The sequence below is a fragment of the Nocardia jiangxiensis NBRC 101359 genome (assembly GCF_000308615.1).
Taxonomy (GTDB): Bacteria; Actinomycetota; Actinomycetes; order Mycobacteriales; family Mycobacteriaceae; genus Nocardia; species Nocardia jiangxiensis.
Genome location: NZ_BAGB01000037.1, coordinates 1 through 57671, shown reverse-complemented (window position 1 = coordinate 57671; position 57671 = coordinate 1). Strand labels below are relative to the sequence as shown.

Here is a 57671-nt window from a genome sequence, read left to right as displayed (position 1 = left end):
ATCGGTTTCGACATCCTGGGCCGGATCGCGGTCGCGGAGTTCGAGATCGCCGTGCGGATCATCCGGCCCGGCCGCACCATCGAACTGGTCGAGGCGACGGTCACCATCAGCGGTCGCGCGACCGTGACCGCCCGCGCCTGGTACATGCAGTCCCAGGACACCGCCGCGGTCGCCGGTGGTGAACCCGATCGGCTCCCGGCGCCCGCAGCGCTGACCTCCTGGCCGCTCACCTCGGTGTGGCCGGGCGGCTACATCGCCTCGTTGGACACCCGGCCCGTCGCGCCGCCGCGCCCCGGGCGCACCACCGCGTGGGTCGGCACATCGCTGCCCCTGGTGGCCGGTGAATCCGCCGGGCCGCTGGCCGGTTTCGTCGCGCTCGTGGACACCGCCAACGGCATCGCCGTGCGGCAGGAACCCACGAAGTGGATGTTCCCGAACCTCGATCTGACCATCCACTTCTACCGGCAGCCCGAAGGTTCGTGGACCGGCCTGGACACCACGGTCGTCTTCGGTGACGCCGGGCAGGGCCTGACGAGTACGGTCCTACACGACGTGCACGGACCGGTCGGACAGGCCCAGCAGACCCTCACCGTCCGCCCGCAGCCGCCCAGCGGGTCGTAACCCCCTGCCCGACGGCATGATTCACCATTCATGAGGACCCCGGAGACGGGTCCGGCCGCCCGGGGCGACAATCGAGTCATGCTGCTCGGTCCGCACGAGGTCGACCTGTTCGAAGACGCCCGCGCCCGCCTCGAGGCCATCGCCTATCGTCTGCTGGGCTCGGCGAACGATGCCGAGGACGCGGTCCAGGACACCTTCCTGCGCTGGCAGGCCGCCGACCGGGAGCAGGTCCGCACACCCGAGGCGTGGCTGACCAGGGTGCTGACCAATCTGTGTCTCAACCACCTCACCTCGGCCCGGGCCCGGCGCGAGACCTATATCGGGCAGTGGCTGCCCGAGCCGGTGCTGACCGGCGATCGCATGCTCGGCCCCGCCGACACCATCGAACAGCGCGAGTCGGTGTCCATGGCCGTACTCATGCTGCTCGAGCGCCTCTCCCCGCACGAGCGCGCGGTGTACGTGCTGCGCGAGGCGTTCGGCTATTCGCACGCCGAGATCGCGGAGATCGTGAACCTCACCGAGCCGAACTGCCAGCAGATCTACCGGCGTGCGAAGCAGCATCTGAGCACCGGACGCTCGCGCACCGAGGTCGATCGGGCCACGGCCCACCGGATCGCCGCGGAATTCCTCGCCGCCACCGCGGGCGGTGAGATCGAACCGCTGGTCGGGATGCTCACCGACGACGCGACCGGGATCGCCGACGGCGGCGGAGTCCTACCGGCACGGCGCACATCCATCGGCGGTGCGCTGGCGGTGGCGCGATATCTGCGCGGACTGTTCCGGCCCACCGAGCACAAACGCGGCTGGGTGGGCGGGTCTCCGGCGCTGTACGCCGGGGTCGTCAACGGCGATCCGGCGATTCTGGCGCAGGTCGACGACCGTCTCGTCGGGGTGATCATGCTGGAGTCGACCCCGGACGGGATCACCGCGGTGCACATCCACGCCAATCCCGGCAAGCTCGATCGCCTTTCCCGGGCCTGGGCCGTGGCCGAGCACAACGAGCCGCTGCTCGAGGCATGGTGACCACCGTCACAGTCGATATCTGTCAGTAAACCGCTCACTGTCCGGTTCAGGAGTCGAACCCCGAGACAGGAGTCAGAGATGAAACATCGCATCGTCGTCCTCGGAGCCGGATACGCCGGAGCCAATGCGGCCGCGCGCCTGGCCAGTCGACTGCATCCCGCCGACGTCGAGATCACCGTCGTCAACGCCGATCCCGATTTCGTCGAACGGGTCCGCATGCATCAGCTCGCCGCCGGGCAGGAACTCGCGCACCGTCCGCTGGCCGAAATCTTCGCCGACACCGGCGTCGTCCTGCGCATCGCGCGGGTGGAGTCGGTGGACGCGGACCGCAAGCTCGTGCGAGCCTGCGACGAGCAGGGCACGGACTTCGAGATCGCCTACGACACAGTGGTTTACGCGCTCGGCAGCACGGCCGCAGGCAACGGCGTTCCCGGCGTCGCCGAATACGCGCACACCGTCACCGACCCGCGTGCGGCCCTGCGGTTGCGCGATCGTCTGGCCGAACTCGGACCGGGTGCGGCGATCCTGGTCGTCGGCGGTGGCCTCACCGGCATCGAGGCGGCCACCGAGATCGCGGAGACCCGGCCGGATCTCGCGGTGACGCTCGCCGCGCGCACCGGCGTCGGCGAGGGGCTCAGCGACAAGGCCCGGCGACATCTGAACGCCGTCTTCGATCGGCTGGGCATCACCGTCCGGACGCACACCGAGATCACCCGGATCGATGCGACCACTGCGAGCACCGGCGACGACCAGGTCCTTCCCGCGCCGGTGACCGTGTGGACGGCGGGATTCGCAGTCCATCCCATCGCGGCCGCGACGACGCTGACCGTCGACCCGACGGGACGGATCATGGTCGACCGGACGATGCGTTCGCTCTCGCACCCCGACGTGTACGCCGTCGGCGATGCCGCGCTCGCCGACGGACCCGGCGACGAGCCGCTGCGGATGTCCTGCGCCTCGGGCATCCCGATGGCCTGGCAGGCCGCCGACTCGATCGCGGCCCGGCTCACCGATCGCCGGGTTCCGCGAGTGCCGATCTTCTATGTCGCCCAATGCATCAGCCTCGGCCGCCACGACGCGGTCCTGCAGTTCGTCACCGCCGACGATCGCGCCAGGAACTTCTCGATCACGGGTCGCCGGGCCGCGCGCTACAAGGAACTCATCTGCAAGGGCGCGGCCACGATCGCCGCGCACCCCGCCGCCGTGGCCCCGATCGGACGGCACCGTCGCCTCACCGCGGCCACACCCGAAATCCTCACGGCCACTTCGTGAGAGGCGGTTCGGCTGCGCCTGCGGGCACCGGATTTCCTACCGGCCGGAAGGAGCTGGGAAACTCGGTGCCCATGGCGCGGCTCGGACCGTTAGCCTGTGCCGGTGGAGCGCATCGACAATGCCCCGGGTACCGCGAAACGGCCGGGGATTGCACTGGCAGCGGTGACTGCCGTTCTGTTCGTCACCTTCCTCGACACCACCGTCGTGAGCGTCGCCCTGGGCGATATCCGGCACGAGCTCAGCACCGATGTGATGCTGCTGCAGTGGGTGGTCAACGCCTACACGTTGGTGTTCGCCGGACTCATGCTGGCGGGTGGATCATTCGGCGACCGGTGGGGACGCAAGCGGGTCATGATCGCCGGACTGGTGATCTTCTGCGCCGGATCGGTCGTGGCCGCGGTGGCGGCGAGTGTGCCGGTGCTGATCGCCGGACGCGCGATCATGGGTCTGGGCGCCGCGGCTTCGGAGCCGGGCACCCTGTCGGTGCTGCGGCACATCTATCCGGACGAGCGCAAACGCGCCCGCGCACTGGGCGTGTGGGCGGCGGTGTCCGGGCTGGCGCTGGCTGCCGGACCGGTTCTGGGCGGTGTGCTGGTGCACGCGTACGGATGGCGTTCGATCTTCTGGTTCAACCTGATCATCGGCGCGGTGGCGCTGCTGGCGGCGCTGTGGTCGGTTCCCGAGAGCGCCGACCCGAGTCCCGGACCGATCGACTGGGCCGGAATCCTGCTCGGCGCACTGTTTCTCGGTTCGGTGATCTACGCCGCCACATCCGGTGAGGATCACGGCTACACCGCGCCGTCGGTGATCGCGCTGTTCGTACTGGGCGCCATCGCGTTCGCCGGATTCGTCGTCGTGGAGACGCGAGCGCGCGCACCCATGCTCGACTTCCGCTATCTGCGGCTGCCCGCGGTACGTGGTGCACTGGTGGTCGCCTTCGCGGTCTACTTCGGCGTCTTCTCGATCTTCTTCTTCACCGCGCTGTATCTGCAAGTGATGCAATCGTATTCGGGTTCGCGCACGGCCACGGTGTTCGCGCCGATGGCCGTGGCGATCATCGTCGGATCGCTCGCGGCGGGCGCGTGGGTCGGGCGGTACGGTTCGCGCCTGGCCATGATCGTGGGCTGCGTGGTCGGCGCGGTCGGGATTCTGCTGACGCGGCAGGTCCTGGAGACCGCGCCGCCGCACGATCTGCCGCTGGCCTCGGCGATGGCGGTGGCCGGACTCGGATTCGGCATCGCGGTGGTGCCGCTGACCTCGGCCGTGCTGTCCGGTGTCGCGGCCGAGCATTCGGGTATGGCCGCGGCGGTGACCAATACGATGCGCCAGGTCGGTTCGGCGGTCGGTGTGGCGGTGCTCGGATCCCTGGTGAACGCCTATCTCACCGGCGATCTGCGGGACAAGATGAATGCCGAGGGCCTGCCCGCGGAACTGCAGCCCAATGCGATCGACGCCGTCGAGCGCGGGCGCATCCCGCACGGCGTCGACATCACCCCTTATCTGAAATATCTGTCGAAGGTCTCCGAGGCGATCAACACCGGCAAGACGGCTTTCCACCACGGCCTGGATATCGCTCTGCTCGTCTCGGCGATCCTGATCCTGGTCGCGGCCGCCTACACCGCGGCCGACGGAGCGCTGAGTCGCAAGCGCGACGCCTGACCCGGCTCCTCCCACGGCGATTCGGCACAGCCCCGGACAGCCGAAGATGCTTCGACCGACAGAGTCTTACCGGACCAATCTCTGATGATTTGGACAGTTAACCGAGTCAATACAGAATTAACTTCGGCGATATAGCCAGCATCACGCAGAATCTTCATACTCGCTATCGATAGCGCGACGCAGCCCCGCGTCGCGCCCCACCGAGAGCGAGGAGCGTAGATGAAGATCGGAATCCCCCGTGAGGTGAAGAACCACGAGTACCGGGTCGCGTGCACCCCGGCGGGGGTCCGCGAGCTGGTCGCCCACGGGCACGAGGTGTACCTCGAGACCGGCGCCGGAATCGGATCGGCCTTCGAGGACGACGCGTACACCCTCGCCGGTGCGCGCGTGCTGGACTCCGCCGATGCGGTCTGGGCGACCGCGGAACTGATCCTGAAGGTGAAAGAGCCGGTGGCCCAGGAATATTCGCGCATGCGCGCGGATCAGGTGCTGTTCACCTATCTGCATCTGGCCGCGTCGGCGGAATGCACCGACGCGCTGCTGGCCGCCGGAACCACCGCCATCGCCTACGAAACCGTCACCGGCCGGGACGGCGCACTGCCGCTGCTGGCGCCGATGAGCGAGGTCGCCGGTCGACTCGCGCCCCAGGCGGGCGCCTACCACCTGATGCGCAGCGGCGGCGGGCGCGGTGTGCTGATGGGCGGGGTCCCCGGCACCCGGCCCGCGAAGGTGACCGTCATCGGCGCCGGCGTCGCCGGACGCAACGCCACCGAGATCGCCGTCGGCATGCGGGCCGAGGTCACCGTGCTGGACGTGAACATCGCTCCGCTGCGCGAACTCGACGCGCACTACCGTGGCCGGGTGCGCACCATCGTCTCCAATGCGCAGGAGGTCGAGCATGCGGTGCGGGAGGCCGATCTGGTCATCGGCGCGGTGCTGGTCCCCGGCGCGAAGGCGCCGACCCTCGTGTCCAACGAACTCGTGGCACAGATGAAACCCGGTGCGGTCCTGGTGGATATCGCCATCGATCAGGGCGGTTGCTTCGCCGATTCTCGGCCGACCACACACGACGACCCCACCTATCGGGTGCACGACGCGGTGTTCTACTGCGTGGCGAACATGCCCGGCGCGGTGCCGTACACCTCGACCGTCGCCCTCACCAATGCCACGCTGCCGTACGTGATCTCACTCGCCGACCGCGGCTGGCAGGAGGCTCTGGCCGCCGATCCCGGCCTGGCTGCCGGGCTCAGCACGCACGGCGGGGAACTGCTGTCCGAATCGGTGGCCGCGGCACACGGTTACACCGCTCGCACCAAGGCCCTGGCCTAGCCCACCGCCGGCACGGTCCCGCTCAGGCGCAGCGGACGTGGAAGGCAGCCTGCGGGGACATTCCCGGCAGCGCGACGACCTGGGCCGTCGGATTGCCGTCGAGGGAGCAGCCGGACGGGACGGCGGTGACCTTCACGCGGTAGCAACCCAGCGGGACCGATGCCGTGCCGGTGCCCTTCGGCCCGGTCGTCGCGGACGCCACCATCGAACCACCCGAACACGGCGTGAACGACGTCGACAACCCTGTCACCGGGAAGTTCGTGCCCAGGGTCGATGCCTGTACCCGGATCGTCACCTGCCCCGGGCCCTGTGCGGCAGCCAGGCCCGGGGTCAGTGCGAGTGCGGCCAGCGCGGACACGGTGAACAGGATGCGGCGCAACGGATCTCCTCCGACGATAGATGAAACAGGTTGTCTCCCGGCTCAATATAGGTGGCTCACGTCCGGCATTGCGACCGGATCGCACATCTGGGCGCGATCACCGACGATGCGCATCCTGTCCGCGCCTCGCCCCGCGAATGCGCTCGATGTCGACCCTCCCCTGGCGAATCCGACGCACGGCACGCCACCCGGCACTGGATTCGGTCCGGGCGACAACCTGATCAATGACATCTTCCAGTGAATTTCACAGGCTCCTCACAGCTACACGCCAGACTTCTCACCGATCTCCGGGACAGACTTGCGCGGTGACCGCGACCACTGCTGATACCGCCGTGTCCGAATCGACCTCTCCACCGCTCGTCGAGCAGAATCCGGCCCTGGGGCCCGCGCGTCGCTGGGAGCGGATCGCGCTGGTGGTGCTGCTGCTCGGCACCGCCGCGGCCTATCTGTGGAACATCACCGTCAACGGCATGGGCAACAACTTCTATGCCGCCTCGGCCTGGGCCGGTTCGCGCAGCTGGAAGGCGCTGCTGTTCGGCTCGCTGGATCCGGGCAACTTCATCACCGTCGACAAACCGCCGGTCTCGCAGTGGGTGATGGGTCTGTCGGGGCAACTGTTCGGCTTCAGCAGCGCGAGCATGTTGATTCCGGAGGCGCTGATGGCCGTCGCGGCCGTCGCGCTGACGTACGGCGCGATCACCCGTGCCACCGACAGTCGCGGCGCGGGACTGCTCGCGGGTGCGATGCTCGCGGTGACGCCGGTCGTGGCGATGATGTTCCGTTTCAACAATCCCGACGCGGCGATGGTGCTGCTGATGACGGCCGCGGCGTACTGCACGATCCGCTCGCTGCGCTGGGCGAGTATGCGCTGGCTGATGCTGGCCGGGGTCGCCCTCGGATTCGCGTTCCTGGCCAAGATGCTCGAGGGGCTGATGGTGCTGCCCGCGCTCGGGCTGGCCTATCTGGTGGTCGCGCCGACCGGCCTGGGACGGCGGATCGGGCATCTGCTGGCCGCGGCGGTCGCGCTGGTCGTGTCCTCGGGCTGGTATGTGCTGCTGACGATCCTGTGGCCCGCCGATTCCCGGCCGTATCTGGCCGGGTCGACGAACGACACCTTCATGGATCTGGTTCTGGGCTACAACGGTTTCGCGCGGTATCTGGGCAAGAACCACATGGGCCGCAAGATGCTCGAGATGCCCGCCGGATACGAGTTCCCGCATTTCCACGGCGGCGGCCCGTTCGGCGGCGGGAACGGCGTCGAACGACTGTTCACCGGTGAGATCGGTTTCGAGATCTCCTGGCTGCTGCCCGCGGCCATCCTGGCCTTCGTGCTCGTGCTGATTTCCCGCGGCCGGGCGCCCCGCACCGATCTGGTGCGCGGCGCGGCGCTGACCTTCGGGCTGTGGCTGCTCATCGACGGCGCGGCGTTCGCGGGGATGCAGGGCGGTATGCACGCCTACTACACCCTCGCCATCGCGCCGGCCATCGCGGGAACCGTCGCGCTCGGCGTGCTGGAGATGTGGCGGCGACGCAACAGCGTCCTGGGCCGATCGGGTTCGGCCGCATTGATTCTCGCCGGTGGCGTGTGGGGATTCGTGCTGCTGCAACGCAATTCGGACTGGCAGCCGTGGTTGCGCTGGACGATCCTGGTGGTGACGATCCTCGCGGCCGCCGGGCTGGCGCTCACCGCGGTCCCCGCACTGTCCCGCCGAACCCACCGGCGTGCCACGGCCGTGCTGGTCGCCGTGGGGATGATCGCCGCGCTGGGCGGTTCGACCGCTTACGCCGCGGCCACCCTGCCGCAGGCGCACACCGGCGGCGGTCCCTCGGTCGGCCCGGCGCACAAGGACGAGATGCCCCCGGCCTTCGCGCAGACGCGGCACGCGTTCGGCATGTTCATGGGCGGGGACGACTATCCGCCGCAGCTGATCGATATGTTGCGGCACACCAACACCACCTGGTCCGCGGCCACCGAACGCTCCGGCCCGGCCGCCGGTCTGGAGCTGGCCAGCCGCACCTCGGTCATCGCGATCGGCGGATTCACCTCCGAGGACCCGACGCCGACCCTGGCGCAGTTCCAGGACATGGTTCGCACCCACCAGCTCACCTACTACATCGCACCCGAGGTGAAGCTGCCGGACTCGTGGCGGAAGAAACCGGCTCATCCCGCGACCGGGAATGAGCCGAATCAGTCTGCCGCGCAGCAGGATCCCGATGCGGCGCTGTGGCATCCGGTGGGCAATACCGACATCTTCAACTGGGTCTCGGCGCATTACGCACCGCAGCGGATGGACGGCCTGGTGGTGTTCAACCTGTCGGCCGCACCGCACTGAGCGTCGTGGTGCCGCCCGTCATCCGGGCGGCACCACGCCCCTCTCGTAGATCAGAACTTGCGCATTTCGGGTTCGAGGCCCGGCAGCCACGGCTTCCACGGTTCGAGTCCGGGCCCGTTCGGTGAGCCGGTGGCCACGAATGCGGCCAGCGCGCCACCGAACTGGGCGGCCAGCGCATGGTCCCGCGCGCCGACCGTGCCGAGCATCGGCGAATTCGGATAGCTGTCGAACGTGCCGAACAGGTACGGCAGATCCGCGCAGTGGGCCGCACCCAGACCGAACGGATCCGGCGAGGGCTCTCGCAGGAATCGATAGAGATACGCCGGATTGCCCTGTGCGGCAAGTGCTTCGCCGATGACGCTCAGATCGTCACCGAACATGACCTCGCCCCCGACCGCGGTCAGCGCCTGCGCCGGACGGGCGCCGGGGTGCTCCGCGAGGTATTGCCGGTAGCGAGATTCACCCGAGTCCCCCGCGATCTCACCGACGAGTCGCACCGCAGCGTCGTCGGAGATCATCCGGATCATCGGATTGAGCGCGAAGAACGAACCGAGTTCGTTCCCGGTCGCGCCGAGCAGCACATCCTTGCCGCGCAGTGCGCCCGCCGGGACCAGATCCCGCCACCCGGCCGACTGGATCGCACCGCCCAGCACCGGATACAGCGGCGGTGCGATCCGGCCCGGGACCGCGGTGTCGAGCATGAGCCGGGCGTAGGCTTGCACGAGGTCCAGTACCGGCAGGGACCGCAGCCGGGGCGTCGGATCGGCGCCGTCGTCCGGAATGCCCAGCAGCGCAAGATATTTCCCGGCCGTCGCGGCGGCCTCGTCCGGATCCTGCGGGCTCATCCCCCACGGTCCGGACTGGCCGATCACCCGGCGCACCGCGGGACCGGTGTCGGGGTCGGTCGCCAGCGCCATCGCCGAGAACGCACCCGCGGACTGTCCACCGACGGTGATCAGGTCCGGGTCACCGCCGAAAGCGGCGATATTCTCGCGCACCCAACGCAGGGCCGCGGCCTGATCCTGGGAGCCGAGATTGTCCACGCCGGGCAGGCGCAGATATCCCAGCGGTCCGAGCCGGTAGTTCGCGGTGACCACGATGATGTCGCCGAGTGCGGCCAGGCGTCCCCCGTCGTACCAGTCCCAGCCGCCGCTGCCGCTGGTGAATCCGCCGCCGTGGAACCACAGCAGCACCGCGCGCGGCGTGTGCGACTCCCCCTGCGGAACCCACACGTCGACCGTCAGACAACCGTCCTCGTCCCACCTCGGAATGCGCGCGCCCATGACCGACTCGAGCCTGGACGGCCACTGCGGCACCGCCGGACCGGACCCGGCCGCATCGCGCACACCGACCCACCCCGCATGCGGTCGCGGCGGCGCGAACCGCAGCTCCCCGACCGGTGAGGCCGCGTACGGAATCCCGCGAAACGCGTACGCCCCCACCGATTCCGCGACTCCATACACCCGCCCGGCAGCGGTCTCGACAACAGTGCTCACACCGTTTTCCCCGCGTGTCGCCGCCGCGAACTCGCCCCGCTCACCCGCCTCATCCTGCCCACTCATGTCCATCGATCCTGCCAGACCGTCCCGAGCTCGGCACCCGTGCGATTCGGTCGGATCGCACGATCGGAGCATATTCGGCGCACGGCAGTCCGCGATCCCGGCGGCCGGTATCGAGCATCGTCACGGTTCGGTCGTCCAGACGCAGGGTGCCGCCGGTGACGTCGAGCGCGACGGCGTTGCCGTCACGGCGCATCGAAAAGCCGACGCCGTGGTCGGTGCCGCTTGCGGTCACGGGCGAGATCAGCGTGGTGGGAGCTGCGGCAGACGCAGGGTCCGCCGCGGCCACGCTGTAGGTGATGGTGGTCGCCGCGATCGCGAGCATGGTGATCGCGGCGAACTTGGGAGTCCTCATCGGGAAATCTTTCCTTTCACAGTACAGAACATAAGGCTGTGCATCCCGAAAAGTACTGGTGGATAGGGACTTTCGTCACACGGCAAACCGGCTCCGGGCGAGGATTGCAGTCCGAGTCCCCGATTTCCGACCCGAGCGGTGAAAACCGTTGGCGTTCAGGGCCATTGACGAGCCATCGGGGGAATTGTCGGGCCAGAGGTCTGCTTTCACCCGGGGAACCCCGCAACTTTCGACCGGCACGAGAAGTAACCGTCGGTGACTCGCCGACGGCTCAGGAACCTCGAGCGCGCCGCATCGGTGCGGACGCCGAGTGTCTGCGATGCCCTTCCGATTTACCGACGTTGCTCACCGCGGCCGTCGATCAGGACGCCCGCGCCAATATCGGCACCGAAGAGCCTGTCCAGCACATTCGGCGTCCACGAACTCGGCTCCGCGCGCCCGGACCCCATTCTGCTGCCCCCGGCGACGCGACACGCGTACCAGCGCCACGGATTTCAGCTATCTCACAGCTACGCTTGCTCGATGGGACAGTCGAGTCGGCGGCAGATCCTCACCGCGGGTGCGGCCGCCGCAGCGGCCCTGTTCGCGCCCGGCACCGCCGCGGCAGCGCCGCCACCGGCACCGGCAGGCGGGGTGCCGCCACTGGGGGACGGATTCCTGTGGGGCGTGTCCTCGTCCGGTTTTCAGACCGAAGGTCATGCGGCGGACAGCAATTGGACCCGTTTCATCGGCGCGGGTAAGGCCGATCCCTGCCTGGAGTCGGTGCGGTTCTGGGATTATTACGCCGACGATGTCTTCCATGCCGCACAGTTGGGCATCAAGGTCTACCGCATCAGCGTCGAATGGGCCCGGGTGCAGCCGAATCCGGGCAGTTGGGACGACGGGGCGCTGATCGCCTACGACGGTATCGTGGATGCGATCGTGCGGGCGGGGCTGCGACCGATGCTCACCCTCGACCACTGGGTGTATCCGGGATGGGCCGCAGCGCGCGGCGGCTGGCGGCATCCGGACATGGTGCGAGACTGGCTGACCAACGCCCGGAAGATCGTGGACCGCTACGCATCTCGCGATCCGCTCTGGGTGACGATCAACGAACCGGCCGCCTACATCGGCACCGAGCTGCGTATCGGCGCACTGCAGCAGAGCGATGCGATCACCATGCGCGATCGACTCGCCCGGGCGCACAACGAAATCTACGATCACATTCACCAGATCCGACCCGATGCGATGGTGACCAGCAATCTCGGCTTCGTCCCGGGCGCGGAGACCTCGGTGAATCAGCCCTTCGTCGACAAGGTCGCGAACAAACTCGACTTCCTGGGCGTGGACTACTATTTCGGCCCGGATCCGGGGACCACTGCCGCGAGCAGTTCGGCGGGTGCGCCCGGTATGTGGCAGCTGCCCCTGCAAACCGAGGGCATCTATTACGCACTTCGCCACTACGCCAAGCTTTTTCCCGGCAAACCGCTGTACGTGGTGGAGAACGGGATGCCGACCGAGAACGGCAAACCCCGCCCCGACGGATACACCCGCGCGGATCATCTGCGCGACACGGTGTACTGGCTCCAACGAGCCAAGGCCGACGGGATGAACCTGCTCGGATACAACTACTGGAGCCTCACCGACAACTACGAATGGGGCAGTTACACACCGCGTTTCGGCCTCTACACCGTCGATGTGACCACCGATCCGAGCCTGACCCGCAAGCCCACCGACGCGGTCGCTGCCTATCAGGCCATCACCCGCGCCGGAGGCGTGCCCGCGAACTATCGTCCGACCCGCGCACCGCTGCCCTGCTCGAAGGTGGACCCGCCGGACAGTTGCAACCAGCCCGTCGTCGTGTAGCGGACCCACGAATACGCCCCGCGCGGATGATGCGACGGGGCGTTCGAGGTGAGTTGCTCAGGCGGGCAGGCCCAGGCCCTTGGCCAGCACCGGCCACGACTTCAGCAGATCGTCGTGCCAGTAACCCCACGAGTGGGTGCCGGTCGCGGTGAAGTCGTAGGTCGCCGGAATGCCGAGCTGATTCAGCTTGGCCTGCAGGTTGTGGCTGCATCCGTTGACCGCCGCCTCGATGACGCCGCCGATGATCAGCTGATTGGCCAGGCCACCCGCACCCGGCAGCGCGTAGCGGCCGTTGAGCGTGTCGTACTTGCCCGGCAGCCCGGAACCGCTGGAGATGAACAGGTTCAGCCCGCGCAACTGGTCGGCGTGCACGTACGGGTCGTTGGCCGCCCACATCGGATCGTTCTGCGGGCCGTACATGTTGAGCGTGTTACCGCCGCCCCAGACCTCGGTGGCCATGTTCACGAACCGGTATCCGATGGGGTCACTGATCTGCGCGCAGCCGCTGTAGGCGGCCACCGACTTGTACAGACCGGGCTTGGCGATCGCCAACGCCAGCACCGAGGTGCCCGAGGTGGACAGCCCGGCGATCGCGTTCACGCCCGTGGTGCCCAGCGCGCCGTCGACGATCGGCGGAAGCTCCTGGGTGAAGAACGTCTTCCACTTGTTCACCCCGAGTGTCGGGTCCGGCGCCCGCCAGTCCGCGTAATAGCTCCACGCACCGCCGACCGGCTCCACCACGTTGACGTTCTTGGTGGCCAGGAACTTCAGCGCCTCGGGAGCCTGCGCGTCCCAGCTCGCGCTGTCCTCGCCGCCACCCGCGCCGTTGAGCAGATACAGCGTCGGACGCGCCACCGACGCGTCGGCGGGACGCTGCACCTCCACGGTGATGGGCTTGTTCATCGCCGCGGAGAACACGCTCAGCTTCAGGTGCGTGGCATCGACGACGCTGAATCCGGTCAGCTTGGAACCGTCCTGGGATACCGGCTTGGCCAGCGGGCTCTTCGAGGTGATCAGCGGATCGCTCGACGCGGCGGCAGGGCCTGCCGCGACCACGGTCGACAACCCCGCGAAAAGGGCTGCCGCGGCAGCCGTTGCGATCCGAATCCCGCGCCTCATGCGCACCTCCGTTACGAACTCAAAGCGATGTCCCGGACGACATGACGCCCGGAACTGTAGTTGACCGGCTATCGTTTGGCGAACCAGACATGTTTCAGATTGTGTGGCATCACATACGCCGCATCACCGAAACAACCTTGCCCAGGACTACCGCGTCGTCGCCGTCGATGACCGAATAGGCCGGATTGCGCGGTTCCAGGTAGACGTGCCCGTTGCGCCGCCGGAACACCTTCACGGTGGCCTCGCCGTCGATCATCGCGGAGACGATCTCGCCGGTCTGGGCGTCAGGCTGACGGCGCACGACGACGATATCGCCGTCGCAGATCGCGGCATCGATCATCGAGTCACCCCGCACCCGCAGACCGAACACCGTGCCGCGGCCGACCAGCTGCCGGGACAGGGTGAGCGTGTCCTCGGCGTGCTCCTGCGCCAGAATCGGCGTACCGGCCGCGATATCGCCGACCACGGGCACCTCGACCGCGTGCTCGTCGCGCTCGGGCGCGGCGGCGGACCGCAGGAACAACCGCACGTCGATCGGCCGCGACACGGATTCGCTGCGCCGCAGGAAACCCTTGTCCTCCAACGCCTTCAGGTGCCGGGACACGGTCGAGGTGGAGCGCAGCCCCACCGCCTGACCGATTTCGCGCGTGCTGGGCGGATACCCGTGCCGCACCACCGAATCCCGGATCGCCGCCAGGATCCGCTGCTGGCGGGGCGGCAGAATCGAGGTGTCGAGGTGCTCGAAGGCGTCGTCGTATCCGGTCACCCGGGAATCCTATGCGGCGCCGGGTGACGGACTGTCGCGCCGACCTAACCTACCGAGGAGTAACGTAACCTCGGTCACCGGCGACACCATGCGAGGAGCAAGACCATGACCCAGCGGGACACCGATTTCGACGTAGTGATCGTCGGCTCCGGATTCGGCGGGAGTGTCACCGCGTTACGGCTGGTCGAAAAGGGTTACCGGGTGGCGGTACTGGAGGCCGGACAACGCTTCACCGACGACGAACTGCCCAAGACCAGCTGGGATCTGCGCAAGTTCATCTGGGCGCCCAAACTCGGCTGTCTGGGCATTCAGCGCATCCACCTGCTTCGCGATGTGCTGATCCTCGGGGGCGCGGGCGTGGGCGGCGGCTCGCTCAACTACGCCAACACCCTCTATGTGCCGCCCGCACCGTTCTTCGCCGATCCGCAGTGGCGCGACATCACCGACTGGCAGGCCGAGCTGACGCCCTATTACGAGCAGGCCCGCAAGATGCTCGGCGTGGTGCAGAACCCGCACATGACCCCCGCCGACGAGGTGTTCAAGCAGGTCGCCGACGAGATGGGTTTCGGTGACACCTTCGTGCAGACGCCCGTGGGCGTCTTCTTCGGCGAGGCCGGAAAGACCGTCCCGGACCCGTATTTCGGCGGTGTGGGCCCCGAGCGCACCGGCTGCCTGGAGTGCGGCGAATGTATGACCGGCTGCCGGCACGGCGCCAAGAACACCCTGGTCAAGAATTACCTGTATCTCGCCGAACAGGCCGGGGCGCAGGTCTTTCCGCTCACCACGGTGAGCGCGGTGCGGCCACTGCCCGACGGCTCCTGGGAGATCGGCACCGAGCGGACCGGGGCGTGGCTCCGTAAATCGCCGACCACGCTGACCGCCTCGCACGTGGTGCTCGCCGCCGGTACCCGCGGCACGCAGCAGCTGTTGTTCGCCATGCGGGACAAGGGAATTCTGCCCGCGCTCTCCCCGAAGCTGGGCCAGCTGACCCGGACCAATTCCGAATCGATCGTCGGCGCGGCCACCCGGGCGGTGGATCCGAATCGCGACTTCACCCGCGGCGTGGCCATCACCTCCTCGATCCATCCGACCGCCGATACGCACGTCGAGCCGGTGCGGTACGGCCGGGGCTCCAATGCGATGGGTCTGTTGCAGACGCTCATGGTCGACGGCGGCGGCCGCATCCCGCGCTGGCTGCGCTTCCTGCTCGAGGTGCTCCAGCATCCGGTGCGGCTGATCTCGATGCTCACCGTCCGGAATTGGAGTGAGCGCACCATCATCTCGCTGGTCATGCAGAATCTGGACAACTCGATCACCACCTACACCAAACGGGGTCTGTTCGGCCGGCGCACGATGAGCTCGAAACAGGGCCACGGACAACCGAATCCGACCTGGATCCCGGTCGGCAACGAGGTGACCCGCAAGGTGGCCGACACCATCGGCGGTATCGCCGGCGGCAGCTGGGGCGAGGTGTTCAATATTCCGCTCACCGCGCACTTCCTGGGCGGTGCGCCGATCGGGTCGGATGCCGAGCACGGCGTGATCGACCCGTACCACCGGGTCTACGGGTACCCGACGCTGAGTGTGGTCGACGGTGCGGCGGTCTCGGCCAACCTCGGGGTGAATCCGTCCCTGACCATCACCGCCCAGGCCGAACGCGCGGCGGCCCTGTGGCCGAACAAGGGTGAAAAGGACACGCGGCCCGAGCAGAGCGAGGGGTATCGGCGCATCTCCCCTGTCGCACCGCACAATCCGGTCGTGCCCGCCTCGGCTCCCGCGGCGTTGGTGCTGCCGATCGTCCAGATCACCGGTCGCGACAGCGCCTGAGGTTCCGAACGAACGCCCGGACCGGTCTACAGGTACCGGATGACTTGCGGGACCGCCTCGACGGGGTGGGTGGCCTGGATCGGGACGCCGATCGAGGCCATCCGCCACGTGCCGCCGTCGCGATAGACCTTCGCGACGACCATGCCGGTGTGCGCACCCCCAGCACGCAGATTGCCGTGCACCAGTTGCATTCCGGTGACGCCGTCGTCCATGCGCCAGAACGCTTCGCGGACTCGTTCGAAGGTGTGGCCCTTGTACGAGGTCACCACGAACACCACCGCGGTGACCTGCTGCGGCAGCCGCGCCAGATCCACGGTGATGGTCTCGTCGTCACCGGCCCCGCTGCCGTCGACGTTGTCGCCCGAGTGCCGGGCCGCGCCGCTGCGGGAGGCCAATTGCAGGAAAGCCGCGGCGTCGACCACCCGGTTACCGGCGAATATCAGGGCCGACGCGTCCAGGTCGACCTCCACTTTGCGCGAACCACGCCCGCGCACCGGATCCCAGCCCAGCGCCATCTTCACCAGCGTCAACTCACCGTTGCGCACGTGGTGCAGGGACACCTCCTGGCCCGGACGCAGTTCCGCGGGACCGCGATAGCCCCCGGCGTCCTGCCCCGGCGCGCTGACGGGCACGCCGTGCCCGGTCACCAGCGCGTCGAATCCGGCGTCGTAGCCGTCTCCGAGCACCCGCACCTGCCAGGCCGCACCGATCCGATCCAGATCCAGCGCGACGACCACGCCCTCCCGGCCCAGGCCGTCGATGACGTACTCGTACAACGGATTTCCGCCCGGACCCTCGATACGCACGATCGGCGGCGCGAAGTCGCCGAAATGGGCCTGCTGATCGCGCAGGTTCAACACCACCCGCACGTGATCGACATCCCTTGGCAGCGAGCGCAATTCGATCGCCACGCCGGGCCACTGGCCGGCTGTCAGGCGCACGCCGGGCCCGGCGCTCTGGTTGAAGAAGATCAGATCGCGCTCACCGCGGACCCTTCCGGCCGAATTCAACAGCAGCGCCGACACATCGATCGCCTCGCTGTGTTGCACGGACACGGTGAGGTCCCCGACTGTCAGATGGTCGATCTGTCCCTTGGTCAGCTGTGCGGCCACCCGACCATGGTACGTCGAGAGCACCGAGCTGTCGGGCAGGACGGACATGCCCGGCCCGGCGACACCGGAGCGCCGGATCGCCCGCGTGACCCGCGCGGTACCGTTGCGGAGCGGGACAGAACCATCGAAGGGGGCCCTGGATGAGGTGTGGCATCGCACCACCGCTCATGTCGGCGCTGGCGGCAGTGGCACTGTTGACCAGCGGTTGCGGCGCGGCCGACGAGTCCGAGCCGGTGGCGGTCGGCACCGTCCCGTCCTCCGCGCTGCACGCGCCTGCCGCGGCCCCGGCCTCGGCGCCCGCGAAGGCGACCGTGAGCACCCCGGCGACCACCGCCGACACCGGGACCAGCACCGCGGCGGGCGTTCCGAGCACCGACCCGTATCCGAACACCGCGCTCATCGACCACACCCAGTGGACCGACGATTCGGACGGACGTCGCCTGCACGTCTACCCGACGGCGGCGGGCCGGGACGACTGGTTCCCGGCCGCGCTGAACCGCGCCTGGGGCGAGGTCCTGAAAGACGCGCCCGACGCCGATACCCCCGGCATGTACGACCAGTTCCAATGCCATTGGCAATGGGCACGGCTGGTCTCACCGAACAAGCCGAGCTGGAATCTCGAGCCGTGGCGGCCCGCGGTCGGCTACGACGCGACGGTGCAGGCGCTGTGCAATCCCGGCGGTCCCGACCCCGCGGGAAAGTGATCCGGCAACAGGATCGCGGCCCGGTGCGCCGGGCCGCCGACCGGGCCTGACGAAAGTCGTTGTCGGCGACAATCTTCGAACAACTCGCCGAATGTGCGTATCGTTGAACGAGTCGGAGCGTACGAGCCGAAGGGAGCGTCGCGTTTGCGGTCAGCTGTATCCGGGTCTGTTCCCGCTCCGCATCCAGCGGTCCGGGCTCCCTCGCCGATCCCGCCCGGGTCCGGGCCGACACCGCCACCGCCGGAACCGATCTCACCGGAGGCGGTGCGCCGACTGTTCCCCGCGGTCACCGCGGCGGCCGAGGTCTATCTGGACAGCGCCTCGACCACGCAGAAGCCCGCACCGGTGATCGCGGCGGTCGAGGGCTACCTGCGCGAACGCACCGCCAACGCCGGTCGCGGCACCTATCCGTGGGCCACCACGCTCACCGGCGCCATCGAACACGTCCGGGCGCAGGTCGCGGCGCATCTGCGCGCCGCACCCGAGGAGATCGTCTTCACTCCCGGGGCCACCGCGGGCCTGAATGCGGTGGCGCTGAGCTGGGGTCTGGCCAATCTCGAGGACGGCGACGAGATCCTCTACAGCCCACGTGATCACGCCTCGAACGTGTATCCCTGGTTGCATCTGCGCGACATGCTGGCCAGGTTCGGCCGCCGCATCCGGCTGATCCCCTACCGGGTCACCGAACTCGGCGAGGCCGACACCGTGGACATCGCGGCCCGGCTGTCCCCCCGCACCCGGCTGATCACCGTGAGCCACCTGCATCACGTGTTCGGCGCGCTGAACACGCTCGAAGAATTGCGCGGCCGACTCGATCCGCGAATCCTGTTGTGCTTCGACTGCAGCCAGAGCGGCGGGCATCTGCCGATCGATGTCACCGAGTTGCGCGCGGATTTCGCGGTCCTGTCCGCGCACAAGATGTTCGGTGCGCCCGGAACCGGCATACTCCACTGCTCGCGGCGCGTGCACGAGCAACTCGTACCGTTCCTTCCCGGTGGGAATTCCGGTGTTGCACCGACTGATTCGAATCTGGAATATGCCAGGATGCCCGAACGACTCGAGGGTGGCACCCACAACATCCCCGGCATCCTGGCCATCGGCGCGGCGCTGAACGTCCTGGACGAGATCGGCGTGGATGTCATCGCCGAGCACAATCGGGTGCTGACCCGGCGGCTCATCGAGGGCCTGCGCCCGCTGCCCGGACTCGAATTCACCCCGGGCCCGGCGTACGCGCCCTGCGAGATCGGTTACGGCACAGTGTCGTTCACGCTCGCCGGGATCGGTTCGACGGACCTGGGATTCGTCCTGGCCGAGGCCGGATTCCTGGTTCGCACCGGCGCGCACTGTGTGCCGCCCGCCGATGGCCGGGCCGATGCGGATTCGGTCCGGGTCAGCACGCACATCTACACCACCGCCGACGATATCGACCGATTCGTCGACACGCTCGCCGCGATCGCCAGGGAGGTCGGACCATGACACTCAGCCCGCCACACCCCCGTTACGATCGGCGTGCGGCCTCGCGCGTTCTGGCCGCACTCGCACGCCCGGGACTGTTCGAACGGCTCGCGCCCGCGACCGTGACGCGGATCGACTACACCCGCGCGGCGATGCGCCCCGAACCCGACAGCCATCTGACGCTGTCCCAGCGGATGTATCTGGAAAGCTTCATGCGGCCGTGCCGTCCCGACCAGGTCACCAGCGCCACCCACCGGATCGCCTGGACCGACAGCGACGGCATCCCCAACACCGGACACGTCCGCACCGGCGGTCTCGGGCCGATCGTGCCGATCGCCACCCGTGAGGCGGTGCTGGTGCTGTGGCGCGCTCTGGAGGCCGATTCCGCACTGGCCGAACGCATCTCGGCGCTGACCGAAGCCGATCGCGACGTCCTCGAGGGCACCACGACCGATCACGATCCGATCGATGTGTTCCGGGTCGGCATCGAGGCCACCGGGCGGGCGCTGGCCCAGCACGCCCTGCTCGCGCACGCCACGCCCTATCGGACGCCGGTCGAATTCGCCTGTGGCCTGCGCGATTCGGGTGTCTTCGGTGCGGTCGCCACGCGCTGGTACTGGGAGTTGCAGGCCTCCACCTATCGGCGCGGGATGATTCCGGTGAGTTTCGCGGCCCAGCCCGACGGCACCGTCCGCTACACCCCCGACACCGTGGCCACCCTGCGCGCGATGAAGGACGCCACCATCGCCGACGCGCACGCGGTGATGCGCCGCGCGACCAGCGTGGAGGGATTGTCGGTGCCCGCGGCGATCGAGAAGTACCACGACGAACTGGATCTCATCGCCCGCCAGTACGCGCTGCTGCCGCCCGGGGCCCGCCCCGCGTGCCTGGCCGCCATGCCGCATCGGCTCGACGGCGAGCACTACAGCGTGCTGCCGATGGTGGTGGATCGTCTCGTGGATCTGTTCGTCGCGATCGTGCCGCAGTTGACCGTCACGCAGATTCCTGACGACGCCGCGCCAGGCGACGGTGAGCTCGACGCGGAGAACCAGGTGTTCCACGTCCCGGATATGAACTGCAAACATTGTGTGCGCACCATCACCGGGGTACTGGAGTCCATGCAGATCCGGGTGCACGACGTCGATCTGATCAGCAAGCGGGTCGTCGCGGAGTTCCGAAGTCCGCGCAATCGCCACCGCGTCTTCGAGGCGTTGCGCGACAGCGGCTACAACCCGACCCATGCCGCGCCCGCCGTGGCACTGGCACAGGAGGCCGCGCTGCCCGAGACCGCCCGATGAACGCACCGGCCCCCGGACTGCCGGCGAAGATCCATCCGCTGGTGCGGGCCTTCCTGAACACTCCCGATGCCGTGCAGGACGCCGTGGCGCGGTTCGGCTCGCCAGCCCATCTGCTGTTCCCGCAGGTGTACGCGGAGAACCTGAGCCGGTTGCGATCGGTGCTGGACACGCACCTGTCGCGGTATCGGATCTGCTACGCGCACAAGGCGAATCGCTCGCGCGCACTGCTGCGCACCGCCGAGCAGGCCGGTATCGGGGTTGATGTCGCCTCGCCGCAGGAGCTGTCCGCGGCGCTGGGCGTAGGATTTTCCGCGGCCCGGATCGAGGCGACCGGTCCGAAGGGTGAGCGGTTCCTGCGCGAGCTTCTCGACGCCGGGGTGAGCGTCAACGTGGACAATCTCTGGGAGTTGGCACGCCTGGCCGAACTCGCCGAGGACAGAGCAAGAGTTCCTGTGCTGCTGCGCATCTCAGGTTTCCGGAACAGTGCGGTGAGCCGGTTCGGCATCGCACTGTCCGGGGCCGAGGAGGCATTGCGGCTGCTCTCGGCGCATCGCACCCGGCTCGACCTGCGGGGTCTTGCCTTCCATATCGATTCCGGAGAACCGGGCGAACGTCTGCGTGCCGCCGAGGCCTGCCTGGAGCTGATCGAACTGGCCTATTCCTACGATCTGACCCCGTCGGTGCTGGATATCGGTGGCGGATTCCGGCAGGTGTTCACCGCGGACGCCGACCGGTTCGACGCCTACGTGCTGGCGCTGCGCGAGGCGCTGGTGGGCCGCGGTGAGCCGATGGCCTGGGGCGGCAACACCTTCGGCTATCAGATAGATGGAACCCGCGCGCACGGCACGCCGGTGTTCCACAAGTACGCCAACACCGTGCCCGCCACCCGCATGCTCGACGAGATGCTCGCCGCGCCGCTGGAGGGACACGGCGGTCGCACTTTCGCGCAGATCGTCACGGAGAACCTGCTCGAGATCTGGCTCGAACCCGGTAAGGCGCTGGTCGATCACGCCGGAATCACCATCGCGCGTGTCGAATTCGTCAAGCGGGCCGCGGACGGCAGCGTGCTGGTCAATCTCGATCTGTCACGCGATTCGGTCACCCCGGCCGATCAGGAGGTCATGGTGGATCCGCTGGTGCTGCCCGGTGCCGATCGCCGCGGGCTGTTCGGAACCGGGTGCGCCGCAGCGGATTCGGGCGATGTCGCAATGGAGCAGGAGCGGGTCGGGGTGTATTTCGCCGGAAGGCTGTGTCTCGAGCGCGATCTGATCACCAATCACAAGGTGTGGCCCGAGATCCTGCCGCAGCCCGGGGATCTGGTGGTATTCCCGAATACCGCCGCGTATCACATGGATCTGTCGGCCGCCTCGGCGGCGATGCACGAACCGCCGCCCAAGCTCGCCGTCGTCCACGACGGGGACGGGTTCCGGATCTGTCGCGATGCCGAATACGAGCCCGCCGCCGAGCGGCCCGAGCACTCCGTGCTGGAACCCTCGAGCATCGCCGCGGACGGGGTCGCCTGATGCGCTACGACCACATCACCGAACTCATCGGCAACACGCCGCTGCTGCGTCTGGATCCCGCCGTGCACGGGCTCGAGAACGTCGACCTCTACGCGAAACTGGAGTCCTGCAACCCGTTCGGTTCGGTCAAGGACCGAGTGGCCTGGGGCATGATCCGCGACGATATCGACGACATCGCCGCCCGGGGACAGACCCTCATCGAGGCGTCCAGCGGCAACACCGCCAAGGCGCTGCGCATTCTGGGCGCGATGCGCGGGGTCGGCCTGCATGCGATCACCAACCGCATCAAGGTCGGTGAGGTGCGCGACCTGTTGCAGTTGTTCGATACGAAGATCGAGGAACTGCCGGGCCTGTCCGAATGCCCGGACCCGACCACCCCCAACGACGTGTACTCGGTCATCGAATCGACGATGGCCAAACATCCCGGCGCATACCATCATCCGTCCCAGTACACGAACGAGAAGAATATCGAGGCGCACTATCACGGCACGGGCCGCGAGATCCACGAGGACCTCGACGGCGCGGGCGTCGATTATCTGATCGGCGGACTAGGCACCACCGGCTCCACCCGGGGCACGGCGAGCTATCTGCGCAAGCACAATCCCGAATTGCGCGCTGTCGCAGTGGTGTCCGAACGCACCGATTTCATCCCCGGTATCCGTTCGGAGACCGAGATGTGGGATGTGGGGCTGTTCCAGCCCGACTTCTACGACAGCATCATGACCGTCACCGCCGCGAGCGCGATCGAGGGCACCCTCGAGCTGGCCACCGGCTACGGCATCCTGGCCGGGCCAACCAGCGGTGCGACCTACGCCGCGGCGATCGAACATCTACGGACGGTGGATCATTCGGCCGCCTCCCCGGGCGCACCGGCGGTCGCGGTCGTGATCGTCTGCGATCGGGTCGAGCCGTACCTGTCGTACATCAAGAAGCGTCGTCCGGATCTGTTCGGCCGCAACGATTCCCGGGCCGTCGCACCCGATGCGCAGGAACTGGCGGCGGTGCCGGCGCTGAGCCCGGACGAGCTCGAACGCCTAGATGCGCGCGCCGACGGCGCGGCCCAGCCCGTCATCGTCGACACCCGGGGCGCGATGGCCTACCGGATCGGGCACGTCCCCGGCTCGCTCAATATCCGCGACGATCAGCTGGAAGATATGTTCTCCCAGGGCATCCCGTTCTCCCGGACCCGGCCGCTGGTGTTCGTGTGCCCGGTCGGCGAGGTGTCCCGGCGATTCGCGGCGCGGGCCCGGCGGGCCGGTTACGACGCGAGCAGCCTGGAGGGCGGCATCGTCGCCTGGCGTGATGCCGGAAAAACCCTCGAGGGCTCGCCGCGCGGGTGAACCCGGCCGCGGATCAGTGCTGCGGGTTCTGCGGCCGGGCGATATGTTCGGTCATCGCGTCGGCGATCGGTGCGACCGGTGGCGGCGCGGGCGGCGGGGCACTGCGCGCATCGTGCGAGATGCGGATCAGCAGCGCGATGATGATGTAGTTCGCCAGCAGCGAGGAACCACCGTAGGACATGAACGGTGTGGTCAGACCGGTCAGCGGAATCAGTTTCGTGACGCCGCCGACCACCACGAACAGCTGCCAGCCCAGCGAGAACGCCAGTCCGCCGCCGAGCAGTTTGCCGAACGAGTCGCGGGTGGTCAGCGCCGCGCTGAACCCGCGCAGCGTGATGATCATGAACAGGATGATCACCGCGGTCAGCCCGAACAAGCCCAGTTCCTCGCCGATCGTGGCGATGATGAAGTCGGTCTTGGCGAACGGCACCTCCTGCGGTCGCCCCGCGCCCAGCCCGGCGCCCCACAGACCGCCGGTGCCCAGACCGAACAAGCCCTGCGCGATCTGGAATCCGTTGGTGTAGTAGGTCGCGAACGGGTCCTCCCACACCTGCACACGCACCCGCACGTGGGCGAACAGGTTGTACGCGATGATCGCGCCGACCGCGAACATCGCGATCCCGATCAGCAGCCAGGACGCGCGCCGAGTCGCGATGTACACCATCGCCAGCACGGTCCCGAATACCAGCAGCGAGAATCCGAGGTTCTTCTCGTAGACCAGCACGAGCACCGCCAGCAGCGTCACCAGCAGCAGCGGGCCCAGATCACGCAACCGCGGCACGGTGAACCACAGCACCTTCTTGCCCGCGGTACTGAACAGATCGCGGTTGGCCACCAGGAATCCGGCGACGAAGATCAGCAGCAGCACCTTGGCGAACTCACCGGGCTGAATCGAGAAGCCGTGGAACAGGATCCAGCTCTTGCCGCCGTTGACCTCGCTGAACTTGGACGGCAGCACCGCGGGCACCAGCAGCGCCACCACACCGGCCAGACCGCAGGTGTACGCGTACCGGGCGGGCTGGCTGTGATTGCGCACGGTCGCGAGCACCGCGGCGAACAGCGCGATACCCACCGCGGTCCAGATGAGCTGATGCGCGGCATCCGAGGAGGGTGCGGGCTCGCCCAGTGACGCCGCGGTCGTCCGCTCGGCCCGGTCGAGCCGATCGATGAGCACCAGTCCCAGTCCGTTGAGCAGCACCACGCACGGCAGGATCACCGGATCCGCCTTGGACGCCAGCACCCGCACGGCCAGATGCGCCAGCAGGGTCAGCACTACGAAGACCGACAGCGACCAGCGCAGCGAATCCGCGCCACCGCCGGTGGCCGCGGACATCGCCAGTGCCGCCACCGCCACGATCACCACGGCCCCGATGCACAGCACCAGTTCCGCGCGACGCGGATTGCGCCGGCCGATCGGCCCGGACACCGTGACGATCGGCCCCGAACCGGTGTTCTCCCGCGACGCACTCACAACTCCACCTCGCAACGCCTCGCCTCCCACATGCGCCCGGCACACCGTACCCATCGATCACCGGCCGATCCACCCGCGCTCGGCCCAGACACCCGCCGAACGCGCTGCCTCCACACCTGAGCGGCGAACCCGCGCACAACTCCACCTCGCCGACGCTCGGCTCCGTGCCACACGACCTGCTCGCTCACGACCCGCACCTCACCGACGCCGGGCGTGGCGGGACGCCGGGCGTACTGTCTTTCCGGTTCGCTCGCAACCTCGCTCACGTCCACCAGTATGCGGGTGCGGTCGGACACGTCGTACAGGAGACACCTCCCGCACACGCCTGTCACCGAGCGGATTGCCCAGGTACGCCACCGGCACACCTGCGGCACGAGTCCGGCCCGTGTCGTCGACACGGACCCGCGTGGCACCTCGCACCGACCATGCGCAGCGCATTCGCCCGCCGGGATCGTCGGGGCCGATCCGTGCCCACGCGAACACCGACCGCGCCGACCGGTTTGCCCGACTGGCAGGATATGAGGGTGCATATCGCATTCGGACTGGTGACGCTGGCCGCGGTCACCGTGGGCCTGGCCGCCCTCGCCCGCCGAGTCGGCATGGCCGAACCGCTGATCCTCACCGTCGCCGGAATCGGCGCGTCCTATCTGCCGTTCGTGCCCGAGATCGACATCGATCCCGAGATGGTGCTGCTCGGCCTGCTCCCGCCGCTGGTCTACACCGCGGCGATCAGCACCTCCCTGGTGGAGTTCAAACCCAAGAAGCTCTCCATCGGACTGCTGTCGGTCGGACTGGTGCTGTTCACCACCTTCGCCGTCGCGGCCGTGGTGCACGCGCTGCTGCACATCCCGTTCGCCGCCGCGGTGGCGATCGGGGCGATCGTGTCCCCGCCGGATTCGGTCGCGGCCACCGCCATCGCGCGCCGGGTGGGCATGCCCCGGCGCATCGTGACCCTGCTCGAAGGCGAGGCGCTGTTCAACGACGCGACCGCACTGGTGGCGCTGCGGACCGCGGTCGCGGCCATGGCCGGTGCGTTCAGTGTGTGGCAGGCCGGGGGCGATTTCCTGTGGTCCGCGGTCGGCGGCGCGGCCATCGGCATCGTCGCGGCCGGAGTGCTGGCGCTGCTGCGCCGCCGCATCATCGATCCGGTCCTGGACACCAGCCTGTCGCTGATCACCCCGTTCGCGGCCTATCTGCCCGCCGAGGCCGCGCACGCGTCCGGGGTGATCGCGGTCGTGGTGTGCGGGCTGATCCTGGGCCAGGGCGCGCCGGTGTGGCAGACCGCGGCCTCGCGCATCGCCGAACGCACCAATTGGCGCACCATCCAGTTCATCCTGGAGAACGCGGTGTTCCTGCTGATGGGCCTGCAGGTCCGGCACATTCTCGAGGACGCCTGGTCCAGCGGCCTGGACCACACCACCCTGTTGCTGACCTGCGCCGCGGTGCTGGTGACCGTGGTGCTGGCCCGGCCGATCTGGGTCTATCCGGCCACCTATTTCGCCTGGTGGGTCGAATCGCGCCCGCGCGGTAAGCCCGCACCGCCGTGGACCAGCCCGACGGTGGTGTCCTGGGCCGGTATGCGCGGTGTGGTGACCCTCGCCGGTGCGTTGCTGTTGCCTTCCAGCACACCGGAATTGGCCACCCTCAAACTGCTCGCGCTGGTGGTCGTGGGCGGCACCCTGCTGCTGCAGGGTGTCTCGCTGCCCCTGCTGGTGCGGGTGCTGCGGCTGCGCGGGCCCAGTCGCGCCGAGGACGCCCTGCAGGAGGCCAATCTGCTGCAGCAGGCCACCACGGCGGGACTGGCCGCGCTGGAGGAGAACATCGTCGCCGAGACGCCTCCGGAAGTCGTTGCCGCACTGCGGGATCGGGTCGAACGCCGGGTGTTCGCGGCCTGGGAGCAGCTGGGTCGCGCGGAATCGGTGCGGATCACCCCCAGCGGGGAGTACCGGCGGCTGCGCCTGGCGATGCTGGCCGCCGAGCGCGAAGCCGTACTGCGCGTACGCGATTCGGGCACGCTCGATCACGAGATCCTGGACCGCGTGATGGGTGTGCTCGATATCGAGGAGTCCACCATCGACCGGGTCGCCGAGGGCGACGATCTGCCGCCGGATCCGCTGCGCGGCCCGACCGTCGGCGCGTGTGAACATCTGCGCGAGGCGCCGCACATCCCGGTGCCGGATCTGCCCGAGGTCTGCGCCGAATGTATCGCCGAGGGGCTGACCTGGGTGCATCTGCGAATGTGCCTGTCCTGCGGGCATGTCGGATGCTGCGACTCCTCGGTGGGCAACCACGCCAGCAGCCACTTCGCCGAGACCGGCCATCCGGTCATGCGCAGCGTGGAGCCGGGCGAGAAGTGGCGCTGGTGCTATATCGACGAGCTGCTCGGCTGAGGATTCCCGTTAGGGTTGTCCTCGTGCATTCAGGTCAGGACTCCCCCGGTCCCGAGCCCCGCATCTGGGGCGGGACCACGCTCACCGAACGTCGCGAGGCCCGCCGGACCGCGTTGTTCGAAGCCGCGCTGGATCTGATCGGCGAATCCGGTGCGGCCGGGGTCACCATGCGCGCGGTCTGTCGCCGCGCGGGACTGACCGACCGCTACTTCTACGAGAGCTTCACCGATCGCGACGATCTGCTCGACGTGCTGTACCGGCAGGTGGCCACCGAATTCCTGGAACCGATGACTGCTTTCGCCGTCGCCGACGATCCCGAGCGGATCCGCGCGCTGGCCGAGGCGCTCATCGACACCGTTCTGCAGGATCCGCGCAAATCGCGGCTGTTCCTGGTGGAGCCGTACTCCTCGACCGGTCTCGGGCAGACCACCATCGCGGTGATGCCCGCCTTCACCCGGTTGATCCAGGATCATCTGTTCACCCATATCGCCGATCCCGCGCAGCGGCGCCTGGCCGCGGTCACCATGGCCTCGGGCAATGCCGGGATGTTCTCGGCCTGGTTGAACGGCAGCTTGCGCGCGACCCGGGAACAACTGGTCGATCACGTCGTGGAGACCATCTGCGCGTATCGGACGATGTACCGTAGCTGAGCATCCGATGTGAGCCGCGACGACGCGGAAAACACCGCACGAGAGAACCTGAAGGAGGTGGTCAGCGTGCCCGACGGTGATAGTTCGTACCCATTCGCCAACTGTTCACCGCGCGACCATCTCCAATACCCGCCATTCGACTGACCTACCGGTAGCCTCCGGCGCGGGAGAGCGCGCTCGGGAGATCGGGAGTACGTCATGTCGACCCTGGAAATGCTGCTGCGCCTCGGCGCCGGCGTCGGCCTCGGTGCGGTGATCGGTGTGGAACGCCAGTACCGCGCCCGGATGGCGGGCCTGCGCACCAACGCTCTGGTCGCCGCGGGTGCGACCTTGTTCGTGCTGTTGTCCGCACACGGTTTCCACGGCACCTCCGCGGACCCGACCCGCGTTGCCGCGCAGATCGTTTCGGGTATCGGATTCCTCGGCGCAGGTGTGATCATGCGCGAGGGCCTGAGCGTGCGGGGCCTCAATACCGCTGCGACGCTATGGTGTTCGGCCGCGGTCGGCGCGCTGGCCGGTTCGGGCATGTACTCCACCGCAGCCGCCGGGACGGTGGTGGTCGTCGTGGTGAACACCGTGCTGCGCTACGCCGGACGCGCGGTCGACCGGCATCCCGAGGCGGGCAGCGAGCAGCTCGCGCAGTATCTGTTCGCCGCGGTCACCGACGACGCCAACGAGGCGCACGTGCGCGCGCTGCTGGTGCAGGCGCTGACCCGCACCGGTTTCCGATTGGTCTCCATCTCCAGCCGCAATGCGGGTGAGGCGGGCCGGGTCGAGGTGAGCGCCGAGCTGATCGGCGACGAGCGCGACGACCGGCAGATGGAGTCGGCGGTGAGCCGGTTGAGCCTGGAACCGTCGGTCACCAGCGTCGGCTGGAGCATTCCGCATCCCGCGGCACCGGAGGACCGGTGACCACCGCGCGATCCTTCCCGTCCCGGGGCGCGCTCGAGCGCCCGCGCTCCCGGCTGGCCGACGTCGTCGTGTTCGCGGGTGCGGCGGTGCTGATCTGGGCGGCCGTGCGGGTCTCCGGCGGGGTCAACGTCCGGTTCAACCCGGCCACGGCACCCGCGACGGTGTCCACCTCCGCATCGGAGCTGCCGTACTACGCGGCCCGCTCACTGCTGCGGATGTTCGTCGCACTCGGCTTCTCGGTCGCATTCACCTTCGTCTACGCCACCGCCGCGGCTCGTCTGCGCCGGGCCCGCACGGTGCTGCTGCCGCTGCTGGACATTCTGCAGTCGGTGCCGATCCTGGGTTTCCTGTCGGTGACGGTGACCGCGTTCATCGCGCTGTTCCCGGGTTCGCAGCTGGGCCTGGAATGTGCGTCGATCTTCGCGATCTTCACCTCGCAGGCGTGGAACATGGCTTTCGCCTTCTACCACAGCCTGATCTCCCAGCCCCGCGAACTGGACGAGGCGTCACGCAATCTGCGCCTGTCACGCTGGCAGCGGTTCTGGCGGGTCGACGTCCCCGGCGGCATGGTGCCGCTGGTGTGGAACGCGATGATGAGTTTCGGCGGCGGCTGGTTCTTCCTGGTCGCCTCGGAGGCGATCAGCGTGAACAACCACAACTACGCACTGCCGGGCATCGGCTCCTACGTCGCCACCGCCACCGACGAGGGCGCGACCGGCAAGGTGCTGATCGCCATCGCGATCATGATCGTCCTGGTCATCGGGGTCAACGCGCTGTTCTGGCGACCGCTGACCACCTGGGCCGAACGATTCCGCATCGAGGATTCCGAACCCGCCGAAGCGCCGCGCAGCGTGACGCTGAATCTGTTGCGGCGCAGCAGTATTCCCGAGGGCCTCGGGCGGGTCTTCGGCCCGTTGGTCGGTCCGCTGGACCGGGTGATGGCGGTCTTCGGGCTCGCGGAGTACCGCTTGCACGTCACGCCGGTCCGTCGCCGCGCCGGGGATGTCGTATTCGCCGTGGTCGTCGTCGCGGTGATCGGGTACGGCTGCTACCGCGTCGTGGACTACATCGACGCCACGGTCGGTTTCGGCGAGGTGCTGCACGCGTTCGGACTCGGCGCGCTCACGCTCGTGCGCGTGATCGTGCTGCTGATCATCGCCAGTGCGATCTGGGTTCCGATCGGCGTGTGGATCGGGCTGAACCCCAGGATCTCCCGGTTCGCCCAGCCCGTGGTGCAGGTGCTCGCGAGCTTTCCGGCGAACTTCCTGTTTCCGCTGGTGACCGCGGCGATGGTGGCCACCGGGGCGAGCCTGAACTGGGCCGCGATCCTGCTCATGGCGCTGGGTGCGCAGTGGTACATCCTGTTCAACATCATCGCCGGGGCCAGTACGGTGCCCAATGATCTGCGCGAGGCCGCGGCCAATCTGCAACTGCCCCGCCGATTGTGGTGGCGCAAGCTGATCCTGCCCGCGATCTTCCCCAGCTACGTCACCGGCGGTATCACCGCCGCGGGCGGCGCGTGGAACGCTTCCATCGTCGCGGAGGTCGTGACCTACCACGGCACGACGCTGAAGGCCCCCGGACTCGGCGCGTACATCAAAGACGCCACCAGCGACGGGAATTGGGGACGGATCCTGGTCGGCGTCGTGGTGATGAGCATCTATGTCGTCGGCATCAACCGGCTGTTCTGGCGCCGGCTGTACGCCCTGGCCGAACGTCGGTATTCGCTGTGACCAGGAGAGGTTGAGACCATGTCCGCACGATCCGGCGAGGTGTTGCTGGAGGTCGACGGCGTCGGCAAGGCGTTCACCGGTGCGGCCGGTGACATCCTGCAGGTGCTCGAACACATCGATCTGACGCTGCGCAGCGGCGAAATCGTTGCCCTGCTGGGCCGTTCGGGATCGGGCAAGTCCACCCTGCTGCGCACCATCGCGGGCCTGATCGCACCGACCACCGGCACGGTCCGCTACCGCGGCGCCGAACTGGACGGCGCGAATCCCGGTGCGGCCCTGGTGTTCCAGTCCTTCGCGCTGATGCCGTGGCTGGACGTGCAGGCCAATGTGGAACTCGGGCTGGCCGCGCGAGGCGTCCCGCGTCCCGAGCGACGCCGCCGCGCCCTGGCCGCGATCGATATGATCGGCCTGGACGGCTTCGAGGCCGCCTACCCCAAGGAGTTGTCCGGCGGTATGCGCCAGCGCGTGGGTTTCGCCCGCGCCCTGGTCCTGGAACCGGATCTGCTGCTGATGGACGAGCCGTTCTCGGCCCTGGACGTACTGACCGCGGAGAACCTGCGCACGGAGATCGTGAACCTGTGGGCCACGGACGATTTCCCCACCAAATCGATCTGCATCGTGACCCACAACATCGAGGAGGCGGTGCTGCTCGCGGACCGGGTGGTGGTGCTGGGCTCCAATCCGGGCCGGATCATCGCCGAGATCCCGGTGCCGCAGGCCCGTCCGCGTGATCGCCGCGCGCCGGGTTTCGAACTGCTCGTGGACGAGATCTACGGCCTGCTGACCGGCCGCGAAACTCAGCGTCCCGCACCGGAACCCGAGAAGGCCACCCCGACCGCGACCCCGCTGCCGGACGCCTCGGTGGGCGGGCTGGCCGGTCTGGTCGAGCTGGTGTACGCCAACGGCGGGCGCGCGGATCTGCCCGTGGTCGCCGATACGCTGAACTTCGAGATCGACGATCTGCTGCCGCTGGTCGACGCCGCGGCGATGCTCGGCTTCATCACCCTCGAATCCGGTGACATCACCCTGACCGAGATCGGCACCCGCTACACCACCGCCGACATCCAGGAGAGCAAGACGATCTTCGCCGAACAGGCCCGGCATCGGGCGCCGCTGGTGCGCACCATCTGCAAGGGCCTGGCCGGAAGCACCGACGGCACGCTGCGCGGCGGATTCTTCCTGGATCTGCTGCGGCGCGGATTCTCCGCCGAGGACGCGCGACGTCAACTGGAGGTCGCCATCGCCTGGGGCCGGTATGCCGAACTCTACGACTACGACGCCGACGACGACGAGATCACCGCCGACCCGGCCGCGGCGGAATTCACTGCCGTGCGGGACAATTGGCACTGATCCGGTTCGCATCACACACCTGGGTACGACCCGCTCGCCACATCGCCCAGAACCTACGCGCCCGAATCCTCTACCGGCACAGCATCATCGACGCTCCCGCACGCCGTTGTCCGCGGGTTGCCCGGAAGACGCCGGAACGCCCGCCGCCGCGAGCCGGGCCGCGAGACCGTCCAGCAGGCACAGCAGCGCGAAGTCGAAGGCCATGGCGCGTGCGGCCTCGGGATCCATCTCTACGGTCTGCCGGAAATCCGCGCGCATCTCCGGATAGTCCGCGGCGACTCGCTCCACCACGTCCACCATGGTGGCGGGGTCGTACCTGCCGTCCTTGCTCACCTGACGGATACCGATCTCCGGAATGACCTGTCCCAGAACGAAACCCATCAGCGTGCCACTGGCCAGATAGACGTCCACACCGGTGAATCCGGCGCGCACGAACGCCCGGCGCAGCCGATCGCTCATGGCGAACGCGTGCGGCCCGGCCATCGGCATCCGGCCGAGCAGATTCGCCAGCCACGGATGTTCGAGCAGCACGACCCGCAGTCCGTAGGCCGTGCTGGTGGTCACCTCGCGCCACGTCGCACGGTCCGGGTCGGGAACCTCCACCAGCCCCCAGACCTCGTCCATGGCCAGTTCCAGTAGTTCGTCCTTGTTCGCGACGTACCAGTACAGGCTGGTCGCCCCCGCACCCAGCCGGGCGCCGAGCTTGCGCATACTCAGCGACTCGAGCCCTTCGGCGTCGAGCATCTCCACCGCCGCCGCGACGATCTGCCCCCGACCGAGCCCGGAGCTTCTGGGACGGCGCGGCTCACGCGCCCATACCGAGGTGAATGGCTTGGTCACGGCACCCACCTTAATTCAATCGCACGCCGTTCGAGATTATCGTACGCTGTGCGAGTGGAATCGAACGCTGTACCAGAACCGGCGGACACACAGGTCCGCGATCCGCGCCGCTGGTGGATTCTGGTGGTGCTGTGCCTATCCCTGCTGGTGCTGATGATCGACGGCACCGTGCTCAATATCGCCATCCCGTCGCTGATCCGGGACCTGAACGCCACCCCCGCGGATGTTCAGTGGATCCTCGACGCCTACATCCTGGTCTTCGCCGGACTGTTACTGACCGCGGGCAGTCTGTCCGACCGCTTCGGCCGACGCCGCATGCTCATCACCGGCCTGGCCGTATTCGGCGCCGCCTCGCTGCTGGCGGTGCTCGCCGACGCGCCGTGGCAGGTCATCGCGGCGCGCGCGGCGATGGGCGTCGGCGGATCGCTGCTGATGCCCTCGACCCTGTCGATCCTGATGACCACCTTCGCCGAGGACGAGCGGCGCAAGGCCATGGCGGCCTGGTCGACGGTGTCGATGGTCGGCATCGTGCTCGGCCCGACGCTGGGCGGCCTACTACTGCAACACTTCTGGTGGGGTTCGGTGTTCCTGCTGAACATCCCGGTCGCGGTGATCGCGATCGTGGCCGCGGTGGTGCTGATGCCCGAGACCCGCGGTGAGCAGCGCCCGGTCGATCCGGTCGGGGTCGTGCTCTCGATCGTCGCGCTGACCTCGGCGGTGTACGTGATCATCCAGCGCGAGTGGAACATTCCGGTGATCGCGCTGGCCGTCCTGGCCGGAGCGGGATTCGGCTGGTGGGAGCACCGCTCCGAGCATCCGATGCTGCCGCTGGGCGTGTTCCGGAACCGGGATTTCACCGGCACCTGCCTGACGCTGCTGCTGATGGTCTTCGGCATGGGTGCGGTGCTGCTGATCCTGACCCAGTATCTGCAGTTCGTCCTGGGCTACGGGCCGATGCGGGCGGGCTGGGCGCTGCTGCCCTACGCGGTGGCGGCCGCGGTGTTCAACGGCCTGGGCGCGACCCTGGGCAAGACGGTGAGCAACAAGACGCTCATCGTCGCCGGACTCGCGGTGATGGCCGGTGCGTTCGCCGTGCTGGCCAATGCGGACAGCTATCCGTGGGTGCTGGCCAGCATGATGATCATGGGCATCGGCGGCGGCCTGGCCGGTCCGGCGGCCTACTCCTCGATCCTCAACGCCATCCCCGTCGAACATGCCGGGGTCGGCTCGGCCATGAACGACACGCTCCAGCAGGTCGGGCAGGCGATCAGTATCGCGGTGATCGGCAGCGTCCTGGCCGGGGTGTACACCGCGCACATGCCCGCCGACGCTCCGGCCGCGGCGCGTGAATCCATCGGCGCCGCATTCCACTTGGGCCTGGTCGGTCCGGCGAAGTCCGCCTTCACCGCCGCCATGTCCACCGGTTCGTGGATCAGCGTCGGCTTCTGCCTCGCCGCCGCGGCCCTGGGCCTGATCCTGCTGCGGGGCCATCGGCCCACACCGGCCGAGGAACCCGAGAGCACCCCGGTCGCCTAGCAGCACAGCTATGCCGCACGGGCACAGGGAATCTCACCCTGTGCCCGTGTCCGCGCACCGTTCGGTCGCCGGGCTGTGCTGGAAACATCCACGGCCGAAGGCTTTTCGGAGGTCGGCGAGGGCACCGGCTGCGCCCGTCGGGGATCGCCGGTCGCGTGGCGGTTCCGATCGGTGTACGTCTGCCCTGTTCGGCCCGTACCGTCGAGGCCATGAGTTCCTCCACCTCCGATACGCGGGCGCTCGCGTCTTCCCCGGATTCGGCCGCGCGCGCCGAGGCCGAACGTCATCTCGTGCGTTACGCCGGGCATGCGGACTTCGTCGGCGAGATCATCACCCGCGCCGCCGGAAGTTTCCTCTACACCCGGGACGGCCGGAAGATCCTGGATTTCACCTCCGGTCAGATGAGCGCGATTCTGGGGCATTCGCATCCGGAGATCGTGGAGACCGTCCGACGCCAGATCGGCGAACTGGACCACCTCTACAGCGGCATGCTCAGCCCGCCGGTCATCGATCTGGCCGCCGGACTCGCCGCGACACTGCCCGCACCGCTGGAGAAGGCGCTGCTGCTGACCACCGGCGCGGAGGCCAACGAGGCCGCGATCCGGATGGCGAAGCTGGTCACCGGCGGGCACGAGATCGTTTCGTTCGCCCGGTCCTGGCACGGGATGACCCAGGCCGCGGCCGGAGCGACCTACAGCGCGGGCCGCCGCGGATACGGCCCGGCCGCACCCGGCAATTTCGCCCTGCCGGTCCCGCACGCCTACCGGCCCGATATCACCACGGCCACCGGCGAACTGGATTGGCGACGGCAGCTGGATCTGGGTTTCGATCTCATCGACGCCCAGTCCACCGGCAGCCTCGCGGCCTGTCTGATCGAGCCGATCCTCAGCTCGGGCGGGATCATCGAACCGCCGCTGGGATATCTGACCGCCCTGCGGGACAAGTGCCGCGAGCGCGACATGCTGCTGATCGTGGACGAGGCGCAGACGGGTCTGTGCCGCACCGGATCCTGGTATGCGTTCGAAGGCGAGGGCATCGTGCCGGACATTCTCGTGCTGTCCAAGACACTCGGCGCCGGGCTGCCGCTGGCGGCGGTCCTCACCTCCGCCGAGATCGAACAGCGGGCGCACGATCGCGGATTCCTGTTCTTCACCACGCATGTCGCCGATCCGCTCGTCGCCGCGGTCGGCAACACCGTACTCGAGGTGCTGCGGCGCGACGGTCTGGACGCGCGGGCCGCGCACCTCGGGGCGATCCTGCGCGAGGGCCTGGAAGATCTCGGACAGCGGCATGCGGTGGTCGGCGACATCCGCGGCCGCGGCCTGCTCGCCGGTCTGGAACTCGTGCTGGACCGCAAGACCAAACAGGGTTCGGACGAACTCGGCGCCCTGGTCACCCGCCGCTGCCTCGAACTGGGCCTGCACATGAACATCGTGCAGCTACCCGGTATGGGCGGCGTATTCCGGATCGCTCCACCGCTGACCGCCACCGAGGACGAACTCGCCCTGGGCCTGTCCATCCTGGACACCGCGATCGGGGACGCGGTCGCCTCGCTCGGAGTGCGCATCGGGAGCTAGCGGGTCAGGACCGTGCGAACGCCTGGCCATCGGCATTCCACACCGATTCGGCATCGGCGATCGTGACGGTCGACCACCCGCTGCCGAACCCTACGTCGGTGGCAGTGTGAGACCCACGAGCTTCTCGGACATGTCCCACAGTCGCTGCGCCAATTCCGCATCTCGGGCCAGGGCGTTGCGTGGCTCCTCGAGCCGGAAGCGGTGAAAGTACTTGCCGTTCACCGCATCCGCGGTCGTGGCCAGATGGACCAGCGGGTCCGCGCCCTGCTCCGGGCGGATGATCAGCGGTCGCAGCAGCGGTAAGCGGATCACCGCGCCCACACCCAGCGGCGCATCGTCGTAGACGTGGGTGGCGACCACGCCGGGATGGAATGCGGCGGTGGTCAATCCGGTGCCCTCGGCCCGGCGCGCGAGTTCGCGCGTGAAGATCACATTCGCCAGTTTCGACGTGGCGTACACCAACAGCTGGCTGTAGTAACCGGTCGGCGCGTTCACCGTGTCCGGATCGAGCCTGGCCAACCGGTAGATCGTGCTCGCGGTATTGACCACCCGGGCGCGCGAATGCACCAGGCGATCGAACAGCAAGCCGGTGAGCAGGAACGGGGCGAGATGGTTGACCTGGAAGGTCTGCTCGTTTCCGTCGACGGTGATCGTCCGCCTGGCCCACGCGCCGCCCGCGTTGTCGGCCAGCACATCGATGACCGGATAGCGGTCGATCAACCGCCTGGCCAGTTCCCGCACATCGTCGAGCCGGGCGAAATCGGCGACGAACGGCTCCGCCCCGATCCGCTCGGCCACCGCGACCGTCCGTTGCGGCGAGCGGCCGACCACCGCGACCGTCGCACCGCGCGCCGCCAGCTTCGCCGCCGCGGCCGCGCCGACACCCGAACTCGCACCCGTCACCACGACCGTGCGGCCGGTCAGATCCGGCCCGGTCGTCTTCTGCGCCACCATGCGCTGTCCTTCCATTCCCGCAAGCCCGCGAGGCCGCCCGAAAGGCATTCCACCGCAGGCGCGCCCGCCTCCCGACACAGTCGGGAGGCGGGCGCTCGATCCGAAACGCTCAGTGCCCCATCATTATCGGAGCATCGGACGAATCCTGCGGTAGGGACGGTTTGACCTTCGGCAGGAAGTACGCCGGGATCAGCGTGATCACCACCAGCACCACGGCCACCACGAAGGTGTGCGCGAACGCCGCGGCAGCCTGATCGAATCCGGCGGCCAGGGCGCCCGGCGGCAACTGCTTCGCGATCGCCGGGTTGAAGTGCGAGGCGATCGCCGCCTGCGCAAACGGCTTGCTGTTGAGCAGGTTCGTCAGCACCACCGACATCACCGCGGTGCCGATCGAGCCCGCGGTCTGATTCACGATATTCATCAGCGTCGTCCCGCGCGCCACCTGCGCGTGGGTCAATGTCTGGATGGCGGCGGTCATCACCGGCATCATGGTGCAGCCCATGCCCAGCCCCATCACGAACAGCGCCGCCATCAGCATGGAATAAGGGGATCGGCATGCAATTGGGTGAGGAACAGCGTGCCGATCGCGATGACGACCAGACCCGTCATCACGATGCGCCCGGGACCGATCTTGTCCACCAGCCGTCCGGCGATCGGCATCGTCAGCATCGCGCCCAACCCCTGCGGCGCGATCAGCAGTCCGGCGTGCAGTGGCGTCAGACCGCGCACCTGCTGCAGATAACTGGGCAGCAGCAGACCCGCGCCGAAGAACGCGATCGCGAAGAACACCATGGTCAGCACTGCGAAGGTCAGCGAACGGTTCCGGAACAGGTGCACATCGATCAGCGGATGGTCGGTTCGCAACGCGTGCAACACGAACGCCACCATCAGCACCAGCCCGATCACCGCGGGAATCAACACCCGCGCCGCCAGCACGGTGTGCTTCTCCGGGATCGAGGAGACCCCGAACAGGAACAGCGCCAGGCCCGGCGAGGCCAGCAGCATGCCCACGAAGTCGAACGCCTCGGACGGTTCGGGCCGGTCGGGGGCGAACACCACGAAGGACAGGATCAGCGACAGCGCGCCGATCGGGACGTTGATCAGGAAGATCCAGTGCCATCCGGCCATACCGAACCAGTGCACATCGATCAGCCAGCCACCCAGGATCGGGCCCAGGATCGGCCCCAGCAGCATCGGCACGCCGAGGACGGCCATCACTCGGCCGATCCGCTGCGGACCGGCCGCATGGGTCATGATCGTCATCCCCAGCGGCATCAGCATGCCGCCGCCGAGGCCCTGGATCACGCGAAAAGCGATGAGCGACTCGATGTTCCATGCGGTGGAGCACAGCAGCGAGCCGAGCACGAAGAAGGTCAACGCCATCATGTAGAGGCGTTTGGTGCCGAATCGATCCGCCGCCCAGCCGGTCAGCGGAATAACGGTGGCCAGTGCGAGCGTGTAGCCGGTCATCGACCAGGCGGCGATCGCGTAGCTGGCGTGGAATGTGTTCTGGAATGTGGGCAGAGCGATGGTGACGACGGTGATGTCGAGGATCGACATGATCGCGCCGAGCACCACGACACCGGCCACCTTCAACACGCTCGCATCGAGCTTGTCGGAGGTCGGATCCGGCTGCGCGGCCTGACTATCCGGAGGTGTGGTCACCGTTTCAGCCTTGCACGGACACGCCTGGATGACCAGCGCCAATTTTCCGCGAGTGGGACGTCGGCACGTCGGTCGAATATTCGGTTCTACTCGGCAATACAGAGCGGTACGGTGGAAAAACACCCGGTTCACCATTGCCCGGTAAGGAGTTCGATGCGATGACCGACCCGGTGCAGGGTTTGACCGGTACGCTCACATCGCCGATCCGCAGCGAAGGCATGCTCGGGGAGGTCCTGGTCGCGATCCGAGGGGGGACAGAGAGTTACATCGCACGATCCACCGAGCCCATCGAGCGGTTCGCGACCGTCCTGATCGTCGAGGTGCATCCGGGCCGGATCGTCGATGTCGTTCCCTGGTTCCCGCTCGACGTCGCACCGGGTGGGGAAATGTCGAGATAACAAGGGAGACAACAGTGCTGGGGTACCACGTGCCCGATCCGGACGAGGCGATGCTCGTCAGCGGGGGCAAGGCCAGAGACAATGCGCCGTTCCGGGTGATCACCGGGCACGGCGCCTGGGTGATGCCGTTCTTCCGCAAGGTCAGATATCTGTCGCTGGCCATGTACGAGGCCGAGATCCAGGAACGCTGCGTCACCAAGCAGGCCATCCAGCTCGATGTGCGCGCCGTGATCGCCTTCAAGGTCGCCAACGACACCCAGTCGGTGGTCAACGCCGCGCAGCGTTTCCTGTCCGAGCAGGAGCGGGAGATGTCGGTGCTGACCGGCCGCATCTTCTCCGGACATCTGCGTTCGATCGTCGGCTCGATGACGGTCGAGGAGATCATCCGCGAACGCCAGAAGCTCGCCGACGAGGTACTGGTGGCCTCGAAGGTGGAGATGAGCAATATCGGCCTGTGGGTCGACTCGTTCCAGATCCAGTCCATCGACGACGGCAACCTCGGCTACATCGGCGCCCTCGCGGCCCCGCACAACGCCGCGGTCCAGCGCGATGCGCAGATCGCCCAGGCCGCCGCCTCGCAGGCCGCCGCCGAAGCCGAACAGGCCTCCCGCCGCAAGCAGGCCGAATACCAGCGCCAGACCGCGATTCTGCAGGCCGAATACCAGCGCGACATCGATAAGGCCAAGGCCGAGGCATCCCAGGCCGGCCCGCTGGCCGAGGCCATCGCGCTGCAGGAGGTGCTCACCGCGCAGGCCGAACGCGCCCGCAAGGAAGCCCAGCTGCGCGAACAGCAGCTGCAGACCGAGGTGGTCAAGCCCGCCGAAGCCGAGGCCGAACGAGTGCGCGTGCTCGCCCAGGCCGAGGCCGACCGCACCCGCATCCAGGCCGAGGCCGCCGCGTCGAACAACCGCATCGCCCTGGACCAGCTGCTCATCGAACAGCTGCCCGAAATCGTCAAGCAGGCCTCGGTCGGCCTCTCGCACGCCAACCTGACCGTGCTGAACGGACCCGACGGCGTCAGCGAGCTCGTCAACGGCATGGTCGGCCAGGGTCTGACGGTGTTCAACTCGCTGCAGAAAGCCCTCTCTTCCACCGGTGAATCCACCGACAACGAACAGCGGGACAGTTAGAGTGACGGCACAGTGACGGCAATGAGGAGCGGGTGCAGGTGTCGATCGGGAAATTGGTGTCCTTCGACAGTTCACGGGGGTTCGGATTCATTCGGCCGGAAGACGGCGGCCCCGATGTCTTCGTTCATGTGAACGACATCGGGCTCGACGAGGACGAACTGCGCCAGGGACGGGTTTTCGAATTCGAGGTGACCGAAGGTGATCGGGGTCCGAAAGCGGTCAATCTGACCCTGGTCGCGGGCCAGCCGCCGGTGCCGCGCCATCGCAACCGCGAACGCGGCGCCAGCGTACTCACCGCCGCCGAGCACAAACGCCTGATCACCGAACTACTGCTCGATGCCAGCCCGGCGCTGACCGCCGGGGAGATAGTCACCATCCGCGAGCGACTGACGGCATTCGCCGAACAGCACGGATGGCTGGAAGGCTGATCGGCGCTACCGAATTCTGTCGGTACCACCACATACGATCTTCCTGACGATGCGGGCGATGAATTTTGCCCGCCCGCATCGTCTACCAGGTTGAGACACCGATTCGTACCGGGCCACGAACACGCCGGAGCGAAGCGGAGGCCGAAAACACCGCCAGGAGGATCGTGTGGATCTGCCCGTTATGCCACCGGTCAGACCGATGCTGGCCAAGTCCGCATCGGAGTTGCCGGACGATCCGGAGCTGTTCTACGAACCCAAGTGGGATGGTTTCCGCTGCATCGTGTTTCGCGATGGCGACGAGATCGAACTCGGCTCTCGTAACGACCGTCCGCTCACCCGTTATTTCCCGGAATTGGTGAGCCTGCTCGCGCAGGCGCTGCCGCCACGGTGTGTGGTGGACGGCGAGATCGTCGTGGTCACCGAACACGGCCTGGATTTCGACACCCTGCAGAATCGCCTGCACCCGGCGGCCTCACGGGTGAACAAACTCGCTGTGGAGACGCCGGCCAGTTTCGTGGCCTTCGATCTGCTCGCCCTGGGCGACCGGGATCTGACCAGCGAACCGTTCGCCGAACGCCGCAAGATCCTGGAAACCATCGTCGATCATTCACTCGATCGTGTGCATCTCACGCCGATCACCACCGATCCGGTGCTGGCCCGCGACTGGTTCACCCGTTTCGAGGGCGCCGGATTCGACGGCGTCGTGGTCAAGGCCGGTGATCTGGCATATCTGCAGGACAAGCGGGTGATGATCAAGGTCAAACACGAGCGCACCGCCGACTGTGTGGTGGCCGGATTCCGCTGGCACAAGGACGGCCGAGGCGTCGGCTCCCTGTTGCTGGGGCTGTTCGACGAGCAGGGCAATCTGCATCACGTCGGCGTGGCCAGCAGTTTCACCGCCGCCCGCCGCGCCGCGCTGGTCGATGAACTCCAGCCGCTGCGCGAGAACGCCCTGGAGAACCATCCGTGGCGGCAGTGGGCCGATGCCGCGGCCCAGGCCAAGGCCGAAGGGAAAATGCCCGGCGGGGTGAGCCGCTGGACCGGAACCAAGGATCTGTCCTGGGAGGCGCTGCGGCCCGAACTCGTCGCCGAGGTCCGCTACGAGCACGTCATGGCCGGGCGCCTGCGACACGGCGGCCGCCTGGTCCGATTCCGAGACGACCGCACGCCCGAATCGTGCACCTACGCCCAGCTCGAGCAGGTCGCCCCGGCCGAACTCGCCGACATCTTCGCCGAGGCGCGCAAATGAGCGAGTCCATCGATATCGAGGCCGCCGGTCGCACCGTGCGGATCAGCAATCCCGACAAGATCTACTTCACCAAGCGCGGCGAGACGAAACTCGATCTGGTGCGCTACTACCAGGCCGTCGAGGAACCGATCATGCGCACCATCGGCAATCGCCCGGTACTGCTGGAGCGTTATCCGGACGGGGCGAGCGGCAAATCCTGGTTCCAGAAGCGGGTGCCCGCCTCTGTCCCGGACTGGTTGCAGACCACGAAGGTCGCCACCCCCAACGGCACCACCAGCGACGCTCTCGTCGCCGCCGACCTCGCGCACATCCTGTGGGCGGTCAACCTGGGCTGCTTGGGTTTTCACGTCTGGGCCAACCACGCGGCGGCCGGACCGCCCGACACCGCCGCCGGGCACACGCCCACACCTCGGGCCGTCACCGAGGTCCTCGGTGATCTCGCCATCGCCGACGAACTGCGGATCGATCTGGACCCCTCCCCCGGCATCGGATTCGCCGACCTGCGCGAGGCGGCGATCTGCACCCGTGAGCTGTTCACCGAACTGGGCATCGATTCGCGAATCAAGACCTCCGGCTCGCGCGGCCTGCACATCTACGTCGCACTCGAACCGCGATGGGACGGCTATCAGGTCCGCGCCGCCTCGGTGGCCCTGGCCCGCGAACTCGAACGCCGCCATCCCGATCGGATCACCGCGCAATGGTGGAAGGAGTTGCGCGGCAGCCGGGTTTTCATCGACTACAACCAGAACGCCCCGCACAAGACGGTTTTCGGCGCCTGGTGCGTGCGCCCCAAGGTCGGCGCGCAGGTGTCCACGCCGATCTCCTGGGATGCCCTGGACACCGTCGTGCCCGATGAGCTCACCATCGCCACGGTGCCCGCACGGGTCGCCGAATTCGGTGACCCGTGGGCCGACCGCACTCCCCAGTCCATCGAACCGCTCCTGAAAATGGCTGCCCGCGACCAGGATTCGGGCCTGATGGACGCCCCGTGGCCGCCGCAGTACCCGAAGATGCCGAACGAGCCGCCGCGCGTGCAGCCCAGTCGCGCCCGCACCCAGGAGTGAGTCCTTCCCGCACGCCCGGTCGCGGTTGTGCGGATCCGGGTCAGCGGTCGATCTTCGGGAACGACGTGGTGACCAGCGCGAACAGCATGTCCGCGAGCAGGATGTGGACCTGCTCGCGGGTCAGCGTGCCGCGGATGATCCATTCGCGCCCAGCGGTTTTCACCATGCCGCCGTAAGCACGCACCAGGGCGCGCAGTTCGCCCGAATGCTGAGACCCGCTCAGGCCCACCATGTCCAGCAACCGGGCCGCGGCCGCATCGTCGGCCTCGTCCAGGATCCGCTGCACCTCCGGATCGTCGCCGATTCCCTCGTGCCCGGTCACCTTGACCCAGGTGCTGCCGTGTTCGCCGATGATGTCCAGCAACCACGCCACACTCGCATCGACACGCTCACGGTCCGTGCCGGTCGGCAGCACCATGTTGTCCGGCTTGGGCAAGGTCACCATCCGGCGCACCACCGCGAGATACAGGTCGCGCTTATTGCCGAAATAGTGGTTGATCAGGCCACGGGCCACCCCGGCGCGCTGCGCGAGTTCCGCGGTGGACACCGCCGCGTAGGGGCGTTCACCGAACATCTCGATGGCGCGGCCCAGAATCTGGGCACGGCGCTCGTCGGGATCGAGCCGACGGCGCGCCGGAGCATCGGCCTCGGCGGCTGCCGCGAGTCGGGTTTCAGAGTGAGCGGGCAATGAGATCCTTCATCACCTCGTTCGAGCCGGCCAGGATACGCAGGATCCGGGCGCCCGTGTAGAGCTGGGAGATCGGGTATTCCGTCATATATCCATAGCCACCGAAGAGTTGCAGACAACGGTCCACCACAATACCCAACTGATCGGTCAGCCAATATTTCGCCATGGCAGCGGTGGGAATGTCGAGTTCGCCCCGAAGATGCTTGCTGATGGCGTTATCGAGGAACGTGCGGCTCACCTGTGCGATGGTCTTGCACTCGGCGAGTTCGAACTTGGTGTTCTGCATCGCGAACAGCGGCTTGCCGAACGCCTCACGACCCTTGGTGTACTCCACGGTCAGCTCGACGGCCTTCTCCATCATCGCGACCGCCATGATCGCGGTGACCAGCCGCTCCTGCGCGAGCAGCTGCATCATCTGGTAGAAGCCCTGGCCCTCGGCCTCGCCGAGCAGGTTCGCGGCCGGCACCCGCAGCCCGTCGAAGAACAGCTCCGCGGTGTCCTGCCCCTTGCCGCCGATCTTGGACAGGATCCGGCCGCGCTTGAAACCGGGCGTATCGTCGCCGACCTCGGCGAAGATCAGCGAGACGCCCGCCGCACCCTTGGTCGGATCGGTCTTGACCGCGAGGATGATGCCGTCACACAGCCAGCCGTTGGAGATGAAGATCTTCGACCCGGTGATGACGTACTCGTCGCCCTCGCGCACCGCGCGGGTCTTGATGGCCTGCAGGTCCGAGCCGGTGCCCGGCTCGGTCATGCCGATCGAGAGCACCATCTCACCGCTGGCCGCCTTCGGCAGCACCCGCTGCTTGAGTTCTTCGCTGCCGAAGTGCGCCAGATAGGGCGCGATGATCGAGGAGTGCACCGGCATACCCAGCGCACCCTCGCCGCCGAAGGACTGCTCCTCGATGATGGCCGCCTCGTGCGCGAAAGTGCCTCCGCCGCCGCCGTATTCGGTCGGAATGGCCGCGCACAGCAGCCCCAGCTCGCCCGCCCGGTTGTACAGCTCGCGGTCGGGATGGCCCTGCTCGACGAACTTCTCCTCGTGCGGGACGACCTCCTTGGCGAAGAAATCTCTCGCCAGCTCCCGGACCGCCTCGACCTCGTCGTCGCTCCATGCCGCGCGTGCCATCTTCGTCTCACCTCTCGTACCGAGCCGATTCACCGTGCGGACGTCCGGCCCTCTCACCTGCCGGACGCACGTCCCGGTCGGCATCCCGCCGACCTCCGGCACCAGCGTGGACCACTGTTGGCGTTATGTCAACAACCCGGGCATGCCCCGTAGGGCGGCCGTGTGCAGGCGCACACCAGCACTGATGCGACAATGTTCCGACCGCATCCGCACGCACGAAGGAACCACCCGCACCGCGATGGCCGACCACGACCCGACGACCGATACCGCCGCGCCGCAGGCCGCCATCGATCCCGAGGAACTCGCCATCTGCCTGCGGGTCCTGGATCAGGTCGGCGATCTGGACAAGGACCATCCCGATTCGGTGCGCGTACAGCGCGCGGTCGGGCACATGTTCAAGATGCTCAAGCGCCGTCGCCGCGTCGCCGCCCGCGAGGCCGTCGCGGAGAACGATCGCGCCGTCGTGCACGCGACCGCCACCGGATCGCTCAACCGGATCGACGACGAGACCGCCGGAATCCCGTTGACCTCCAACGCGTCCGGAGCCTCGGCTGGCACACTGCTCAAGCCGCGCCCCTGCTACATCTGCAAACAGCGCTACACCCGCGTCGACGCCTTCTACCACCAGCTGTGCCCGGACTGCGCCGCCCGCGGCCACGCCAAACGCGATGCGCGCACCGATCTGCGCGGCCGCCGCGCCCTGCTCACCGGCGGACGCGCCAAGATCGGCATGTACATCGCGCTGCGCCTGCTGCGCGACGGCGCGCACACCACGATCACCACCCGCTTTCCCAACGACGCCATCCGCCGGTTCAAGGCTCAGCCGGACAGCGCCGACTGGATCCACCGGCTGCGCGTGATCGGCATCGATCTGCGCGATCCCGCGCAGGTCGTCGCGCTCACCGAGGACGTCGCCGCCCAAGGGCCGCTGGACATCCTGATCAACAATGCCGCGCAGACCGTGCGCCGCTCGACCGGTGCGTACGGCGCGCTGGTCGAGGCCGAGTCCGATCCGCTGCCGGTGGGCGAACTCCCCGACACGGTCAGCTTCGGCAAGACCATGCAGGCGCATCCCACCGCACTGACCGCCTCACTCGCGCCCGCGCTCACCGCCGCCGAGGTCACCGAACTGGCGCTCGTCGCGGGATCCGCCACGCCCGAACGCATTTCGCGCGGTCTGGCCATCGATGCCGGGGGCCTGGTTCCGGATCTCGCGCACACCAACAGCTGGGTGCAGACCGTGGCCGAGGTCGATGCCACCGAACTGCTCGAGGTGCAGCTGTGTAACTCGGTCGCGCCGTTCATCCTGATCTCCCGGCTGCGTCCGGCGATGGCCGCCGCCGCGGCACGACGCAAGTACGTCGTGAACGTCTCGGCCATGGAAGGCGTCTTCGGCCGCGGCTACAAGGGCCCCGGCCATCCGCACACCAATATGGCCAAGGCCGCGCTGAACATGCTCACCCGCACCAGCGCCGCGGAGATGCTCGAAGCCGACGGCATCCTGATGACCGCCGTGGACACCGGCTGGATCACCGACGAACGCCCGCACTACACCAAGATCCGCCTCGCCGAGGAAGGCTTCCACGCACCGCTGGACCTGGTCGACGGCGCGGCGCGCGTGTACGACCCGATCGTGCGCGGCGAGAACGGCGAGGACCTCCACGGCTGCTTCCTCAAGGACTACGAACCGTCCAACTGGTAGCCACTCCCCTCCGCGGCATCCCTGCGTTCTCGTTCGCGGCAGCCGTTCCGATCACATCAATACGATCACACCGGGCCGGTAGGACCATGATCGACGCCTAATCTGGATACATGATGTACCGTCTGCTGGCCGACGCCACCACGGTGGTGCACTTCCTGTTCGTCGTCTATGTGGTGACCGGCGGCTACCTCGCCTGGCATTGGCGATGGACGATCTGGACCCACCTGGCCGCATTCGGCTGGGGATTCGGCACGGTGCTGTTCAGCATCTCCTGCCCGCTCACCCATCTGGAGAACTGGGCCCGCGAGCAGGCCGGTGAAGCCCCGCTACCGGCCAGCGGGTTCATCGATCACTACATCACCGGCGTGCTCTATCCGCGCGGCGCACTGGATCTCGTGCGGGTACTGGTCGTGATCGCCGTCGCGCTGTCGTGGGCGGGATACGTCTGGCTACCGCGGCACCACCGCGCGCTCAAACCAAGCGTTCGTTGACGAAATCCGCTATCTCGGCGACCTTTTCGTCGAGATAGAAGTGCCGCCCCGGGAAGGTGGACAGCTCGAACGTACCGGTGGTGTGCCGCTGCCACTCCCCCGCCTGCTCCGGCGTCACGGTCGGGTCCGCATCGCCGAGCAGCACCGAAACATCGCAGCGCAGTTCGGGTCCCGGCTCGAAGCGATAGGTCTCGACGGCCTGGTAATCCGCGCGAACCGCGGGCAGCACCAATTCCGCCAGACTCGGCTCCGATCGCAGAATCGCCACGGAGGCAGGATCATTGGCCAGACGCTCCAACTCGGCGATCACCTCCGCATCAGGAGCCTGGTGTATCGCACCGACATACGGGGCGTGCGGTGCGATACGTCCCGAGACGAACAGCCGGATCACCTTCTGCCCGGCGTTTTCCAGCCGACGAGCGGTCTCGAAGGCCACCGTCGAACCCATACTGTGACCGAACAGCGCCAGTCGCGGCGCACCGACGGACAGCTCCGGGGTGATCCGGTCCGCGAGCTCCCGCAGATCGGTGAGCAGCGTCTCGGCGAGACGATCCTGACGGCCGGGATACTGCACCGCGTAAACCGCTGTGTCCGGACGTATCTGCTGCGCCAGAGCGCGATACGCACTCGCCGAACCGCCACCGGGCGGGAAGCACACCAGCACCGTGCGCGGATCAGGCACCGCACGCAATTCACGCAACCAGCCGCCCGCGACAATTCGTCCCGCCACGCAGTTTCCTCCCGCTCGATCCCAGCGTCCGTCGGGCCGAGGGTACTCGGTGGCTATTTCCCCTGGAGCGCCGAGAGGGCGACTTCCAGGTCGTCACCCAGCAGCATCTCGCCGTCCGGTCCGAGCAGGGTCAGCATCGCGATGCCCTGGAACAGCACGAAATACAGCTTCGCGACCGCCCGTGCCTGCTCGGCGGACAGATCCGGATACACCTCGCGCAGCAGCCCGGCCAGTTCGGTGTACGCCTCACCGGTCGCCTCGGCGAGAAATTCCTGGGAGTCCGGCGAGCGTGCGATGCGCATACCGTTCTCCAGGCTCAGCAGCAGTTGCTCCCGATGCCGGAATGCCACGTCGACCAGTCCGTTCAGGGTGGACGCGAAGGATTCGGGCAGCGAACGCCCCTCCCCCGCAGCCCGGATCGCCTCGTCCATACCGTCGCCGATCTCGCTGCCGACGGACATCGTGATGGCCTCGGAGACCAACCGATCCTTCGACCCGAAGTGGTAGCCGATCGCCGCCAGGCTGACCCCGGCGGCTCCGGCGATGTCCCGCGCGGTCACCTTGGCGAGCCCGCGTTCCAGGATCACCTTCTTCGCTGCCGCCAGTAGATCTTCTCGATTACCCATATGCCCAGGTTACAACGTCTTAGACATTTGTTCTAGACAGATGTGCCAAATGTGTGGCACATTTGTCTAAGACATTCGATCCACACGACAGGGAACCGACACCATGGGCACTACGCACACCCCGCGCATCCTCGTCTCCGGCGGCGGCATCGCCGGTAATGCCGTTGCGCTGCAACTGCTTCGCGCCGGAATCGACGTCACCGTCATCGAGCGGGCCGCCGCCCCCCGACCCGGCGGACAGGCCGTGGATCTGCGCGGTCCCAGCCGCGAGGCCGCCGAGCGGATGGGCCTGATGCCCGGTATCCGCAAGTACCAGCTCCAGGAACTCGGCATGTCCTATGTCGACCCGCAAGGGCGGACCTACGCGAACATGTCGATGGAGTTCTTCGACGGGAAAGGCCCGGTGGCCGAGATCGAGATCACCCGCGGCGATCTGAATCAGGTGCTGCTGGACGAACTCGCCGGCGCCGCCGGGGATCTGGACTACCGGTACGGCGACTGGATCACCACGCTGGACCAGGACGATTCCGGTGTCGAGGTGGGCTTCGCCTCCGGGCGTACCGAACGTTTCGATCTCGTCGTCGGCGCCGACGGCGTGCACTCGGCCACCCGGCGGCTGGCCTTCGGCCCGGAGGAGCAGTTCAGCACGTATCTTGGCGGCTACATGTCGTTCTTCACGATCCCCACGCCGCCGGACGTGCGGCCCGGATGGTTCACCATGCAGTTGATTCCCAGCGCCGCGGTCGGCCTTCGGCCCGACGGCGATCCCGATACCGCGAAGGCCATCCTCACCGTTCTCACCGACCGGGATCCCGCCCTGCGCGGCGATCCCGACGCGCAGCATCGGCTCATCCGGAACCATCTGGACGGTGACGGCTGGCATGCCCCGGCGATTCTCGCGGGGATGGCGACGACCGAGGACTTCTACTTCGACGAGCTGGCCCGAATCGATATGCCCACCCTCAACGCCGGACGCGTCACCCTGCTCGGCGACGCCGGATACTGCGGCTCCCCGATGACGGGGATGGGCACCGCCATGGCAATCGTGGGCGCCTACGTCCTCGCGGGCGAGATCACCGCCACCCCGGACGATCTGCTCGGCGCGGTGGGCCGATACGAGCAGAAGGTGACCCCGTTCCTGGACGAGGCGAAGCAGCTCCCGGGCGGCGGCATCGATATGATGTTGTCGCACAGTCGATTCGGCACCGCCATGCGCCGCACCGCCAACCGGGTGATGCTCTCGCGGGTGATGCGGCCGGTGATGATGAAGATGTTCTTCGGCAAGACCGAGGACTACGAACTGCCGACGTACTGAACGCTGCGGACAGGCGGGTCCGGCACCCGGCCCCGCCTGCCGGATGCGGCCCGAGCCGACCCTCGGCAACCACGCCGCACCACACCGATAGGATTGCGCCGGTGCGGCAGAAGATCATCATGGATGTCGACACCGGCATCGACGATTCCCTCGGACTGCTCTACGTCCTCGCCAGCCCGGAGGCCGAACTCCTGGGTATCGTCTCGACGGCCGGTAACGTCTCCGCGCCACAGGTGGCGACGAACAATCTGGCACTGTTGGAGCTGTGCCGGGCACCCGATATCGAGGTGGCGCTCGGCGCGGACACTCCCCTGGCGATCCCACTGCAGACCACCGAGGACACGCACGGCCCACAGGGCATCGGCTATGCCGAATTCCCGCTTCCGCCGCGCCGGATCTCGCCCCGGTCCGGGGCGCAGCTGTGGGTGGATCTGGTGCGCGACCATCCCGGGGAGATCGTCGGGCTGTGCACCGGGCCGCTCACCAATCTCGCACTCGCGCTGCGGATCGAGCCGCGGCTGCCGCAACTGCTCGGCCGGCTGGTGGTGATGGGCGGGGCGTTCAACCATCCGGGCAACACCACGCCGACCAACGAGTGGAATGTGCACGTGGATCCGGAGGCGTGGCAGGAGGTCTTCGCCGCCTTCGCCGCCGCACCGGCCGACCGGCGCCCGCTGGTCTGCGGACTGGATATCACCGAGACCATCGAGATGGTCCCGGATCATCTCGCCCGGCTCGCCGAACGCGCGCGCAGCGTTCCGGAGCACGAGGTCTCCGAAACCGATACACCCGGCACCCGGTCCAAGGCCAGTAACCCGATCGTGCGGTTCCTGACCGATGCGGTGCGGTTCTATTTCGAATTCCACCGCCACTACGACCAGGGCTATCTCGCGCACATGCACGATCCGTTCGCCGCGGCGGTGGCGCTGGATCCCGGCCTGGCCCGCACCCGGGCGGCCACGGTCGAGGTCGAACTGGGCGGCACCATCACTCGCGGGACCACCGTGGCCGACTGGGCCGGGATGTGGGGCCGGGAACCCAACGCGGACATCGTCATCGGCACCGATCCGGCGGTCTTCTTCGACCGGCTGATCGAGCGGGTGGGAGATTTCGCCCGCACGGTGTATCCGGACCGCTGATCGAGCAGTTGTGGAGATCGCAGTATGAACGCAGACGACGACCTGACCTATGTCCACGAATTCCAGCGGCGGCTCGACCTGCCCGGAATCATCGACGTCCATACGCATTTCATGCCCGAGCCGGTGATGCGCAAGGTGTGGGCGTACTTCGATTCGGCCGGTCCGCTGATCGGGCGGCCGTGGCCGATCGCCTACCGTGACGAGGAGCAGGTCCGGCTGAAGACGTTGCGCGACTTCGGTGTTCGCGCGTTCACCGCCCTGGTCTATCCGCACAAACCGGAGATGGCGGCCTGGCTCAACGGCTGGTCGGCCGAGTTCGCCGCCCGCACCCCGGACTGCCTGCACACCGCGACCTTCTTCCCGGAGCCGGGCGCGGGCGAGTACGTCGCGTCCGCGATCGAGGCGGGAGCGCGGATCTTCAAGGTACACATCCAGGTCGGAGATTTCTCGCCCGTCGATCCGCTGCTGACGCCGGTGTGGGAGATCCTGTCCGAGACCGGCGTTCCGGTGCTCATCCATTGCGGTTCGGGCCCGGCGCCCGGCAGATTCACCGGCCCCGGCCCCATTGCCGAACTGCTGCAGCACTTTCCGCGTCTGCGCTTGATTGTCGCCCATATGGGCGCACCCGATTACACCGAGTTCCTCGATATCGCCGAGCGGCACCCCCTGGTCCACTTGGACACCACGATGAACTTCACGGACTTCTTCGATTCGCAGGATCCGTTCCCCGAGAACGAGCGCACCCGTCTGCTCGCGCTGGGCGACCGCATCCTGTTCGGCAGCGATTTCCCGAACATTCCGTACCCGTACGCCCATGCGCTCCATGCCCTGGATCGTCTCGAGCTGGGTGATGCCTGGCTTCGTGGCGCCTGTTACGAAAATGCCGCACAGCTGTTCGGGTTGGAGTCGCACGCACAGCGCTAGAATCGCCGCGAGATGGACAGCGGAAATTCAAGTGCGACAGCAGGTTTCCCGAAAGATCCGGGGACCGAGGCGACCCCGGACGGCTACCGGTGGATTCTGCGGTTCCGAGTCGCCGGGAGCGGCGACACGAGTGCCGGATTCCTCCTGGGCGGAACCGCCCTCCTCGTTGTCGTCTTCTTCGCTGTCGCTCGGGATGGTCTATCGCCCCTCACTGGTGGCGACCGGCGGCGGTCTGCGAATCGGGCGATTCGAGGTCGCCTGGGCGGACATCGTCGAGGTAGCGGGCCGCTACACCGGCGGTCGCAGCCCGATGCCCTACGTCGAGTTCCAGATCGCCGACCCGGCCGCCCTGTACGGCATCCGTAACAGTCCTCGACGCGTGATGCCGAGAACCTGGCATCTCGACGCCAACGGGCTGCTGTCCACCATCACCTACCTGGCGGAGAACCCGGCCGTGGCCACCGGCCTCACGTCGGCTCAGTTCGAGGCCCCGCCCCGGCCCCAGCGGCCTTCGCGCTGAATGGATCTCAGCCGTCGAAGGCGCGCAGGATCTCCTCGGTGGCGAGGGCAGGGGTGAGGGATCCGGCGCGGACGCGGTCCTCCACCTCGGTCCGGATGGCTTTCACCGCCGGGCTCTCGGCCAGCCGGCGCAGCAGCTGATCGTGCACCATCGTCCAGGTCCAGTCGACCTGCTGGCGGCGGCGCTTCTCGGCGAACTCCCCCGCCTCGGTGAGTACCCGGCGATGGGTCAGCACGGTGTCCCAGAAGGTGTCCAGGCCCGTCCCGTTCAGCCCGCTCATGGTGAGAACCGGTGGGCGCCAGAGGGAATCGCGCGGATGGATCAGGCGCATCGCGCCCTGCAGTTCGCGCGCGGCGGATTTGGCCTCGAGTTCGTGGCGGCCGTCGGCCTTGTTGACCGCGACCAGATCCGCCAGTTCCAGGACGCCCTTCTTGATGCCCTGCAACTGATCTCCGGTGCGCGCCAGGGTCAGGAAGCAGAACACGTCGACCATATTGGCGACGGTCACCTCGGACTGGCCCACGCCGACGGTCTCCACCAGCACCACGTCGTATCCGGCGGCCTCGAGCAGCACGATCGTCTCTCGGGTGGCCTTGGCCACGCCGCCCAGGGTGCCCGCGGTCGGCGAAGGGCGGATGAACGCGTCGCGTTCGGTCGACAGCCGCGCCATGCGGGTCTTGTCGCCGAGGATCGACCCGCCGGTCCGAGTCGAGGACGGATCCACCGCCAGGACCGCCACCCGATGCCCCTGCCCGATCAGGTACATGCCGAGCGCATCGATGAACGTCGACTTACCAACGCCCGGAACACCGGTGATGCCCACGCGATTGGATCCCACCGCACCTTCGGAGCCGACCTTCAGCAACAACTGCTGGGCCAGATCGCGATGATCCGGGCGGGTGGACTCGACGAGGGTGATCGACCGGGCCAGCGCGCTGCGCTCGCCCTTGCGTACCGCTTCGGCGAGCTGATCGACATCGATCGTGCGACGCGGTGTGGCAGCCGAACTCCCGCCCGTGCCGCCGGTCGAGCTGCCGACGCCCGAGGTCGAGGTCAGCCGCGGATGCCCGGCGGGAACCCAGTCCTCGCGCCGCTGCCGTTGTGCCGCAGTCGATTCGGTGCTCCCGGTCCCGAGATCACCCGGCTGCCCACCGTTGGCAGGCACAGCCGAACGACGACGATCCGTGGTCGATGCGACGGACTCCGGACCGCCGTCGTTCGCGACGGGCTCGTTCATTCGCCCGCGCCGGTGCCGATCTCGTGCCCGAGTCCGGCCGCCAGTTTGCGAAGCAGATCGACCGCGGCATCGGCGATCACGGTGCCGGGCGCGAAGATCGCGGCCGCGCCCGCGGCGTACAGCTCGTCGAAGTCGCCCGGCGGGATCACCCCGCCCACCACGACCATGATGTCGGGACGACCGACATCGGCCAGCGCCTGCCGCAGGGCAGGCACCAGCGTGAGGTGGCCGGCCGCGAGCGAGGACACGCCGACGACGTGCACGTCGTTGTCCGCGGCCTGCTGGGCCACCTCCTCCGGGGTCTGGAACAGCGGGCCCACGTCGACGTCCATGCCCAGATCGGCGAAGGCCGTGGCGATCACCTTCTGACCGCGATCGTGCCCGTCCTGGCCCATCTTGCAGACCAGGATGCGGGGGCGGCGGCCCTCGGCGGCGGCGAACTCCTCCACCAGCGCCATGGCCTGGCTGATATTGGTCACCTTCCCGGCCTCCTCGCGGTAGACGCCCGAGAGCGTGCGGATCTCGGCCTGATGACGTCCGTACACCTTCTCCAGCGCGTCGGAGATCTCCCCGACGGTCGCCTTGGCGCGCGCCGCGTCGATCGCCAGCGCCAGCAGGTTGTTGTTCATGCCGCCCTCGGACGACGCTGCGGCCCTGGTCAATTCGGCCAGCGCGCGCTCCACCTCACCCGAGTCGCGTTCGGCGCGCAGACGGCGCAACTTCTCGTTCTGCTCGGCGCGCACCCGGGAGTTCTCGACCTTGAGCACCTCGATCGGGGTGTCCTCGGTGACCTGGTACTTGTTGACCCCGATCACCGGCTGCTGACCGGTATCGATGCGCGCCTGCGTGCGCGCGGCGGCCTCCTCGATGCGCAGCTTCGGGATGCCCTCCGAAATCGCCTGTGCCATACCGCCGTGCGCCTGCACCTCGGCGATGTGGGCACGAGCCCGCTCGGCGAGCTGGTGGGTCAGCCACTCCACGTAATAGGAGCCGCCCCACGGGTCGGCGGGCCGGGTGGTGTTGGACTCCTGCTGGATCAGCAGCTGGGTGTTGCGAGCGATCCGCGCGGAGAAGTCGGTCGGCAGCGCCAGGGCCTCGTCCAGGGCGTTGGTGTGCAGCGACTGGGTGTGCCCCTGTGTGGCGGCCATCGCCTCCACACAGGTGCGCGCGACGTTGTTGAACACGTCCTGCGCGGTCAGCGACCAGCCCGAGGTCTGCGAATGGGTGCGCAGCGCAAGGGATTTCGCATTCTTGGGTTCGAACTGCGCGACCAGCTCGCTCCACAGCAGCCGGCCCGCGCGCATCTTGGCGACTTCCATGAAGAAGTTCATGCCGATCGCCCAGAAGAACGACAGCCGCGGCGCGAACTTGTCGACCTCCATACCGGCCTCGATACCGGCCTTGATGTACTCCACGCCGTCGGCGAGGGTGTACGCCAGCTCCAGATCCGCGGTGGCCCCGGCCTCCTGGATGTGGTAGCCGGAGATCGAGATCGAGTTGAACTTCGGCATCTTCGCACTGGTGTAGGCGAAGATGTCGGAGATGATCCGCATCGAGGGTTCGGGCGGATAGATGTAGGTGTTGCGGACCATGAACTCCTTCAGAATGTCGTTCTGAATGGTTCCGGCCAGCTGTTCGGGCTTGACGCCCTGCTCCTCGGCGGCCACGACGTACAGCGCCAGAATCGGCAGCACCGCGCCGTTCATGGTCATCGACACCGAGACCTGGTCCAGCGGAATGGAATCGAACAACTCCCGCATGTCCAGGATGGAGTCGATGGCCACACCGGCCATACCGACGTCACCGGTGACGCGCGGGTGATCGGAGTCGTAGCCGCGGTGCGTGGCCAGGTCGAAGGCCACCGACAGGCCCTTCTGACCGGACTGCAGGTTGCGGCGGTAGAAGGCGTTCGAGTCCGCGGCGGTGGAGAAGCCCGCGTACTGGCGGATGGTCCACGGCTGGTTGACGTACATCGTCGGGTACGGGCCGCGCACGAACGGGGCGACGCCCGGCACGCTGTCCAGCGGATACCCCTGCTCGACGATCGCGTCGCGGTCGGCCTTGGTGAACACCGGCGGGACGTCGATGCCCTCGGGCGTCGCCCACACCAACTGCTCGGGGGTGTACCCGTTCGCCTCGGCTGCGGTGCGCACGAACTCGCGCACCTGCTCCTCGCCGGGCTGCGCGGCGCTCTGCGCGCTCGCGTCCAGCGGCACGTCGGCGAAACTGCCGATCACGTGATTGATGGTCATCGTCTACGCTCCCAGCTTCTCCAGCAGGCCGGACAGTGCCGCGACCGCGTCCATCCGTGCGGTCAGGTATCCGTCCGGGCGCTGTGCGTCCGGCACTTCGGCCACGGCCTTCTCCGGCCCGGCCAGCAGCACGGTGGCCACACCGGCGCCGCGCAACTGCTCCACGGCCGCGGCGGCCTCGGCGGCGTAGCGCCCGTCCGATCCGCACAGCACCGCGACACTCGCGCCCGATTCGGTTGCGGCCGCGCCGATTCCGGAGAGCTCCAGCACGCCCGGGTTGGTCGTCTCGATACCGCCCGAGGCGAGCACGTTGGCGGTGAAGGTGACCCGGACGTTGTGTTCGGCCACCGGGCCCAGCGGGATCAGCACCGCCTTCGGCCGCTGGCCGTGTGCGGCGAGGTAGGCATCGGACCGGTTGCGCAGCGTCTCGAACGCCGCGCCGTACCGCGCCACGGTCGCGGGCTCGCGCGCGGCCTCGGACAGCGGCGTCTCGGCCAGGTTCGGGAATTCGTTGACGCCGGTGACCGACGTCTTGCGATGTGCCACATCACGATCGCGCCGGGCGCGGGTCTCGCCGACGCGCTCGGCCAGCAGACCCGAGTCCAGCGCGGCGCGGAATCCGCCTGCGGCCTCGAGCTCCTGCATGAACTCCCATGCCTTGGCGGCCAGGGCGTCGGTCGCGCTCTCCACGTACCAGGATCCCGCGCCGGGATCCTGCACGTGGCCCAGGTGCGATTCCTCGAGCAGCAGCAGCTGCGTGTTGCGGGCCATGCGCTGTGAGAACGCCCGGGACACATCGAGTTCCCCGGCGGGCAGCGCGGAGTCGAAGGGCAGCACCGTCACCAGATCCGCGCCGCCGACGCCCGCGCCGAAGGCGGCCAGGGTGGTGCGCAGCATGTTCACCCACGGGTCGCGCTGGCTCATCATCGGCGCCGAGGTGACCGCCCACTGCGGGGCGTTACCGGCATCCGGCGCACCCAGCTCGTGCGCCACCCGGGCCCACAAGCGGCGCGCGGCACGGAACTTCGCGATCGTGCCGAACTGGTCGTCGGTGGCGGCGAAGCGGAACACCAACTGGCCGAGCGCATCCGCGACGGGCACGCCCGCGGCGGTCAGCGCCCGCAGGTACTCCAGGCCCGCGGCGATCGCGGCGCCGAGTTCCTGCGCGTCGGAGGCACCCGCGTTGTGCACGGCCACGCCGCACACCGTCAGCGCGCGGATGGTCTCCGGTCGCGCGACGGCCTGCTGGGCCAGCGTCACCGCGGTGTCCAGGCCGGTGTGGGTAGTACCGTTGAATTGGCTGGTCAGCGGGCTGGTGCCCAGGAAGACCTGGATATCGCCGCGTTCGGTGGCCTCGTAGCCGTCCAGGATCGAGAACAGTTGCGCGGTGGCCGCACTCGCGTCGGCTCCCGCGTCCAGGGCCAGTGGTGCGAGTTCGAACAGCAGCCCGCGCAGCGCGCGCGGCAGGTCGGCGACCGGAACGCCGCGTTCGCCGACGCCGAGCCACACCGAACTCACGCCGTTGTCGAGCCCGCTCAGAATCTCCTCGTTCACCGCGGCGGCGTCCGAGCCGTCGAAGCGAGCGGTCACGTACCAGCCGCGGTGCACGTCGCGGGTGGGATCGCCGCCACGCACGAACGGGAATTCACCGGGCAGGGGCGCCTCGGGCAGTTCGTCACGGCGGGTATAGAGGGGGGCGACCGTCAGGCCGTCGTAGGTGGACACATCGAGCAGACGCTCCGGCTCGTCGCCGAACTCCGCGGCGTCCACCTTGCGAGCCTTCGCGAGTACCCCGGCCACACCCTTACGCCACTCGGCGTACCCGGGTACCGGTTCCGCGCCGGGATCCGATCCATTCGGCATCGCTGCTGTACCTCTTCCCACTCGAGTCGATACTTCCACCTCTACCTGACACCGGGATCACCGACCAACTCTTCGCAGCACCTTCGCACGACGCTGTGTGCCTTGTTCGCACGAACTCACCGCGCGATTCCGCACGGACACGTACTATGCCGCCCGGCCGCGCGCGCGGAGTTCGCCTGCGGTTCGACC

The 57671-nt window shown here is 68.0% G+C and carries 47 protein-coding genes and 1 pseudogene (1 of these 48 running past the window's edge); 31 read left to right on the top strand and 17 right to left on the bottom strand.

Annotation, left to right across the window (positions count from 1 at the left end; all coding sequences use genetic code 11):
• From ON40_RS12275 to ald, 5 genes are all read left to right on the top strand, one after another.
• Nucleotides 1–621, top strand: the 3' portion of a protein-coding gene (locus ON40_RS12275; protein WP_040821920.1) for a thioesterase family protein. The gene continues 192 nt to the left of window position 1, outside the view; the window shows 621 of its 813 coding nt (coding positions 193–813); its start codon lies beyond the left edge, outside the window; its stop codon occupies nucleotides 619–621.
• Between the two features lie 78 nt (nucleotides 622–699).
• Nucleotides 700–1644: an RNA polymerase sigma factor SigJ gene (gene sigJ / locus ON40_RS12270; protein ID WP_040821918.1), complete on the top strand. Its 945-nt coding sequence runs from the start codon at nucleotides 700–702 to the stop codon at nucleotides 1642–1644.
• Between the two features lie 78 nt (nucleotides 1645–1722).
• On the top strand, nucleotides 1723–2916 hold the full coding sequence (locus tag ON40_RS12265; protein ID WP_040821916.1) for an NAD(P)/FAD-dependent oxidoreductase: 1194 nt from the start codon (nucleotides 1723–1725) through the stop codon (nucleotides 2914–2916).
• Nucleotides 2917–3078: 162 nt separating this feature from the next.
• Nucleotides 3079–4575, top strand: a complete 1497-nt coding sequence (locus tag ON40_RS12260; protein WP_040821975.1) for an MFS transporter — start codon at nucleotides 3079–3081, stop codon at nucleotides 4573–4575.
• 219 nt (nucleotides 4576–4794) lie between these two features.
• Nucleotides 4795–5904, top strand: a complete 1110-nt coding sequence (ald, locus tag ON40_RS12255; protein ID WP_040821914.1) for an alanine dehydrogenase — start codon at nucleotides 4795–4797, stop codon at nucleotides 5902–5904.
• A gap of 22 nt (nucleotides 5905–5926) precedes the next feature.
• Here ald and ON40_RS12250 read toward each other — a convergent pair whose 3' ends face one another.
• A complete protein-coding gene (locus tag ON40_RS12250) occupies nucleotides 5927–6283 on the bottom strand; it encodes a hypothetical protein (protein ID WP_040821912.1) in 357 nt (118 codons plus the stop codon).
• 305 nt (nucleotides 6284–6588) lie between these two features.
• On the opposite strand from ON40_RS12250, the gene ON40_RS12245 reads away from it, so the two are divergent.
• Entirely contained in the window at nucleotides 6589–8616 is a 2028-nt protein-coding gene (locus ON40_RS12245; RefSeq protein WP_040821910.1) for an ArnT family glycosyltransferase, read from the top strand.
• A 50-nt stretch (nucleotides 8617–8666) separates the two neighbouring features.
• Here the strand turns inward: ON40_RS12245 and ON40_RS12240 are convergent, their stop codons facing one another.
• On the bottom strand, nucleotides 8667–10178 hold the full coding sequence (locus ON40_RS12240; protein WP_083895592.1) for a carboxylesterase/lipase family protein: 1512 nt from the start codon (nucleotides 10176–10178) through the stop codon (nucleotides 8667–8669).
• Nucleotides 10162–10530, bottom strand: coding sequence for a hypothetical protein (locus ON40_RS12235; protein WP_040821908.1), 369 nt, complete (start codon nucleotides 10528–10530; stop codon nucleotides 10162–10164). Before ON40_RS12235 ends, ON40_RS12240 begins: the two co-directional genes overlap by 17 nt.
• A gap of 522 nt (nucleotides 10531–11052) precedes the next feature.
• Here ON40_RS12235 and ON40_RS12230 point away from each other — a divergent pair.
• Complete coding sequence (locus ON40_RS12230; protein WP_040821906.1) at nucleotides 11053–12375, top strand: family 1 glycosylhydrolase; 1323 nt, start codon at nucleotides 11053–11055, stop codon at nucleotides 12373–12375.
• A gap of 57 nt (nucleotides 12376–12432) precedes the next feature.
• Here the strand turns inward: ON40_RS12230 and ON40_RS12225 are convergent, their stop codons facing one another.
• Together ON40_RS12225 and lexA are read right to left on the bottom strand one after the other, a co-directional pair.
• On the bottom strand, nucleotides 12433–13494 hold the full coding sequence (locus tag ON40_RS12225; protein WP_051193016.1) for an alpha/beta hydrolase: 1062 nt from the start codon (nucleotides 13492–13494) through the stop codon (nucleotides 12433–12435).
• A gap of 109 nt (nucleotides 13495–13603) precedes the next feature.
• Nucleotides 13604–14260, bottom strand: a complete 657-nt coding sequence (lexA, locus tag ON40_RS12220) for a transcriptional repressor LexA (protein ID WP_040821904.1) — start codon at nucleotides 14258–14260, stop codon at nucleotides 13604–13606.
• Between the two features lie 105 nt (nucleotides 14261–14365).
• Here lexA and ON40_RS12215 point away from each other — a divergent pair, with 105 nt between their 5' ends.
• Nucleotides 14366–16087 (top strand): GMC oxidoreductase, encoded by a 1722-nt coding sequence (locus tag ON40_RS12215; RefSeq protein ID WP_040821902.1) that lies wholly within the window; start codon nucleotides 14366–14368, stop codon nucleotides 16085–16087.
• A 26-nt stretch (nucleotides 16088–16113) separates the two neighbouring features.
• On the opposite strand, the gene ON40_RS12210 is transcribed toward ON40_RS12215, so the two are convergent.
• On the bottom strand, nucleotides 16114–17199 hold the full coding sequence (locus tag ON40_RS12210; protein ID WP_040821970.1) for a TerD family protein: 1086 nt from the start codon (nucleotides 17197–17199) through the stop codon (nucleotides 16114–16116).
• Between the two features lie 140 nt (nucleotides 17200–17339).
• Here ON40_RS12210 and ON40_RS12205 point away from each other — a divergent pair, with 140 nt between their 5' ends.
• From ON40_RS12205 to ON40_RS12185, 5 genes are all read left to right on the top strand, one after another.
• The gene (locus ON40_RS12205) at nucleotides 17340–17903 is read left to right on the top strand and encodes a DUF2599 domain-containing protein (RefSeq protein ID WP_040821900.1); all 564 of its coding nucleotides are present in this window, start codon (nucleotides 17340–17342) and stop codon (nucleotides 17901–17903) included.
• Between the two features lie 264 nt (nucleotides 17904–18167).
• On the top strand, nucleotides 18168–19379 hold the full coding sequence (locus tag ON40_RS12200; protein ID WP_245567771.1) for an aminotransferase class V-fold PLP-dependent enzyme: 1212 nt from the start codon (nucleotides 18168–18170) through the stop codon (nucleotides 19377–19379).
• Complete coding sequence (locus tag ON40_RS12195) at nucleotides 19376–20656, top strand: heavy-metal-associated domain-containing protein (RefSeq protein ID WP_040821898.1); 1281 nt, start codon at nucleotides 19376–19378, stop codon at nucleotides 20654–20656. Before ON40_RS12200 ends, ON40_RS12195 begins: the two co-directional genes overlap by 4 nt.
• Nucleotides 20653–22179 (top strand): alanine racemase, encoded by a 1527-nt coding sequence (locus ON40_RS12190; RefSeq protein WP_051193014.1) that lies wholly within the window; start codon nucleotides 20653–20655, stop codon nucleotides 22177–22179. Before ON40_RS12195 ends, ON40_RS12190 begins: the two co-directional genes overlap by 4 nt.
• The gene (locus ON40_RS12185; RefSeq protein ID WP_040821896.1) at nucleotides 22179–23519 is read left to right on the top strand and encodes a pyridoxal-phosphate dependent enzyme; all 1341 of its coding nucleotides are present in this window, start codon (nucleotides 22179–22181) and stop codon (nucleotides 23517–23519) included. Before ON40_RS12190 ends, ON40_RS12185 begins: the two co-directional genes overlap by 1 nt.
• Nucleotides 23520–23532: 13 nt before the next feature.
• Here the strand turns inward: ON40_RS12185 and ON40_RS12180 are convergent, their stop codons facing one another.
• Nucleotides 23533–24990 (bottom strand): FtsW/RodA/SpoVE family cell cycle protein, encoded by a 1458-nt coding sequence (locus tag ON40_RS12180; protein ID WP_245567770.1) that lies wholly within the window; start codon nucleotides 24988–24990, stop codon nucleotides 23533–23535.
• Nucleotides 24991–25508: 518 nt separating this feature from the next.
• Between ON40_RS12180 and ON40_RS12175 the strand changes: the two genes are divergently transcribed.
• The 5 genes from ON40_RS12175 (at nucleotide 25509) to ON40_RS12155 (ending at nucleotide 32025) form a co-directional block, all read left to right on the top strand.
• Nucleotides 25509–27380, top strand: coding sequence for a Na+/H+ antiporter (locus ON40_RS12175; RefSeq protein ID WP_040821961.1), 1872 nt, complete (start codon nucleotides 25509–25511; stop codon nucleotides 27378–27380).
• A gap of 23 nt (nucleotides 27381–27403) precedes the next feature.
• On the top strand, nucleotides 27404–28030 hold the full coding sequence (locus ON40_RS12170; protein ID WP_051193013.1) for a TetR/AcrR family transcriptional regulator: 627 nt from the start codon (nucleotides 27404–27406) through the stop codon (nucleotides 28028–28030).
• A 198-nt stretch (nucleotides 28031–28228) separates the two neighbouring features.
• The gene (locus ON40_RS12165; RefSeq protein ID WP_040821894.1) at nucleotides 28229–28942 is read left to right on the top strand and encodes an MgtC/SapB family protein; all 714 of its coding nucleotides are present in this window, start codon (nucleotides 28229–28231) and stop codon (nucleotides 28940–28942) included.
• Entirely contained in the window at nucleotides 28939–30675 is a 1737-nt protein-coding gene (locus ON40_RS12160) for an ABC transporter permease (protein WP_040821893.1), read from the top strand. Before ON40_RS12165 ends, ON40_RS12160 begins: the two co-directional genes overlap by 4 nt.
• Nucleotides 30676–30693: 18 nt before the next feature.
• On the top strand, nucleotides 30694–32025 hold the full coding sequence (locus tag ON40_RS12155) for an ABC transporter ATP-binding protein (protein ID WP_040821891.1): 1332 nt from the start codon (nucleotides 30694–30696) through the stop codon (nucleotides 32023–32025).
• A gap of 84 nt (nucleotides 32026–32109) precedes the next feature.
• Here ON40_RS12155 and ON40_RS12150 read toward each other — a convergent pair whose 3' ends face one another.
• A complete protein-coding gene (locus ON40_RS12150; protein ID WP_040821957.1) occupies nucleotides 32110–32865 on the bottom strand; it encodes a TetR/AcrR family transcriptional regulator in 756 nt (251 codons plus the stop codon).
• 54 nt (nucleotides 32866–32919) lie between these two features.
• On the opposite strand from ON40_RS12150, the gene ON40_RS12145 reads away from it, so the two are divergent.
• Both ON40_RS12145 and ON40_RS12140 read left to right on the top strand, forming a co-directional pair.
• A complete protein-coding gene (locus ON40_RS12145; RefSeq protein ID WP_051193012.1) occupies nucleotides 32920–34401 on the top strand; it encodes an MFS transporter in 1482 nt (493 codons plus the stop codon).
• A gap of 209 nt (nucleotides 34402–34610) precedes the next feature.
• Complete coding sequence (locus ON40_RS12140; protein WP_040821953.1) at nucleotides 34611–35978, top strand: aspartate aminotransferase family protein; 1368 nt, start codon at nucleotides 34611–34613, stop codon at nucleotides 35976–35978.
• Nucleotides 35979–36068: 90 nt separating this feature from the next.
• Here ON40_RS12140 and ON40_RS12135 read toward each other — a convergent pair whose 3' ends face one another.
• Both ON40_RS12135 and ON40_RS12130 read right to left on the bottom strand, forming a co-directional pair.
• A complete protein-coding gene (locus ON40_RS12135) occupies nucleotides 36069–36932 on the bottom strand; it encodes an SDR family NAD(P)-dependent oxidoreductase (protein ID WP_085997703.1) in 864 nt (287 codons plus the stop codon).
• Between the two features lie 109 nt (nucleotides 36933–37041).
• A pseudogene (locus ON40_RS12130) lies at nucleotides 37042–38597 on the bottom strand (DHA2 family efflux MFS transporter permease subunit).
• 158 nt (nucleotides 38598–38755) lie between these two features.
• Here ON40_RS12130 and ON40_RS12125 point away from each other — a divergent pair.
• From ON40_RS12125 to ON40_RS12105, 5 genes are all read left to right on the top strand, one after another.
• A complete protein-coding gene (locus tag ON40_RS12125) occupies nucleotides 38756–38995 on the top strand; it encodes an NfeD C-terminal domain-containing protein (RefSeq protein ID WP_040821889.1) in 240 nt (79 codons plus the stop codon).
• 14 nt (nucleotides 38996–39009) lie between these two features.
• Entirely contained in the window at nucleotides 39010–40125 is a 1116-nt protein-coding gene (locus ON40_RS12120; protein WP_040821888.1) for an SPFH domain-containing protein, read from the top strand.
• A gap of 32 nt (nucleotides 40126–40157) precedes the next feature.
• Nucleotides 40158–40553 carry a cold-shock protein gene (locus tag ON40_RS12115; RefSeq protein WP_040821886.1) on the top strand — a complete coding sequence of 132 codons (396 nt, stop codon included), beginning with the start codon at nucleotides 40158–40160 and terminating at the stop codon, nucleotides 40551–40553.
• 166 nt (nucleotides 40554–40719) lie between these two features.
• Nucleotides 40720–41802, top strand: coding sequence for an ATP-dependent DNA ligase (locus ON40_RS12110; RefSeq protein WP_218008776.1), 1083 nt, complete (start codon nucleotides 40720–40722; stop codon nucleotides 41800–41802).
• Complete coding sequence (locus ON40_RS12105) at nucleotides 41799–42866, top strand: DNA polymerase domain-containing protein (protein ID WP_040821885.1); 1068 nt, start codon at nucleotides 41799–41801, stop codon at nucleotides 42864–42866. Before ON40_RS12110 ends, ON40_RS12105 begins: the two co-directional genes overlap by 4 nt.
• A 40-nt stretch (nucleotides 42867–42906) precedes the next feature.
• Here the strand turns inward: ON40_RS12105 and ON40_RS12100 are convergent, their stop codons facing one another.
• Together ON40_RS12100 and ON40_RS12095 are read right to left on the bottom strand one after the other, a co-directional pair.
• The gene (locus ON40_RS12100; RefSeq protein WP_040821884.1) at nucleotides 42907–43554 is read right to left on the bottom strand and encodes a TetR/AcrR family transcriptional regulator; all 648 of its coding nucleotides are present in this window, start codon (nucleotides 43552–43554) and stop codon (nucleotides 42907–42909) included.
• Nucleotides 43538–44683 (bottom strand): acyl-CoA dehydrogenase family protein, encoded by a 1146-nt coding sequence (locus ON40_RS12095; protein ID WP_040821882.1) that lies wholly within the window; start codon nucleotides 44681–44683, stop codon nucleotides 43538–43540. Before ON40_RS12095 ends, ON40_RS12100 begins: the two co-directional genes overlap by 17 nt.
• Nucleotides 44684–44921: 238 nt before the next feature.
• On the opposite strand from ON40_RS12095, the gene ON40_RS12090 reads away from it, so the two are divergent.
• Together ON40_RS12090 and ON40_RS12085 are read left to right on the top strand one after the other, a co-directional pair.
• Complete coding sequence (locus tag ON40_RS12090) at nucleotides 44922–46385, top strand: SDR family NAD(P)-dependent oxidoreductase (protein WP_051193020.1); 1464 nt, start codon at nucleotides 44922–44924, stop codon at nucleotides 46383–46385.
• A 110-nt stretch (nucleotides 46386–46495) separates the two neighbouring features.
• Complete coding sequence (locus ON40_RS12085; RefSeq protein WP_040821881.1) at nucleotides 46496–46876, top strand: DUF2784 domain-containing protein; 381 nt, start codon at nucleotides 46496–46498, stop codon at nucleotides 46874–46876.
• Here the strand turns inward: ON40_RS12085 and ON40_RS12080 are convergent.
• Both ON40_RS12080 and ON40_RS12075 read right to left on the bottom strand, forming a co-directional pair.
• The gene (locus tag ON40_RS12080; RefSeq protein WP_040821879.1) at nucleotides 46857–47606 is read right to left on the bottom strand and encodes a thioesterase II family protein; all 750 of its coding nucleotides are present in this window, start codon (nucleotides 47604–47606) and stop codon (nucleotides 46857–46859) included. The genes ON40_RS12085 and ON40_RS12080 overlap by 20 nt on opposite strands.
• Before the next feature lie 53 nt (nucleotides 47607–47659).
• Nucleotides 47660–48232 carry a TetR/AcrR family transcriptional regulator gene (locus ON40_RS12075; RefSeq protein WP_040821877.1) on the bottom strand — a complete coding sequence of 191 codons (573 nt, stop codon included), beginning with the start codon at nucleotides 48230–48232 and terminating at the stop codon, nucleotides 47660–47662.
• A 103-nt stretch (nucleotides 48233–48335) separates the two neighbouring features.
• Between ON40_RS12075 and ON40_RS12070 the strand changes: the two genes are divergently transcribed.
• From ON40_RS12070 to ON40_RS12055, 4 genes are all read left to right on the top strand, one after another.
• Nucleotides 48336–49547, top strand: a complete 1212-nt coding sequence (locus tag ON40_RS12070; protein WP_040821875.1) for an FAD-dependent monooxygenase — start codon at nucleotides 48336–48338, stop codon at nucleotides 49545–49547.
• A 101-nt stretch (nucleotides 49548–49648) separates the two neighbouring features.
• Nucleotides 49649–50686, top strand: coding sequence for a nucleoside hydrolase (locus ON40_RS12065; RefSeq protein ID WP_281033025.1), 1038 nt, complete (start codon nucleotides 49649–49651; stop codon nucleotides 50684–50686).
• Between the two features lie 24 nt (nucleotides 50687–50710).
• Nucleotides 50711–51610 (top strand): amidohydrolase family protein, encoded by a 900-nt coding sequence (locus ON40_RS12060; protein ID WP_040821874.1) that lies wholly within the window; start codon nucleotides 50711–50713, stop codon nucleotides 51608–51610.
• Nucleotides 51611–51740: 130 nt separating this feature from the next.
• Nucleotides 51741–52130, top strand: a complete 390-nt coding sequence (locus tag ON40_RS12055; protein ID WP_157186275.1) for a hypothetical protein — start codon at nucleotides 51741–51743, stop codon at nucleotides 52128–52130.
• 7 nt (nucleotides 52131–52137) lie between these two features.
• Here ON40_RS12055 and meaB read toward each other — a convergent pair whose 3' ends face one another.
• From meaB to ON40_RS12040, 3 genes are read right to left on the bottom strand one after another with little or no spacing between them, the layout of a single operon-like run.
• The gene (meaB, locus tag ON40_RS12050; protein ID WP_245567769.1) at nucleotides 52138–53367 is read right to left on the bottom strand and encodes a methylmalonyl Co-A mutase-associated GTPase MeaB; all 1230 of its coding nucleotides are present in this window, start codon (nucleotides 53365–53367) and stop codon (nucleotides 52138–52140) included.
• On the bottom strand, nucleotides 53364–55619 hold the full coding sequence (scpA, locus tag ON40_RS12045) for a methylmalonyl-CoA mutase (RefSeq protein ID WP_040821871.1): 2256 nt from the start codon (nucleotides 55617–55619) through the stop codon (nucleotides 53364–53366). Before scpA ends, meaB begins: the two co-directional genes overlap by 4 nt.
• 3 nt (nucleotides 55620–55622) lie before the next feature.
• Nucleotides 55623–57482, bottom strand: a complete 1860-nt coding sequence (locus ON40_RS12040) for a methylmalonyl-CoA mutase family protein (RefSeq protein ID WP_040821869.1) — start codon at nucleotides 57480–57482, stop codon at nucleotides 55623–55625.
• Nucleotides 57483–57671 lie beyond the last annotated feature (189 nt).

Excerpts from the sequence above, each read along its gene's own strand:
- ON40_RS12215 (WP_040821902.1), top strand. The coding sequence starts at position 14,366 with ATGACCCAGCGGGACACCGATTTCGACGTAGTGATCGTCGGCTCCGGA.
- ON40_RS12040 (WP_040821869.1), bottom strand. The coding sequence starts at position 57,482 with ATGCCGAATGGATCGGATCCCGGCGCGGAACCGGTACCCGGGTACGCC.
- ON40_RS12090 (WP_051193020.1), top strand. The coding sequence starts at position 44,922 with ATGGCCGACCACGACCCGACGACCGATACCGCCGCGCCGCAGGCCGCC.
- ON40_RS12165 (WP_040821894.1), top strand. The coding sequence starts at position 28,229 with ATGTCGACCCTGGAAATGCTGCTGCGCCTCGGCGCCGGCGTCGGCCTC.
- ON40_RS12060 (WP_040821874.1), top strand. The coding sequence starts at position 50,711 with ATGAACGCAGACGACGACCTGACCTATGTCCACGAATTCCAGCGGCGG.
- ON40_RS12225 (WP_051193016.1), bottom strand. The coding sequence starts at position 13,494 with ATGAGGCGCGGGATTCGGATCGCAACGGCTGCCGCGGCAGCCCTTTTC.
- ON40_RS12085 (WP_040821881.1), top strand. The coding sequence starts at position 46,496 with ATGATGTACCGTCTGCTGGCCGACGCCACCACGGTGGTGCACTTCCTG.
- sigJ (WP_040821918.1), top strand. The coding sequence starts at position 700 with ATGCTGCTCGGTCCGCACGAGGTCGACCTGTTCGAAGACGCCCGCGCC.
- ald (WP_040821914.1), top strand. The coding sequence starts at position 4,795 with ATGAAGATCGGAATCCCCCGTGAGGTGAAGAACCACGAGTACCGGGTC.
- ON40_RS12135 (WP_085997703.1), bottom strand. The coding sequence starts at position 36,932 with ATGGTGGCGCAGAAGACGACCGGGCCGGATCTGACCGGCCGCACGGTC.
- ON40_RS12185 (WP_040821896.1), top strand. The coding sequence starts at position 22,179 with ATGCGCTACGACCACATCACCGAACTCATCGGCAACACGCCGCTGCTG.
- ON40_RS12095 (WP_040821882.1), bottom strand. The coding sequence starts at position 44,683 with ATGGCACGCGCGGCATGGAGCGACGACGAGGTCGAGGCGGTCCGGGAG.
- ON40_RS12105 (WP_040821885.1), top strand. The coding sequence starts at position 41,799 with ATGAGCGAGTCCATCGATATCGAGGCCGCCGGTCGCACCGTGCGGATC.
- meaB (WP_245567769.1), bottom strand. The coding sequence starts at position 53,367 with ATGAACGAGCCCGTCGCGAACGACGGCGGTCCGGAGTCCGTCGCATCG.
- ON40_RS12125 (WP_040821889.1), top strand. The coding sequence starts at position 38,756 with ATGACCGACCCGGTGCAGGGTTTGACCGGTACGCTCACATCGCCGATC.
- scpA (WP_040821871.1), bottom strand. The coding sequence starts at position 55,619 with ATGACCATCAATCACGTGATCGGCAGTTTCGCCGACGTGCCGCTGGAC.
- ON40_RS12070 (WP_040821875.1), top strand. The coding sequence starts at position 48,336 with ATGGGCACTACGCACACCCCGCGCATCCTCGTCTCCGGCGGCGGCATC.
- ON40_RS12205 (WP_040821900.1), top strand. The coding sequence starts at position 17,340 with ATGAGGTGTGGCATCGCACCACCGCTCATGTCGGCGCTGGCGGCAGTG.
- ON40_RS12240 (WP_083895592.1), bottom strand. The coding sequence starts at position 10,178 with ATGAGTGGGCAGGATGAGGCGGGTGAGCGGGGCGAGTTCGCGGCGGCG.
- ON40_RS12175 (WP_040821961.1), top strand. The coding sequence starts at position 25,509 with ATGAGGGTGCATATCGCATTCGGACTGGTGACGCTGGCCGCGGTCACC.
- ON40_RS12235 (WP_040821908.1), bottom strand. The coding sequence starts at position 10,530 with ATGAGGACTCCCAAGTTCGCCGCGATCACCATGCTCGCGATCGCGGCG.
- ON40_RS12230 (WP_040821906.1), top strand. The coding sequence starts at position 11,053 with ATGGGACAGTCGAGTCGGCGGCAGATCCTCACCGCGGGTGCGGCCGCC.
- ON40_RS12075 (WP_040821877.1), bottom strand. The coding sequence starts at position 48,232 with ATGGGTAATCGAGAAGATCTACTGGCGGCAGCGAAGAAGGTGATCCTG.
- ON40_RS12195 (WP_040821898.1), top strand. The coding sequence starts at position 19,376 with ATGACACTCAGCCCGCCACACCCCCGTTACGATCGGCGTGCGGCCTCG.
- ON40_RS12155 (WP_040821891.1), top strand. The coding sequence starts at position 30,694 with ATGTCCGCACGATCCGGCGAGGTGTTGCTGGAGGTCGACGGCGTCGGC.
- ON40_RS12265 (WP_040821916.1), top strand. The coding sequence starts at position 1,723 with ATGAAACATCGCATCGTCGTCCTCGGAGCCGGATACGCCGGAGCCAAT.
- ON40_RS12190 (WP_051193014.1), top strand. The coding sequence starts at position 20,653 with ATGAACGCACCGGCCCCCGGACTGCCGGCGAAGATCCATCCGCTGGTG.
- ON40_RS12140 (WP_040821953.1), top strand. The coding sequence starts at position 34,611 with ATGAGTTCCTCCACCTCCGATACGCGGGCGCTCGCGTCTTCCCCGGAT.